At 67.5% G+C, this 57,388-nt stretch carries 51 protein-coding genes and 2 pseudogenes (1 of these 53 cut by a window edge); 32 read left to right on the top strand and 21 right to left on the bottom strand.

The annotated features are described in order from the left end of the window. The 10 genes and pseudogenes from bchC to RI03_RS15230 all read left to right on the top strand — a co-directional run. Positions 1-518 carry the 3' portion of a chlorophyll synthesis pathway protein BchC gene (gene bchC, locus RI03_RS15270; RefSeq protein ID WP_026046758.1) on the top strand. Its footprint begins 409 nt before the window's first position, so 518 of the gene's 927 nt are visible here — the last part of the coding sequence; the start codon falls outside the window, past its left edge; it ends in the stop codon at positions 516-518. Then, positions 515-1,498 carry a chlorophyllide a reductase iron protein subunit X gene (locus RI03_RS15265; protein WP_010218379.1) on the top strand — a complete coding sequence of 328 codons (984 nt, stop codon included), beginning with the start codon at positions 515-517 and terminating at the stop codon, positions 1,496-1,498. The genes bchC and RI03_RS15265 overlap by 4 nt, the downstream gene beginning before the upstream one ends. An 82-nt stretch (positions 1,499-1,580) precedes the next feature. Then, positions 1,581-3,143: a chlorophyllide a reductase subunit Y gene (gene bchY, locus RI03_RS15260; protein WP_443208562.1), complete on the top strand. Its 1,563-nt coding sequence runs from the start codon at positions 1,581-1,583 to the stop codon at positions 3,141-3,143. Positions 3,144-3,276: 133 nt separating this feature from the next. Further along, positions 3,277-4,721: pseudogene (gene bchZ / locus RI03_RS15255) on the top strand (chlorophyllide a reductase subunit Z). A gap of 124 nt (positions 4,722-4,845) precedes the next feature. Then, entirely contained in the window at positions 4,846-5,007 is a 162-nt protein-coding gene (gene pufB / locus RI03_RS22735) for a light-harvesting antenna LH1, beta subunit (RefSeq protein ID WP_010218372.1), read from the top strand. A 31-nt stretch (positions 5,008-5,038) separates the two neighbouring features. Beyond that, entirely contained in the window at positions 5,039-5,221 is a 183-nt protein-coding gene (gene pufA / locus RI03_RS15250; RefSeq protein ID WP_010162298.1) for a light-harvesting antenna LH1, alpha subunit, read from the top strand. Between the two features lie 127 nt (positions 5,222-5,348). Beyond that, the gene (gene pufL, locus RI03_RS15245; RefSeq protein WP_010162299.1) at positions 5,349-6,188 is read left to right on the top strand and encodes a photosynthetic reaction center subunit L; all 840 of its coding nucleotides are present in this window, start codon (positions 5,349-5,351) and stop codon (positions 6,186-6,188) included. A 12-nt stretch (positions 6,189-6,200) separates the two neighbouring features. Further along, positions 6,201-7,175, top strand: a complete 975-nt coding sequence (gene pufM, locus RI03_RS15240; protein ID WP_010162300.1) for a photosynthetic reaction center subunit M — start codon at positions 6,201-6,203, stop codon at positions 7,173-7,175. Then, positions 7,172-8,269: a photosynthetic reaction center cytochrome PufC gene (gene pufC / locus RI03_RS15235; protein ID WP_010218370.1), complete on the top strand. Its 1,098-nt coding sequence runs from the start codon at positions 7,172-7,174 to the stop codon at positions 8,267-8,269. The genes pufM and pufC overlap by 4 nt, the downstream gene beginning before the upstream one ends. A gap of 60 nt (positions 8,270-8,329) precedes the next feature. Beyond that, positions 8,330-9,589, top strand: a complete 1,260-nt coding sequence (locus RI03_RS15230; protein ID WP_010162303.1) for a DUF3422 family protein — start codon at positions 8,330-8,332, stop codon at positions 9,587-9,589. 270 nt (positions 9,590-9,859) lie between these two features. Here RI03_RS15230 and hemA read toward each other — a convergent pair whose 3' ends face one another. From hemA to bchF, 14 genes are all read right to left on the bottom strand, one after another. After that, positions 9,860-11,080: a 5-aminolevulinate synthase gene (gene hemA / locus RI03_RS15225; RefSeq protein ID WP_010218368.1), complete on the bottom strand. Its 1,221-nt coding sequence runs from the start codon at positions 11,078-11,080 to the stop codon at positions 9,860-9,862. Between the two features lie 17 nt (positions 11,081-11,097). Beyond that, positions 11,098-11,877, bottom strand: coding sequence for a putative photosynthetic complex assembly protein PuhE (gene puhE, locus RI03_RS15220; RefSeq protein ID WP_010218366.1), 780 nt, complete (start codon positions 11,875-11,877; stop codon positions 11,098-11,100). Further along, positions 11,874-12,935 (bottom strand): magnesium-protoporphyrin IX monomethyl ester (oxidative) cyclase, encoded by a 1,062-nt coding sequence (acsF, locus tag RI03_RS15215; RefSeq protein ID WP_010218364.1) that lies wholly within the window; start codon positions 12,933-12,935, stop codon positions 11,874-11,876. Before acsF ends, puhE begins: the two co-directional genes overlap by 4 nt. Then, complete coding sequence (locus tag RI03_RS15210) at positions 12,932-13,228, bottom strand: hypothetical protein (protein ID WP_010162307.1); 297 nt, start codon at positions 13,226-13,228, stop codon at positions 12,932-12,934. The genes acsF and RI03_RS15210 overlap by 4 nt, the downstream gene beginning before the upstream one ends. After that, entirely contained in the window at positions 13,225-13,704 is a 480-nt protein-coding gene (gene puhC, locus RI03_RS15205; RefSeq protein ID WP_010218360.1) for a photosynthetic complex assembly protein PuhC, read from the bottom strand. The genes RI03_RS15210 and puhC overlap by 4 nt, the downstream gene beginning before the upstream one ends. Then, entirely contained in the window at positions 13,701-14,363 is a 663-nt protein-coding gene (gene puhB, locus RI03_RS15200) for a photosynthetic complex putative assembly protein PuhB (RefSeq protein WP_010218357.1), read from the bottom strand. The genes puhC and puhB overlap by 4 nt, the downstream gene beginning before the upstream one ends. Continuing rightward, positions 14,360-15,148, bottom strand: a complete 789-nt coding sequence (puhA, locus tag RI03_RS15195) for a photosynthetic reaction center subunit H (RefSeq protein WP_010218355.1) — start codon at positions 15,146-15,148, stop codon at positions 14,360-14,362. Before puhA ends, puhB begins: the two co-directional genes overlap by 4 nt. Positions 15,149-15,165: 17 nt before the next feature. Next, positions 15,166-16,665, bottom strand: coding sequence for a BCD family MFS transporter (locus tag RI03_RS15190; RefSeq protein ID WP_010218354.1), 1,500 nt, complete (start codon positions 16,663-16,665; stop codon positions 15,166-15,168). Further along, positions 16,662-17,345: a magnesium protoporphyrin IX methyltransferase gene (bchM, locus tag RI03_RS15185; protein ID WP_010218352.1), complete on the bottom strand. Its 684-nt coding sequence runs from the start codon at positions 17,343-17,345 to the stop codon at positions 16,662-16,664. Before bchM ends, RI03_RS15190 begins: the two co-directional genes overlap by 4 nt. Before the next feature lie 169 nt (positions 17,346-17,514). Continuing rightward, positions 17,515-18,405 (bottom strand): ferredoxin:protochlorophyllide reductase (ATP-dependent) iron-sulfur ATP-binding protein, encoded by an 891-nt coding sequence (bchL, locus tag RI03_RS15180; RefSeq protein WP_010162315.1) that lies wholly within the window; start codon positions 18,403-18,405, stop codon positions 17,515-17,517. A 12-nt stretch (positions 18,406-18,417) separates the two neighbouring features. Then, positions 18,418-22,257, bottom strand: coding sequence for a magnesium chelatase subunit H (locus RI03_RS15175; protein ID WP_010218349.1), 3,840 nt, complete (start codon positions 22,255-22,257; stop codon positions 18,418-18,420). After that, positions 22,247-24,022 (bottom strand): ferredoxin:protochlorophyllide reductase (ATP-dependent) subunit B, encoded by a 1,776-nt coding sequence (gene bchB, locus RI03_RS15170; RefSeq protein WP_010218348.1) that lies wholly within the window; start codon positions 24,020-24,022, stop codon positions 22,247-22,249. Before bchB ends, RI03_RS15175 begins: the two co-directional genes overlap by 11 nt. 40 nt (positions 24,023-24,062) lie before the next feature. Next, positions 24,063-25,349, bottom strand: coding sequence for a ferredoxin:protochlorophyllide reductase (ATP-dependent) subunit N (locus RI03_RS15165; protein WP_010218346.1), 1,287 nt, complete (start codon positions 25,347-25,349; stop codon positions 24,063-24,065). Continuing rightward, a complete protein-coding gene (bchF, locus tag RI03_RS15160) occupies positions 25,346-25,876 on the bottom strand; it encodes a 2-vinyl bacteriochlorophyllide hydratase (RefSeq protein ID WP_010218345.1) in 531 nt (176 codons plus the stop codon). Before bchF ends, RI03_RS15165 begins: the two co-directional genes overlap by 4 nt. Positions 25,877-26,091: 215 nt before the next feature. Between bchF and RI03_RS15155 the strand changes: the two genes are divergently transcribed. The 7 genes from RI03_RS15155 (at position 26,092) to RI03_RS15125 (ending at position 32,747) form a co-directional block, all read left to right on the top strand. Further along, the gene (locus RI03_RS15155; RefSeq protein WP_010218344.1) at positions 26,092-27,006 is read left to right on the top strand and encodes a cobalamin B12-binding domain-containing protein; all 915 of its coding nucleotides are present in this window, start codon (positions 26,092-26,094) and stop codon (positions 27,004-27,006) included. Positions 27,007-27,075: 69 nt separating this feature from the next. Next, positions 27,076-28,500, top strand: coding sequence for a transcriptional regulator PpsR (ppsR, locus tag RI03_RS15150; RefSeq protein WP_010218343.1), 1,425 nt, complete (start codon positions 27,076-27,078; stop codon positions 28,498-28,500). A 51-nt stretch (positions 28,501-28,551) separates the two neighbouring features. Then, positions 28,552-29,469: a chlorophyll synthase ChlG gene (gene chlG / locus RI03_RS15145; protein WP_010162323.1), complete on the top strand. Its 918-nt coding sequence runs from the start codon at positions 28,552-28,554 to the stop codon at positions 29,467-29,469. After that, a complete protein-coding gene (locus RI03_RS15140; RefSeq protein WP_010218341.1) occupies positions 29,466-30,797 on the top strand; it encodes a BCD family MFS transporter in 1,332 nt (443 codons plus the stop codon). The genes chlG and RI03_RS15140 overlap by 4 nt, the downstream gene beginning before the upstream one ends. Next, positions 30,794-31,978 (top strand): geranylgeranyl diphosphate reductase, encoded by a 1,185-nt coding sequence (locus tag RI03_RS15135; protein ID WP_010218340.1) that lies wholly within the window; start codon positions 30,794-30,796, stop codon positions 31,976-31,978. The genes RI03_RS15140 and RI03_RS15135 overlap by 4 nt, the downstream gene beginning before the upstream one ends. Continuing rightward, positions 31,975-32,478, top strand: coding sequence for a TspO/MBR family protein (locus tag RI03_RS15130; protein WP_010218339.1), 504 nt, complete (start codon positions 31,975-31,977; stop codon positions 32,476-32,478). Before RI03_RS15135 ends, RI03_RS15130 begins: the two co-directional genes overlap by 4 nt. A gap of 56 nt (positions 32,479-32,534) precedes the next feature. After that, complete coding sequence (locus RI03_RS15125) at positions 32,535-32,747, top strand: hypothetical protein (RefSeq protein WP_010218336.1); 213 nt, start codon at positions 32,535-32,537, stop codon at positions 32,745-32,747. 148 nt (positions 32,748-32,895) lie between these two features. Here RI03_RS15125 and RI03_RS25380 read toward each other — a convergent pair whose 3' ends face one another. Beyond that, positions 32,896-33,423 carry a c-type cytochrome gene (locus RI03_RS25380; protein ID WP_037515400.1) on the bottom strand — a complete coding sequence of 176 codons (528 nt, stop codon included), beginning with the start codon at positions 33,421-33,423 and terminating at the stop codon, positions 32,896-32,898. 116 nt (positions 33,424-33,539) lie between these two features. Beyond that, positions 33,540-34,436: a thymidylate synthase gene (gene thyA / locus RI03_RS15115; protein WP_010218331.1), complete on the bottom strand. Its 897-nt coding sequence runs from the start codon at positions 34,434-34,436 to the stop codon at positions 33,540-33,542. A gap of 115 nt (positions 34,437-34,551) precedes the next feature. On the opposite strand from thyA, the gene RI03_RS15110 reads away from it, so the two are divergent. After that, a complete protein-coding gene (locus RI03_RS15110) occupies positions 34,552-34,956 on the top strand; it encodes a JAB domain-containing protein (RefSeq protein ID WP_010218329.1) in 405 nt (134 codons plus the stop codon). A 5-nt stretch (positions 34,957-34,961) separates the two neighbouring features. Here RI03_RS15110 and RI03_RS15105 read toward each other — a convergent pair whose 3' ends face one another. The 4 genes from RI03_RS15105 to RI03_RS15090 all read right to left on the bottom strand — a co-directional run bounded on the left by RI03_RS15105 (position 34,962) and on the right by RI03_RS15090 (position 40,675). Then, positions 34,962-35,681, bottom strand: a complete 720-nt coding sequence (locus RI03_RS15105; protein ID WP_010218327.1) for a class I SAM-dependent methyltransferase — start codon at positions 35,679-35,681, stop codon at positions 34,962-34,964. Positions 35,682-35,826: 145 nt separating this feature from the next. Next, positions 35,827-36,954, bottom strand: a complete 1,128-nt coding sequence (gene prfB, locus RI03_RS15100) for a peptide chain release factor 2 (RefSeq protein ID WP_026046757.1) — start codon at positions 36,952-36,954, stop codon at positions 35,827-35,829. A 136-nt stretch (positions 36,955-37,090) separates the two neighbouring features. Beyond that, a complete protein-coding gene (locus tag RI03_RS15095; protein ID WP_010218323.1) occupies positions 37,091-39,622 on the bottom strand; it encodes a penicillin-binding protein 1A in 2,532 nt (843 codons plus the stop codon). Positions 39,623-39,694: 72 nt separating this feature from the next. After that, the gene (locus tag RI03_RS15090; RefSeq protein WP_010218322.1) at positions 39,695-40,675 is read right to left on the bottom strand and encodes an N-acetylmuramoyl-L-alanine amidase; all 981 of its coding nucleotides are present in this window, start codon (positions 40,673-40,675) and stop codon (positions 39,695-39,697) included. A 492-nt stretch (positions 40,676-41,167) separates the two neighbouring features. Between RI03_RS15090 and RI03_RS15085 the strand changes: the two genes are divergently transcribed. The 10 genes from RI03_RS15085 to RI03_RS15040 all read left to right on the top strand — a co-directional run bounded on the left by RI03_RS15085 (position 41,168) and on the right by RI03_RS15040 (position 51,740). Beyond that, positions 41,168-44,095: an Rne/Rng family ribonuclease gene (locus tag RI03_RS15085; protein ID WP_010218320.1), complete on the top strand. Its 2,928-nt coding sequence runs from the start codon at positions 41,168-41,170 to the stop codon at positions 44,093-44,095. A 328-nt stretch (positions 44,096-44,423) separates the two neighbouring features. Then, complete coding sequence (locus RI03_RS15080) at positions 44,424-45,482, top strand: AI-2E family transporter (RefSeq protein ID WP_010218316.1); 1,059 nt, start codon at positions 44,424-44,426, stop codon at positions 45,480-45,482. Positions 45,483-45,603: 121 nt separating this feature from the next. After that, positions 45,604-46,959, top strand: a complete 1,356-nt coding sequence (locus RI03_RS15075) for a M48 family metalloprotease (RefSeq protein WP_010218314.1) — start codon at positions 45,604-45,606, stop codon at positions 46,957-46,959. Then, positions 46,959-47,684: a DsbA family protein gene (locus RI03_RS15070; protein ID WP_010218312.1), complete on the top strand. Its 726-nt coding sequence runs from the start codon at positions 46,959-46,961 to the stop codon at positions 47,682-47,684. Before RI03_RS15075 ends, RI03_RS15070 begins: the two co-directional genes overlap by 1 nt. Before the next feature lie 92 nt (positions 47,685-47,776). Next, a complete protein-coding gene (locus RI03_RS15065; RefSeq protein WP_010218309.1) occupies positions 47,777-48,481 on the top strand; it encodes a dihydrofolate reductase family protein in 705 nt (234 codons plus the stop codon). A gap of 212 nt (positions 48,482-48,693) precedes the next feature. Then, a complete protein-coding gene (locus tag RI03_RS15060; RefSeq protein ID WP_010218306.1) occupies positions 48,694-49,626 on the top strand; it encodes an ABC transporter ATP-binding protein in 933 nt (310 codons plus the stop codon). Beyond that, positions 49,623-50,411: an ABC transporter permease gene (locus tag RI03_RS15055; protein ID WP_010218303.1), complete on the top strand. Its 789-nt coding sequence runs from the start codon at positions 49,623-49,625 to the stop codon at positions 50,409-50,411. Before RI03_RS15060 ends, RI03_RS15055 begins: the two co-directional genes overlap by 4 nt. A 77-nt stretch (positions 50,412-50,488) precedes the next feature. Further along, positions 50,489-50,926, top strand: a complete 438-nt coding sequence (locus tag RI03_RS15050) for a PaaI family thioesterase (protein WP_010162344.1) — start codon at positions 50,489-50,491, stop codon at positions 50,924-50,926. After that, positions 50,926-51,303 carry a PaaI family thioesterase gene (locus RI03_RS15045; RefSeq protein ID WP_010218300.1) on the top strand — a complete coding sequence of 126 codons (378 nt, stop codon included), beginning with the start codon at positions 50,926-50,928 and terminating at the stop codon, positions 51,301-51,303. Before RI03_RS15050 ends, RI03_RS15045 begins: the two co-directional genes overlap by 1 nt. Beyond that, complete coding sequence (locus RI03_RS15040; protein ID WP_010218298.1) at positions 51,300-51,740, top strand: c-type cytochrome; 441 nt, start codon at positions 51,300-51,302, stop codon at positions 51,738-51,740. Before RI03_RS15045 ends, RI03_RS15040 begins: the two co-directional genes overlap by 4 nt. A gap of 147 nt (positions 51,741-51,887) precedes the next feature. On the opposite strand, the gene RI03_RS15035 is transcribed toward RI03_RS15040, so the two are convergent. After that, complete coding sequence (locus RI03_RS15035) at positions 51,888-53,042, bottom strand: acyl-CoA dehydrogenase family protein (protein ID WP_010162347.1); 1,155 nt, start codon at positions 53,040-53,042, stop codon at positions 51,888-51,890. A gap of 137 nt (positions 53,043-53,179) precedes the next feature. Here RI03_RS15035 and RI03_RS15030 point away from each other — a divergent pair, with 137 nt between their 5' ends. From RI03_RS15030 to RI03_RS24720, 4 genes and pseudogenes are all read left to right on the top strand, one after another. Further along, positions 53,180-54,181 (top strand): fumarylacetoacetate hydrolase family protein, encoded by a 1,002-nt coding sequence (locus RI03_RS15030; RefSeq protein ID WP_010218296.1) that lies wholly within the window; start codon positions 53,180-53,182, stop codon positions 54,179-54,181. A gap of 304 nt (positions 54,182-54,485) precedes the next feature. Beyond that, positions 54,486-55,783 (top strand): annotated as a pseudogene (locus RI03_RS15025) (3-methyl-2-oxobutanoate dehydrogenase (2-methylpropanoyl-transferring) subunit alpha). 163 nt (positions 55,784-55,946) lie between these two features. Then, the gene (locus RI03_RS15020; protein WP_010162350.1) at positions 55,947-56,954 is read left to right on the top strand and encodes an alpha-ketoacid dehydrogenase subunit beta; all 1,008 of its coding nucleotides are present in this window, start codon (positions 55,947-55,949) and stop codon (positions 56,952-56,954) included. Continuing rightward, positions 56,954-57,388 (top strand): biotin/lipoyl-containing protein (locus RI03_RS24720; RefSeq protein ID WP_010218292.1); only part of this gene is annotated, 435 nt, incomplete at its 3' end. The genes RI03_RS15020 and RI03_RS24720, both read left to right, overlap by 1 nt.

The raw sequence follows: 57,388 nt of genomic DNA, 5'->3' as shown, positions 1-57,388 counted from the left end.
ATGCGGTGGCGGGGGGCAATCCGCCGGATCTGGTGATCGGCCACGGGATCGTCGGGCGGCTGGTCGCGCGGATCGCGGTCGCCTGCGGCGCGCCTGCACCGACCGTGTGGGAAACCAACCCGGACCGGCGCGATGGCGATGGTTACGCCGTGATCGACCCTGAGCACGACGACCGCCGCGATTATGCGACGATCTGTGACGCGAGCGGCGCGCCCGACATTCTCGACACCGCGATCCCGCGGCTAGCGAAGCGCGGCGAGATCGTGCTCGCGGGGTTTTACGACCGGCTGAGCTTCGGCTTCCCGCCTGCCTTCCAGCGCGAGGCGCGGCTGCGCATCTCCGCCGAATTCACCCCCGCAGACGTCGCCGCGACCCATGCACTGGTCGACTCCGGTGCGCTGCGGCTCGGCGGGCTGATCAGCCACGTCCGCCCCGCGACCGAGGCGCTCGACGCCTATCCCGCCGCCTTTGGCGACCCGGACTGTCTCAAGATGGTACTCGACTGGAGGGCTGCATGACGATGCTCGATCCCGGACCGCTGCGGCAGGAAGCCGAGCACGAACCGGACCCGGTCCCGACCGGCCCGGTCACCAAGGAAACGCAGATCATCGCGATCTACGGCAAGGGCGGCAGCGGCAAGTCGTTCGCGCTGGCGAACCTCAGCTACATGATGGCGCAGCAGGGCAAGCGCGTGCTGCTGATCGGCTGCGACCCGAAGAGCGATACGACCTCGCTGCTGTTCGGCGGCAAATCGACCCCGACGATCATCGAGACCAGCTCGCGCAAGAAGCTTGCGGGCGAGGAGATCGGGATCGAGGACGTCTGCTTCCAGCGCGACGGGGTGTTCGCGATGGAACTCGGCGGGCCCGAAGTCGGGCGCGGGTGCGGCGGGCGCGGGATCATCCACGGGTTCGAGACGCTCGAGAAACTCGGGTTCCATGAGTGGGGCTTCGACTATGTTTTGCTCGATTTCCTGGGCGACGTGGTGTGCGGCGGCTTCGGCCTGCCGATCGCGCGCGACATGTGCCAGAAGGTGATCGTGGTCGCGTCGAACGACCTGCAGTCGCTCTACGTCGCCAATAACGTCTGCAAGGCAGTCGAATATTTCCGCAAGATGGGCGGGAATGTCGGCGTCGCGGGGATGATCCTCAACAAGGACGACGGCACCGGCGAGGCGGAGGCGTTTGCCGCGGCAGTCGGCATCCCGGTGCTGACCGCGATCCCCGCGAACGAGGACATCCGCAAGAAAAGCGCGAATTACCAGATCATCGGCAAGCCCGGCGGGCAATGGGCGAGCCTGTTCGAGGAACTCGCGGTCAACGTCGCCGAAGCGCCGCCGTTGCGGCCGTCGCCGCTAGACCAGGACGGGTTGCTCGGGCTGTTCTCGGCGGATGTGACGGGGGCGGATTATGCGCTGAAGCCTGCGAGCCAGGCGGACATGCGCGGCGTCGCCTATGTGGCGAAGCCCACGCTCGAGGTCGTGTACGATGCCGTCTGAGGGCCCTGATCCTCTTTCTAAGCCCCTCCCCTTCAGGGGAGTGGTTGGGGTGGGGACGTCCGACCGCGTTCGGGACGTGATTATGAACGTCCCCACCCCCAGCCCAGTGGCGGGTCGATCAGGCTCTCAGCCTGATCTGAACCGCGCGGGGCGCGGTTCACCCGCCACTCCTGAAGGGGAGGGGAGCAGTTGCGCCAATACTGCCACCCTCCGCGAAGCCGCAGAACTCGCCGGAAAATCCGACATCCTAGCCCGCTACGACGCCGACTACCCGAGAGGCCCGCACGACCAGCCGCAATCCATGTGCCCAGCCTTCGGCTCGCTCCGCGTCGGGCTCCGCATGCGCCGCACCGCCACCGTCCTCTCGGGCTCGGCGTGCTGCGTCTACGGCCTCACCTTCACCTCCCATTTCTACGGCGCCAAACGCAGCGTCGGCTACGTCCCCTTCTCGTCCGAGACGCTGGTGACGGGCAAACTGTTCGAGGACATTCGCGACGCGGTTCATCAACTCGCCGACCCCGCGCTGTACGACACGATCATCGTCACCAATCTCTGCGTGCCGACCGCAAGCGGCGTGCCGCTGCAATTGCTCCCCGACCAGATCAACGGGGTGCGGATCATCGGGATCGACGTTCCCGGCTTCGGCGTGCCGACGCATGCCGAGGCGAAGGACGTCCTCGCGGGCGCAATGCTCAGCTATGCGCGCAAGGAGGCCGAGAGCGGCCCCGTCGCCGCGCCAAAGCAACGCCCGGACCGGCCGAGCGTGACTCTCCTTGGCGAGATGTTCCCGGCTGACCCGCCGGGAATCGGGCTGTTGCTCGAACCGCTGGGCTTGGCGGCCGGCCCGGTCGTCCCGACGCGCGAATGGCGCGAGCTGTATGCGGCGCTCGATTGCGCGGTGGTCGCGGCGATCCACCCCTTTTACACCGCGAGCGTCCGTGAGTTCGAAGCGGCGGGGCGCACGGTCGTCGGGTCCGCCCCGGTCGGCGCGGACGGCACCGCGGCGTGGCTCGACGCGATCGGCGCGGCGTGCGGGATCGCGCAGGACAAGGTCGATGCGGCGAAGAACCGCTTCCTCCCCGCGATCCGGGGCGCACTCGCCGCGCGGCCGATCGCCGGGCGGATCACCGTGTCGGGCTATGAAGGCTCCGAACTGCTCGTCGCACGTTTGCTGATCGAAAGCGGCGCGGACGTGCCGTACGTGGGCACCGCCTGCCCGCGCACCCCCTGGTCCGAACCCGACCGCGACTGGCTGGTCAGCCGCGGCGTCCGCGTCCAGTATCGCGCGAGCCTCGAGCAGGACATCGCCGCGGTCGAGGAATTCGGCCCGGATCTCGCGATCGGCACCACGCCCGTGGTGCAGCACGCCAAGCAGAAGGCGATCCCGGCGCTCTATTTCACCAACCTCATCTCGGCGCGCCCGCTGATGGGGCCGGCGGGGGCGGGGAGCCTCGCGCTGGTGGTGAATGCAGCGCTCGCCAACCAGGCGCGCTTCGACAAGATGACCGCCTTCTTCGAGGGGGTGGGCACCGGCGCGACCGCTGGCGTGTGGGAAGACACGCCGGTCGACCGGCCCGAATTTAAGGCGAAATACGCCGCAAAACGCATCGCCGCGGCGAAGGCCGAAGAAAGCGTGGGGTCATGAGCGGCCTTTTCTTCTCCCGTCACCCTGAACGCGTTTCAGGGTCCACCACGCAGCAAGGGCAGCCTGCCGTTGTGACACGGTGGATGCTGAAACAAGTTCAGCATGACGGCATGTTTAGTTCGGGAGTCAGCGCATGACCCTCATCCTCGATCACGACCGCGCAGGCGGTTACTGGGGCGCGGTCTACGCGTTCACCGCGATCAAGGGCTTGCAGGTCATCATCGACGGCCCGGTGGGCTGCGAGAACCTCCCCGTCACCTCGGTTCTGCATTACACCGACGCACTCCCGCCGCATGAACTCCCGATCGTCGTCACCGGCCTCGGCGAGCAGGAGCTCGGCCGCGACGGGACCGAAGGCGCGATGAAGCGCGCCTGGGCAACGCTCGACCCGGATCTTCCATCGGTGGTGGTGACGGGCTCGATCGCCGAGATGATCGGCGGCGGCGTCACGCCCGAGGGCACAATATCCAGCGCTTCCTGCCGCGCACGATCGACGAGGACCAGTGGCAGTCGGGCGACCGCGCGCTGACCTGGCTATGGACCCAGTTCGGGCCGAAGAAAGTCCCCGCGCCGCGTCCGCATAAGGAGGGGCAGCGCCCGCGCGTCAACATCATCGGGCCGATGTACGGCAGCTTCAACATGCCGTCCGATCTCGCCGAGATCCGCCGCCTGATCGAGGGTATCGGCGCCGAGGTCGGCATGGTCTTCCCGCTCGGCAGCCACCTCGCCGACGTCCGCAAACTCGCCGACGCGCACGCCAACATCTGCCTCTACCGCGAATTCGGGCGCGGGCTGTGCGAGATGCTCGAGCGCCCATATCTCCAGGCCCCGATCGGGCTGGAGAGCACCACGCTGTTCCTGCGGAAGCTCGGGGAAATCCTCGGGCTCGATCCCGAGCCGTTCATCGAACGCGAGAAGCACACCACGATCAAGCCGCTGTGGGACCTGTGGCGCTCGGTCACGCAGGATTTCTTCGGCACCGCGAGCTTCGGCATCGTCGCGACCGAGACCTACGCGCGCGGCATCCGCAATTTCCTCGAGACCGACATGGGGCTCCCCTGTCACTTCGCGTTCGCGCGCACGGCCGGGGTCAAGTCGAACAACCAGGCGGTGCTCGATGCGATCCGCAGCAATCCGCCCTTGATGGTGTTCGGCAGCTTCAACGAACGCATGTACATGGCCGAGACCGGCGCGCGCGGGGTCTATATCCCCGCGAGTTTCCCCGGCGCGGTGATCCGGCGGCACACGGGCACGCCGTTCATGGGCTATGCCGGCGCGACCTATCTGATCCAGGAAGTGTGCAACGCGCTGTTCGACGCGCTTTTCCACATCCTCCCGCTCGCCGGGCAGCTCGACCAGGTCGAGGCGACGCCTGCGCGGATCGAGCGCGACGTCGCGTGGGACGACGACGCCAAGTCCGCGTTCGACGCGGTGATCGAACGCGAGCCGGTGCTCGTCCGCATCTCTGCCGCCAAGCGAATCCGCGACGCCGCCGAACGCGGCGCGCGCCGTGCGGGCGAGGCGTCGGTCAGCGCGCATCGCCTGGCGCACGCAATCAGCGAAAGCCGCGGCGGATGACCCGCGCCGCGCCCAGCCTTTCCGCGAACGCGCGGACACCCGATCCCCACGGCAGCCTGCCGCGCGGATGCAGCCGGGGAGCGCTTGCGACGCTCCTGTCGATCGTCACCAAGGAGACGGAGCAATGAGCGACAAACGAGACGAGCGGTTCGGGCCAGAAACCTATCTGACGCCCGAGGAAGCCAAGGAATTCCACAAGATCTTCATGACCAGCTTCGCGCTGTTCACGGCGATCGCGGTGGTCGCGCACATCCTGATGTGGACGTGGAAACCGTGGATCAACTGATTGCCCGACATCATCGAGAGGAACCCACACCATGTGGAGAATTTGGCTGATTTTCGATCCGCGACGGACGCTCGTCGCGTTGTTTTCCTTCCTGTTCGTGCTGGCGCTGCTGATTCATTTCATCCTGCTCAGCACCGACAAGTTCAACTGGCTCGACGGACCGCACCACGCACCCGCGGCGGCCAGCGCACCGGCGGCACCGCCCGCGCAGTGAAGCGTATCGTTTCAGGATGACGGGGCCAGGACAGCGGTTCCCGTCATCCTGAACCCGATGGACCGTGCCCCGCGCCCAGGTCGCGCGCCCAGGTCGCGCGCGACGTGCGGGGGAGGAGGGAGTCGTCATGGCGTTGCTGAGTTTCGAACGGAAATATCGCGTCCGCGGCGGCACGCTGCTCGGCGGGGATCTTTTCGATTTCTGGGTGGGACCGTTTTACGTCGGCTTCTTCGGGGTGACGACCGCGATCTTCTCGCTGCTCGGCACGGGACTGATCGTCTACGCCGCGTCGCTCGGGCCGACGTGGAACATCTGGCTGATCAGCATCGCGCCGCCCGACCTGTCCTACGGGCTTGGGCTCGCGCCGCTGCGCGAAGGCGGGTTCTGGCAGATCATCACCATCTGCGCGGTCGGGTCGTTCGTGTCCTGGGCGCTGCGCGAGGTCGAGATCTGCCGCAAGCTCGGGATCGGCTATCATGTCCCGATCGCGTTCGGGGTCGCGATCTTCGCTTATGTCTCGTTGGTGGTGATCCGGCCGTGGCTGCTCGGCGCGTGGGGCTTCGGCTTTCCGTACGGAATTTTCAGCCATCTCGATTGGGTGTCGAACACCGGCTACCAATATCTCCACTTCCATTACAATCCCGCGCATATGCTCGCGGTGAGCTTCTTCTTTACCACCACGCTCGCGCTGGCGCTGCATGGCGGGCTGGTACTCTCCGCGGTCAACCCCGCGAAGAACCCGGACGGGTCGCAGGGCGAGGTCAAGTCGCCCGAATATGAGGACGCCTTCTTCCGCGACACGATCGGCTATTCGATCGGGACGCTCGGCATCCACCGGCTCGGGCTGTTCCTCGCGCTGAGCGCGGGGTTCTGGAGCGCGATCTGCATCATCATCTCGGGGCCGCTGTGGACTCGCGGCTGGCCCGAATGGTGGACGTGGTGGCTCAACCTGCCGATCTGGTCGTGAGGGGGAAAGACGATGGCACGCTATCAGAACATCTTCACCCAGGTGCAGCTGCGCGCCGCACCCGAAATGGGTCCGCTGCTCGGGCCGTATGATTTTCCGCGGCTCGGCAAGCCCGGCTATTCCTACTGGATGGGCAAGATCGGCAATGCGCAGATCGGGCCGATCTATCTCGGCGGGCTCGGCATCCTGTCGCTGATCTTCGGCTTTCTCGCGTTCGAGATCGTCGGGCTTAACATGTGGGCGTCGGTCGGCTGGGATCCGGTTCAGTTCGCGCGGCAACTGCCGTGGCTCGCGCTCGAGCCGCCGGGGCCGGAATATGGCTTCCAGCTGTTCGTCCCGCTCGCCAAGGGCGGCTGGTGGCAGCTTGCCGGGTTCAGCATGACGACCTCGGTGCTGCTGTGGTGGCTGCGGACGTTCCGTCGCTCGAGGGCTTTGGGGATGGGGACGCACGTCTCCTGGGCGTTCCTCAGCGCGATCTGGTTGATGGTCGTGCTTGGCTTCATCCGCCCGATGCTGATGGGAAGCTGGGCGGAAGCGGTGCCGTTCGGCATCTTCCCGCACCTCGATTGGACCGCGGCGTTCTCGATCCGCTACGGCAACCTCTTCTACAACCCGTTCCACTGCCTCTCGATCGTGTTCCTCTACGGCTCGACGTTGCTGTTCGCGATGCACGGCGCGACGATCCTCGCGGTCGGGCGCTATGGCGGCGAGCGCGAGATCGAGCATATCACCGATCGCGGCACCGCGGCCGAGCGCGCCGCTTTGTTCTGGCGCTGGACCATGGGGTTCAACGCGACGTACGAGTCGATCCATCGCTGGGCCTGGTGGTTCGCGGTGCTGACCACGCTGACCGGCGGGATCGGGATCCTGTTGACCGGTACGGTGGTCGACAATTGGTATCTGTGGGCGATCCAGCATGGCTATGCTCCCAATTATCCGGGGCCTGGCGTGGTCGATCCCGCCACGCTTCCGGGAGCACCACGATGAGCGGCCTTGGCAGGACCCTAGCGCTGGCGGGGCTGATCGGCGCGAGCGTCTCGCTCGGCGGGTGCGAGCTCGGTCCCAAAAATACGCAGCAGACCGGGTTTCGCGGGACGGGCATGGCGCAGGTCGTCGACCCCGATCATGTCGCCAAGCTCGGCGCGATCCCGCCGCCGCCCTATCCGCTGCCCGATGACAGCGGTCCGCGCGCGCGCGAGACGTATCAGAACGTGCGCGTGCTGGGCGACGTCTCGACCGAGCGGTTCAACCACCTGATGGCGGCGATCAACCAATGGGTCGCGCCGCCCGCACAGGGCTGCAATTACTGCCACAACCCCGAGAACATGGCCTCGGACGAAAAGTACACCAAGGTCGTCGCGCGGCGGATGTTGCAGATGACGCGCAACATCAACGGCAAATGGTCGAGCCACGTCCAGAAGACCGGCGTCACCTGCTACACCTGCCACCGCGGCAATGCGGTGCCGACATACAAATGGGCAATCGCCGAGGGCGTCGCCGATCCTGACACGATCGTGCGCAACAAGCACGGCCAGAACACCCCCAATGTCAGCGTCGGCTATGCCTCGCTGCCGTACGATCCGTTCCAGACCTATCTCTCGGGCAAGGCGCAGATCCGCGTCGCGGCGAGCAGCGAATATCCCTCGCCCAACCATGTCGTGTCGATCAAGGATGCCGAAAAGACCTACGGGCTGATGATGCACATGAGCACCGCGCTCGGGGTCAATTGCACCTATTGCCACAACAGCCAGTCGTTCCGCTCGTGGAGCCTCAGCCGCCCGCAGCGCGCGACCGCCTATTACGGGATTCGCATGGTCCGCGATTCGAACGAAGGGTATATCACGCCCTTGACCGCGGTCTTCCCGGCCTATCGCAAGGGGCCGCATGGCGATCCGTACAAGGTCAATTGCCAGACCTGCCACCAGGGCCAGTCCAAGCCGCTCGGGGGCTATTCGATGCTCGCGCTCAACCCGACACTCAAGGGCCCCCCGGTCCCGACCGCGGCACCCGAGGGCGGCGCGGCGGGGGCGGCGGTTCCGGCAGTGCTCGCCAACCCGCAGGCGATGACGAAGCGGCAGTGACCGATTGAGGCTGTTCGCCGCGGCAACGCGCGCGCATAGGCGCCCGAAAGGAGGCAGCGCATGGATCGCCTGAGTCTGCGCAGCCATCCGTTGCGCGCGTCATTGTCGGAAGAGATGCACGTTCGGCGGCTGCCGCGCTTTGCCGCGCCGTGCCGGTTGATGCAGATCGTGACGGTGCTGGGCGAGGAGGGGGCCGCCAGCGCCGGGGTCCATTTCGACGCGATCGGCGCTCGGGTGGGCATTGGCCTGACCCCTTCGGCCAAATATGCGGTCGTCGATCTGCACGGGATGAAGCTGGTGCTCGAACGGCACACTGAATTCGCGAGTTACACGTTCATCCGCGAAGGGGCGTTCGACCAGCCCTTCTCGCCCGACGTGTTCGATCCCGTCGCGGCGGAAATGCTCGAGGGCATGCCGGGCGACGTGATCCGCGCGACGCAGATCGCGGTCTATCCGCCCGGCACCGATCCGCCCGCCGACGATACGCTCGACACGCTGTTCGTCCCCGAGGCGCTCATCCTGTGCGACGTCAGCGACGGCAAGGCACGCGTCATGTCCGATTTCCGGCTCAACGGCGACGGGTTCGGACGCCTTTTGCTGTTCGACCAGGGGCTGCTCCGCGACGAACCCGCGCAACTCGTGCTGCGGCTGCAGGAGCTCGGCAATTACCGCAACATGGCGTTGCTCGGCTTGCCGCTCGCGCAGCGGCTGACGCCCGACGTGTCGCGGCTCGAGGCGCGGCTTGCGACGCTGACCGCGGCGGTGTCCGAACGCGTGTCGCAGGACGACAGCCTGCTCGACGAACTGACCTATCTCTCGGCCGAGCTCGCGCGGTTGCTCGCCGAGACGCGCTACCGGATGAGCGCGACGCGCGCCTATGCGCAGCTCAGCCTCGACCGGCTCGAGACGCTCGGGATCGGGCGCATTCCGGGCTACCAGACGCTCGCCGATTTTACCGAGCGGCGGCTCACCCCCGCGGTGCGGACCTGCGACAGTTTCTCCGCGCGGCTCGCCGACCTGTCGCAGCGCGCGGCGTGGACCAGCGAGCTCCTCCGCACGCGGATCGACATCGCGCTCGCCAAGCAGAATCGCGACCTGCTCGCGTCGATGGACACGCGAACGCACCTGCAATTGCGGTTGCAGCAGACGGTCGAGGGCCTGTCGGTGGTCGCGATCAGCTATTATGCGGTCGCGCTGATCGGATACCTGGCCGCACCGGCGCACGCGTGGAAGGAATGGGTGATGGTTGCAGCGGTGCCGCTCGTGTTCGGGGGCGCATGGCTGTTCGCGCGACGGTTGCGGCGCGGGCTGGAGGAATAGAAGGCATCCCCGTCACCCCGGCGAAGGCTGGGGCCGCCATGTTTCCGCGCGAGACCGGCGATACAGCACTCCCTCGCGCCGCCGCATCCAGGTAACCAAACGGCCCCGGCCTTCGCCGGGGTGACGATACGTTCTGGACAGACTTCGCGACCCCCGCCGCCCCGGTCCGTTTCGAGCGCAGTCGAGAAACCCGGCACAAGGTCCGGTGACAGGGTTCTCGACTAGGCTCGAACCGAACGGGGGGGTAGAAGCCCTAACCCGCAGCCCGGCTCACGCCGCCATCGCGCGCCGCGCCAGCGCGCATTGCGACCAGATCTCGGAGAGCGCGGTCACCAGCTTGTCGACATCGCCGTCCGAATGGACCGGCGACGGGGTCAGCCGCAACCGCTCGGTCCCGACCGGGACGGTGGGGTAGTTGATCGGCTGGACGTAGATGCCGTGATGCTCGAGCAGCCAGTCGCTGATCATCTTGCACTTGTGCGCATCGCCGACCATCACCGGGATGATGTGGCTTGGGTTGTCGATCGACGGGATGCCGATCGCATCGAGCCGCCGCCGGACTTGCGCGACGCGCGCCTGATGCTGCTCGCGCTCGATCCCGCTCGCCTTGAGGTGCCGGATGCTTGCGGTCGCGCCGGCGGCGAGCGCGGGCGGGAGCGCGGTGGTGAAGATGAACCCGCTCGCAAAGCTGCGGATGAAGTCGCACAGCGCGGCCGAGCCCGCGATATAGCCGCCCATTACCCCGAACGCCTTGCCCAAGGTCCCCTCGATCAGCGTGACGCGGTCCATCAGCCCCTCGCGCTCGGCCACCCCGCCGCCGCGCGCGCCGTACAGCCCGACGCCGTGGACCTCGTCGAGGTACGACATTGCGCCATGCTTCTCGCAGACATCGAGAATCTCGGCGATCGGCGCGATGTCGCCGTCCATCGAATAGACGCTTTCGAACGCGACCAGCTTGGGCCGGTCCGCCGGGATCGCGGCGAGGCGGCGGTCGAGATCCGCGGGATCATTGTGTCGGAAGCGGATGCATTCGGCGCGGCTGTGGCGGATTCCCTCGATCATCGAGGCGTGGTTGAGCTCGTCCGACAGCACCACGCAGTTCGGCAGCCGCGCCGCCAGCGTGCTCAGCGCCGCCCAGTTCGAGACATAGCCCGAGGTGAACAGCAACGCGGCTTCCTTGCCGTGCAGGTCCGCGAGTTCGGCCTCGAGCAGCACGTGCGCATGCGTCGTCCCCGAAATGTTGCGCGTGCCGCCGGCGCCCGCGCCGCACGCATCGAGCGTGTCGTGCATCGCGGCGAGTACCTTCGGGTGCTGCCCCATCCCGAGATAATCGTTCGAACACCACACCGTGACCTCGTCGACCCCGCCCTCGCCATAATGGCGTGCGCGCGGGAAGTGGCCGGCGCGGCGCTCGAGCTCGGCAAAGCTGCGATAGCGCCCGTCTTCTTTCAGCGTATCGAGCTGACCCTGAAAGAATGCCTCATAGTTCATCGCATACCCTCCCGCTTCTAGTCGTTGGCTGCGGCTTTTGCCGCTTTCGTCTTTGCCGACGCCCACTGCCACAGTCTGGCATCCCTAAGCGGCAACACAAGAAAAAGATGCTCCACCATCCCAAGGGCGGACAGCCCCGCGAGCAGCGTCGCGGTCACCGCGGCGCCGCTCTGCGCGGGTGCGGCCTCGGCGAGCGTCCAGGTCCACACCGCGAGCGCGCCCGAGCCCAGGATCGACACCGGGAGCAGCGGATTGCCGCCGCGTTTCCGGAAATAGCTCTTGAGATAGGCGAGATGCGCCGGGAACACTTCGTCGCTGAGGTTGGGCACGCCGAGATACAGGTTGAACTTGGCGCTGAGCCGAAGCCCGAACAGCAACAGGAAGGTCAGCGGCGCGGCCTGGTTGGGCTGGCCCCAGGTCAGCGCGACCAGCAGCAGCACGGTCGCTGCGAGCGCGATCTCGTGATGGATCACCGTCGCGGTCGCGAGCTTGAGGCGGGTCCAGCCAGTCGCCTCGGGCGGGCAGGGCAGGCGGTTCGGCCCCGCGACGAACCCCATCAGGAACCCCATTTCGTGCCAGCCCCAGATCAGGATGGCGGCGGCGAAACCGACATAGGCGCCGCCCCAGCCCGCATCCGCAGCACTCCACCACACCGCCCCCGTCGCGATCGCCGCAACCCCGCCCGCAAGCCTGAAGCTCGTGCGGAACGTCGCACGCGCGCGGCTGTCGAGCCACACCACCGCAGCGGTGCCGATGAACCACATCACGAGCGCGAACAGGAGCGGCGGGACGGTCACCAGGCCGGAACCAGCCGCGCGGAGGCGGGGATCGCGTTGCGCTCGACCGGGGTCAGGTACAGCCGCGCGAACGCCACCCCCGCCGCACCGATCAGCCCGATCCGCTTGATCCCGCCGACGATGCCGCCTTGCGCCCTGGCCGCGTCGATCCCGGCAGCAATCCGGCGCATCCGCTCGAGCCCGGCGCGGAACCGCGGGGAATCGGTGTCGAGCACGACCGGAAACACCTGCCGCGTGATCTGCGAGCAGATCGTGAAGACGCGGTGATCATAGTCGGTCGGGTCGATCCCGAGCGCGGTGTGAAACGCCGGGCGATTATGGTCGCGCACGTACATCGTCGCGTAGACCGCGACGAGGAAGAAGCGGATCCACCAGACGTTGTGCCCGCGCAGCAGCTTCGGGTCGGTCCGCATCAGGATCGCGAACGCCTCGCCGTGGCGGAACTCGTCGTTGCACCATTCCTCAAACCAGTTGAAGATCGGGTGGAACCGCCATTCCGGATGCTGCGCGAGGTGCCGGAAGATCGTGATATACCGCGCATAGCCGATCTTCTCCGACAGATAGGTCGCGTAGAAGATGAACTTCGGGCGGAAATAGGTGTATTTCTTGGTCCGCGTCAGGAAGCTGAGGTTGACCCCGATCCCGGCGTCCTTGAGCGTATCGTTGATGAACCCCGCATGCCGGCTCTCGTCGCGGCTCATTAGCTTGAACAGCGCCTTGATGTCGGGGTTCTGCGCGCGCTTCTGGATCTCGGCGTAGAGGATGCAGCCCGAGAATTCGGCGGTGAGCGAACTCACCAGGAAATCGATGAACTCCTCGCGCAGCCCATCGGGCAGGCTTTCGATCACCCCGTCGAACGCATTGGTCCGGCGGAAATGCCGGCGGTTCGGGTCGGCGACCATTTCCGCGATCAACTGGTCCCATTCCGCGCGCACCGGCGAGACGTCGATCCGGTCCATCGCCGCGAAATCGGTGGTGTAGAAGCGCGGCGAGAGCACCGTGTCCTCACGCGCGATCTTGAGCGTGTCGGCGGGCGCGATCGGGGTGATGGCGTTCATGACAGTCTCCGATCGGAAAAGCTGACTTCGTAGAGTTCGGTCATCTCGAAATGCCCGCAGAACCTGGTCCACAACCGCTCGATCGCGCCCGCGCGCTCGACCGTCGCGATCCGGTCGAACACTGCCGAGTCGCCGAACGCGACATGGATCGGGTCGCCATGGACTCGCACGCGGTCGCCCGGGTTGATCGCGACTCCATCCGCCAGCTCGACATGCGCGCAGAGGAATTCGTCGCTATGCTCGACCTCGATCCGGCACGGCGTGTCGAAGCTGGCGCGGCGGAATGGGGTCATCGCGTGGTCTCCGTGGCGTCGAGCAGCGCAGCGAAGGCGGCGCGGTTGGTGGTGCCGAATGCGTTGAGTTCGATCGACCGCCCGGTCGCGGTGTCGGTCAGCGTCAGCTCGCCATCGCGCCACTGGGTGAGCGTGAAGGGCGGGCCGCCGCCGATCCCGTGCAACCGCCGCTCGCGCGCGAGGCCGCGCATCACGCCGCGGATGAAGCCGGTCTTCTGCCCGGGGACGATCTCGGACGCGGTGCGCCCGGTCCCGACGTCCTCGATCCGCACCCCGCGATCCGCTTCGTCGAGGAAGCGCAGCGTGCGCGAGCGGACCGGCGCGACATGCTCGGCGCTGCGCATCAATACCGGCGAGGCGGCGGGCGGAATGTGCGCGATCCGCATCCCCGCGGTCAGCGTGAAGGCGAAGGCGACCAGCGCGCCCGCCAGGATCAGCGCGCCGCGCGGGAGATGGATGGAATGCGCGTCGGTCATGCCGCCACCGTCTGCGCATAGGCCGGCTCGGGCGCGCGTGCCGGCGCAGCGACGGGCGCCGGCTGTGCGACCGTCCCGTGCGGATGGACCGCGAGACACGCCCGCGCGATCATCGCGGCAACCTGCGCGGCCTCGGGCACCGCGCGGAGCATCGGCTCGGGGGTCGAAACCCGCCACGGCCGCGCGTGCGGCCATAGCGCAAGAAACCCGAGCTTGCGGTCGCTGCTGAGCGTCAGCGGCAGGTCGCCCGATCCATCCGCGTGCGTCGCCAGCCCGACCGTGCCGACCAGCCGCAGCGGCAGGTTGATGCATTTCGAAAACGCCACGCCGACGCGCAACACGATCCGGCGGTTGGTCAGCGTATAGAGCGTCGTCCGCGCCGAACCCCAGGCGAGCGCGTTGAGCAGGCCGATCGCGAGCAAACCGAACCCGCCGGTCAGCGCGACGCCCGACAGGTCGCCGATCCCCGTAACCCCGCGCGCGAGCGCCGCGCCGAGCGACCACCCCGCGAGCAGGACGAAATAGCCCGTCACCAGCCGCGTATGGAATGCAGTCCGCGCGAGCACCCGCCAGTCGGGCGCGCCCTGCCACAGGATCCGCTCGTCCTTGGGCAACAGCCCCGGCAGCCCCGGGATCGGTTCATGATCATGCTCGGTCACAGAAGGGGCTCCTGCCGGTCGGGGGTGGCGTAGAGGTAGCCGCCGCCGAAGTAGCCGAGCACGCGATCCTCCTCGTACAGGGTGATCTGGTCGATCGCGCCGATCCGTGGGGCATCCGCGAATTGCGCAGCGGTGACCGCGTCGCACACCACGCGGCGGCGGCCGCGCTCGACGTTGCACATCATCATCGGGACCAGCACCGCGCCGCCGGCCCCAGTGAGATCACCCGGTGCCAGATCGACCGCGAGGTAGCGGATCAGCCGGTCCGCGCGATCGATCCACAGTTCGGACACCGTGCCCGCGAGCGCGCCGTCACACCCGAGCACCGGCATGCCGCGCGGATCGGGGTCGCGCCGTTCGATCTGATAGTCGAGCGCCACCCCCATCGGGACGATCCGCGGATGCCCCTCCATGTCGATATCGGGATGGTTGGCGCGGTGCGCATAGGCCGCCGGCCCGATCCCGTCGACCAGCGGATTGCCGGTCGGCGCATAGGGCGCGCCAGGGAAGCGATCAGTAAAGCGCGCCGCGATCTCGACCGGCTCGCGCCCCTTGGTCGGGGTCGTCACGGTGCCGCGCCCGAACGGCAACCTGAACGTCTTGGGCAGCGCGGTGAGGAAGAACCCCCCCTCGGATTCGAGCCGCCCGGTGAACTCATGCTCGAGCGGATAGCCCTCGCGCCGGTCCTCGCGGCGCAGGTAGATCACGAGGCAGAGGAAGAACAGGACGAACGCGTAAAAGACCAGCAGCGCGACATCGATGCCGGGGGTGAGGGTCGGGTGCATGGTCGGTCTCCCGTTGTTCAGGCCGGAAATTCGGAAATGCCGAAGCGGTCGTTGCCAAAGGTTATGCGGGTCGGGTCGGTCGCCGGGCGGACCAGCGGGCCGAGCACGACCAGCGTCGCGAGCAGCAGCACGATCTCGAGCACGTAGACCGCGCCATAGCCGGTCGCGGCATTCGCCAGCGTCGGCCCGAGATCATGCGCGACCGCCGCCGCGGAGGTGACGTCGCGCAGCACCGCGCCGATCGCGATCGCCACCCCCGCCGAGGTCGCCTGCACCGCGCCCCACGCGCCGAGCGCGAGCCCGGTGCGACCGTCGAGCTCCTCGCGATCCGCGATCGCCATCGCCGCGGTCAGCGTGCCGACCGAGAACAATCCGCCGCCGAACCCGATGATCGTCGCGCCGATCGCGAGCAGCGCAGTCGCATGCAACGGGGCGGCGAAGATCACGCACAGGAACGCCGCGATCCCCGCGACCCCGCCGAACCCGGCGAGCCGGTGCGGCTCGGCGCCCTTGCCGAGCGTGCGCGCGGCAAGCGCGAACCCGCTCAGCATCCCGACCGCCCACAAGGCAGTCAGCGACGTCGTCGCGCCGACCGAAAGCCCGAGGATCTGCCCGCCATACGGCTCTAGCAGCACGTCCTGCATCGCGAACGCCGCCGCACCGAGCCCGGTCGCGACGAGCAGCCGCATCGTCCGCGGGCGTGCGATGAAGATCGCCCAGATCTCGCCGAAGCGCGCGCGCGTTTCCGGCACCGCCGTTCCGCCGCGCTGCCGCGACTCTTGTTTCCACAGCGCCGTGACGTTGAGCACCACCGTCAGCACCGCCGCGCCCTGGACGATCTGGACGAGATGCGTCGGGCTGAAATGCTCGAGCAGCCGCCCGATCACGATCGCGCTGACCATCATGCCGAGCAGCAGCATGACATAGAGCAGCGCGACGACACGCGGCCGCGTCTCCGCCGGCGCGAGGTCGGTCGCGAGCGCGAGGCCCGCGGTCTGCGTCGTGTGCATCCCCGCGCCGACCATCAGGAAGGCGAGTCCTGCGCCGATCTGCCCGACGATCGCGGGACCTTCGCCGCGCCCGGTCATCACCAGGAGCGCGAAGGGCAGCAGCGCGAACCCGCCGAACTGGAGCAAGGTGCCGAACCAGAGATAGGGCACGCGCTTCCACCCGAGCAGCGACTGGTGATGATCCGACTTGAACCCGATCAGCGCGCGCAGCGGCGCGAACACCAGCGGCAGCGACACCATCGCGCCGACCGCCCAGCTCGCCATGCCGAGTTCGACGATCATCACGCGGTTGAGCGTGCCGGTCAGCAGCACCGCCGCCATCCCGACCGACACCTGGAACAGCGACAGCCGCAACAACCGTGCGAGCGGCAATTCCGCGCTCGCCGCATCCGCGAACGGCAGGAAGCGCGTGCCGAGCCGGTTCCAGAACGCCCCGCTGCGGAGCGTGCCGACCCGTGCCGGGCGCGGTTGCAGCGAGGCCTTGAGCGCGGACAGGTCGCGCGTCATGGCAGCACCTCGAGCGCGTGGCTGGTGTAGAAGCTCGCCGACACCCGCCGGTCGCGCCCGATCCGCGCGGCGGGCAGCGCATTCCTGATCAGCGTGCGCAGCAGCCGGTCGCGCACCGGCAGGATCGCGGGCGAACGGTCGCTGCGCGGGAACAGCCGGCCCATGCCGAGCATCGCCAGCAACAGCGGGGTCTGCGGGGCGAAGGTGAAGACGATCGATCCACGCGTGCGCTCGGCCAGGCGTTGCACCACGGTGACGATGTCGAACGCGGGGTAATGGATCAGCGAGTCCATCGCGACGACATGGTCGAACGTTCCGAGCGCCGGATCGAGCAGGTCGCCGACGCGCCAGTCGATCTTGAGCTGCGCCGGTGCCCGGTCGCGCGCGATCTGCACAAGGCTCCCCGCGACGTCGATCGCGACGACCTCCGCGCCGCGTTCTGCCGCTGCGACCGCGAGTGCGCCGGTGCCGCAGCCTGCGTCGAGCAGTCGGAGTCCGCTCATGTCGTGCGGGAGCCACGAGAGCAACGTGTCGCGCATCTCGGTCCGCCCCGCGCGCACCGTCGCGCGAATCCCACTGACGGGGGCGTCCGAGGTGAGCTGCTCCCACGCCTTCGCGGCGGTGCGATCGAAATAGGTTTCGAGATTGCCGCGGAAGCGATCGTAGGTCGCGGTCGTCATCGCGCGCGCCTCCTCAGACCGTCATTCCCAACTCCGTACATTCCAAGTCCGTCATTCCCGCGAAGGCGGGAATCCATAAGGCGGGCGGCCCGCGACAATTTCCCCGGTTCGCCATTATGGATCTTCGCCTCCGCGGGGATGACGAAGAAGGGATGGGCGCACCGCAGCATCATTCGAACCCCAGGAATTCGAAGATTTCGCGATCCTTCATCGGCTGCGCGTCGAGCGGCTCGCACCCCGCCCACATCTGCGCGGCGAGCCGCTTGTACTCGAGGCACGCCGCGTCGACCTCGGGCGTCGAGTCCATCTCGAACAGCGTGCATTTCTTCAGCCGCGAGCGGCGGATCGCGTCGAGATCGGGGAAATGCGCGAGCCGCTTCAACCCCGTCGCCGCGTTGAACCGGTCGATCTCGTCGGTCGCGGCGGAGCGGTTGGCGATGACGCCCGCCATCCGCACGTCGTAATTCTTCGCCTTCGCCTTGATCGCCGCAACGATCCGATTCATCGCGAAAATGCTGTCGAAATCATTCGCCGCGACGACCACCGCGCGCTCGGCATGTTGCAGCGGGGCGGCGAACCCACCGCACACCACGTCGCCGAGCACGTCGAAGATCACCACGTCGGTCTCCTCGAGCAGATGATGCTGCTTGAGCAGTTTCACCGTCTGCCCGACGACATAGCCGCCGCACCCGGTGCCCGCCGGCGGCCCGCCCGCCTCGACGCACATCACGCCGTTATACCCTTCGAACATGTAATCCTCGGGCCGCAGTTCCTCGGCGTGGAATTCGACCGTCTCGAGCACGTCGATCACGGTCGGCATCAGCTTCTTGGTCAGCGTGAAGGTACTGTCGTGCTTGGGGTCGCAGCCGATCTGGAGCACGCGCTTGCCGAGCAGCGAGAACGCCGCGGAGAGGTTGGACGAGGTGGTCGACTTGCCGATCCCGCCCTTGCCGTAGACCGCGAACACCTTCGCGCTGCCGATCCGGTCGTTAGGGTCGAGCCCGACCTGAAGCGAGCCTTCGCCATCCAAACCGCGAATTGGGGGATCAAGCAATGCCATGTGCAAATTCCTTCAAGCCGCCACCGCGACGATGCCCTCGAGACGATCCTCGAGTTCATCGCTGGCGGCATGGAGTGCGGCGAGCGTCGCCGCGTCGGGGGACCAATAGTGGCGCTCGCTCGCCTCGATCAGGCGGTTGGCGACTCGCGCGGAGGCCTTGGGGTTGAGCGCGGCGATTCGTTCGCGCATCGCGGCGTCGAGCACATAGGTCTCGCTGATTCGCTGATAGACCCAGGGGTCGACCTCGCCGGTCGTTGCCGACCAGCCCATCGTGGTGGTGACGCTGCCCTCGATCTGGCGGACGCCTTCATAGCCGTGGCGCAGCAGCCCCTCGGTCCACACCGGGTTGAGCACGCGAGTCCGCGTTTCGAGCGCGACCTGTTCCTGCAAGCTGCGGACCTTGCCAGCGCCTTGCGTCTGGTCGCCGATATAGACCGGCGCGGCGGTGCCCTTGGCGCGCGTGACGGCGCGGCTGATCCCGCCGAGCGTATCGACATATTGATCGATGCTGGTGATGCCGAGCTCGACGCTCTCGAGGTTCTGATAGGCGCAATCCACGGTTTGCAGCGCGGCCTTGAGCACTTCCGCCTGCCGTACCGGCGCGCCCTTCACCCCGTAGGCAAACCCCTTCTGCCGCTCGAAGCTGTCGGCGAGTTCGTCGGGGTCGGTCCACGCGCCCGTGTCGATCATCAGATTGACGTTGGCGCCGTACGCGCCCTCGGCGTTGGAGAAGACGCGGAGCGCCGCGGTCTCGAGGTCGCATCCGTGCGCGGCGGCGTGCGCGCGCGCATGGCGACGGACGAAATTCTGCGCATCCGGCTCGTCCGCCTCCGCCGCGAGCAAGGCTGCCTGCGCGAGCATCCGCGTCTGGAGCGGCAGCAGGTCGCGGAACACCCCCGACAGCGTGACGACCACGTCGATCCGCGGCCGCCCAAGCTCTTCCAGCGAGACGAGCTCCGCCCCCGCCAGCCGGTTATAGCTGTCGAACCGCGGGCGCGCGCCGAGCAGCGCGAGCGCCTGCGCGATCTGCGCGCCCTCGCTCTTGAGATTGTCGGTGCCCCACAGCACCATCGCCACCGTCTCGGGCAAATGCCCCGAATCGGCGAGGCTGCGGTCGATCAGGCGTTGCGCCTGCGCCGCGCCGTCGCGGACCGCATAGGCGGAGGGGATGCGGAACGGGTCGAAACCGTGGATATTGCGCCCGGTCGGCAGGATCTCGGGGCTGCGCAGCAGGTCGCCGCCTGTGACCGGATGGATATACCGCCCGTCGAGCGCGGCGACGATGCCGTCGATCTCGCCATTGCTCGACAGCGCGCGATCGAGCGCGGCCATGTCCTTCAACAATGGCGTGTCGGGCGTGAGCGCGCCATCGACCAGCGCGACGATGACATCCTGCGCCAGCTTCTCCCCACGCGCATCGGAGGACGCCGCGATCATCGCCATCCGCTCCTCGCGAGTCGCCGCCTCGCCCGCGACGTGGAGGCCCTGCGGGATGAGTTCGCGTTCGATTTCGTACAGTCTCGCGGCAAGGTCCGCGATCCACGCGTTCGCTCGGATATTGGAGCCGTCCGCGCTGTCTATCGTCACCCCGGGCTTGTCCCGGGGTCCACCGTCGTTCGAGTCCCCAGGCCGCGGAGATGCCTGCCCGGTGGACCCCGGCACGGGGCCGGAGTGACGGTCGGATGGGAACCGCGCAGGCGCACCCATCAGATCCAGGTCGCCCGCCTGATCGCGGATCAGCTCCGCCAGATCGCGCGCCTCGTCGCTCCCCGGTTCCGCCACGCGCCACCGCTCGACCGACGCCTTGAGCGCGGCGAGCCCCTTGTAGACGCCTGCGTTTGTCAGCGCGGGCGTCAGATACGACACCAAAGTCGCCCCCGACCGTCGCTTCGCGAGCACGCCCTCGGACGGATTGTTCGCCGCATACAGATAGATGTTGGGCAGATCGCCGATCAGCCGGTCGGGCCAGCAGCTCGCGCTGAGCCCACTCTGCTTGCCCGGCATGAACTCGAGGCTGCCGTGCGTCCCGAAATGCAGCACGGCATGCGCGCGGAAATCCTCGCGCAGCCAGCGGTAGAAGGCGGCGAAGGCGTGCGTCGGCGCGAACCGTCCCGCGAACAGCAACCGCATCGGATCGCCCTCATAGCCGAGCGCAGGCTGCAACCCGACGAAGACATTGCCGAACTGCCGCCCGAGGATCTGTACCGAGGTGCCGTCCGATTGCAGCTTGCCCGGTGCCGCCCCCCAGCTTGCCTCGATCTCGGCGAGCCACGTCTCGCGCGCGACGATCGTATCCGCGCTCACCCGTGCATGGACGTTCGCCTCGGTCCCGAAGCGCGCGGCATTGCCGCCGAGGATCGCCTCGCGCACCGCATCGACATCGGCGGGCACGTCGACCCGATACCCTTCGCGCGCCAGCCGCTGCAGCGTCGCGTGGAGCGAGGCGAACACGCTGAGGAATTGCGCGGTCCCCGCAGCGCCCGCGTTGGGCGGGAAGTTGAACAGTACGATCGCGACGCGCTTCTCGGCATTCTCCGCGCGGCGCAGCGCGATCAGATTTGCAACCCGCGCGGCGAGCATCTCCGCGCGCTCGCTGCACGTCTGCATCGCGCGGACTTCGCTCGCTGGCGGAAAGACGCACCCCCGCGTGCAGCCGGTGCACGGCGTGTCGGACCCGTCCGAGCGCCCGCCGAACACCATCGGCACGGTGCCGCCGTCAAGCTCGGGGATCGCGATCATCATCGTCGATTCAAGCGGGAGCAGCCCCTGCCGGTTCGCGCCCCACGCCTGCAACGTCTGGAATTCGACCGGATGCGCGGCGATATACGGCCGGTCGAGCGTCGCCAGGATCGCCTCGGCGGCGGCGGCGTCGTTATAGGCGGGCCCGCCGACCAGGCTGAACCCGGTGAGGTTGACCACTGCGTCCACGGTCGCAACCCCGTCGCGCAGGAACAGCGCCTCGATCGCGGGTCGCCCGTCGAGCCCGCCCGCGAACGCCGGGATCACGTCGAGCCCGCGCGCCTCCATCGCGGCGATCACCCCGTCATAATGGCCCGCATCGTTCGCCAGCACGTAGGAGCGCAGCATCAGCAGCCCGACCGTCCCCTTCGCCCCGCGCCGGCGCGGAAGTTCGGTCGCGGTGGCGGCGATCCGGTCGGGTAGCGCAGGGGGATAGACGCCGACCTCGGGGTAGTCGCGCGGGGCATGCGCCTTCATCGTGCCGCGCAAGCCGAGCCGCGGTCCGGCGGCGTAGCGATCGACCAGCGTGCGGACCATGTCGACGACATTGTCGTCCGACGCCGCGAGCCAATATTGCATCGTGAGGAAATAGGCGCGCACGTCCTGCGCGGTGCCGGGGACGAACCGGAGCAATTTGGGCAGCCGCCGCAGCACCGCCATCTGCCCCGCGCCCGAGCTTGCGCCGCCTTTGTTGGTGCCGCGCATCTTCTTGATCAGCGCGAGCATGCCTGAGGCGGGCTTGTCCATGCGATAGTCGCCCATCCGCGTGAGCTTGACAACGTCGCCCGCCGACATCAGCCCGACCATCGCGTCGCAGGCGTCGCGCCGCGCCTGCAGCTGCGGCAGCACCGCGCGGATATGATCCTCGAGGAACAGCATCGTCACCAGCACCACGTCCCCGCGCGCGATGTCGGCGCGCGCGGAGTCGAGGCTCGCGGGGTTCTCGTCCCAGTCCGCGGCGGCGTGGAAGCCGATCGAGATGCCAGGATTCTCCCGGGCGAGCCGCACCTGCGCGCGCTGCACGGCGCCCGACAAATGGTTGTCGAGCGTCACGATCACCACGCGGACGGCGGGGTTCGCGTGCGGGGCGGGCAGGGGTGCGCTAGCGGGCATAATGCGCCTTTGCGTCATAGAGCGTGTCGAGCGTGATTGCGGCGATGCCTTGCTCCGCGGCATAGCGTTCGGTGTTGCGCCGCGCCTTGCCGCGCACGAAAAACGGGATCTTCAGAAGCTCGCGCTCGGCTTCGGGGGACCATCCCTTCTGCTCCTCCCCCGCTTCAGCGGGGGAGGGGGACCGCTCGGCTTCTTCAGCCGAGTGGTGGAGGGGGCTGGTGCTGGGCGAAACAACCGCGGTTGTTCCCCCTCCACCGTTCGCTGAATGCTCACGGTCCCCCTCCCCCGGTTCCCGGGGGAGGATTGGCGCTGATCCATGCCCAAGATGGCTCGCCCCGGCATGGTCCGAAAACTCGAAATCGTCGCGGAACATCGTCAGCAGATGTTCCTCCAGCCCCATCACCAGCGGATGGACCCAGGTGTCGAACAGCACGTTCGCGCCCTCGAACCCCATTTGCGGGCTGTAGCGCGCGGGGAAATCCTGGACGTGGACCGGTGCCGAGATCACCGCGCACGGAATCCGCAGTCGCTTGGCGATGTGCCGTTCCATCTGCGTGCCGAGCACCAGCTCGGGCTGAAGCCGCGCGATCGCGTCCTCGACCTCGAGATAATCGTCGGTGATCAGCGGCTCGAGCCCGTACAGCAGCGCGGCGGTGCGGATCTCGCGGGCGAATTCGCGATTGTAGCAGCCGAGCCCGACCACCTCGAACCCGAACTCGTCGCGCGCCACCCGTGCGGCGGCGACCGCATGAGTCGCATCGCCGAAGATGAAGACGCGCTTGCCGGTGAGGTAGGTCGAATCGACCGACCGGCTCCACCACGGCAGCCGCGACGTATCGAGCGCGGCGGCGGGGTCGACACCGGCGAGCGCGGCGACCTCGGCGATGAAGTCGCGCGTCGCGCCGTGCCCGATCGGGACGGTGCGGATGGTCTTCTGCCCATAGGTCCGCTCGAGCCAGCGGCACGCGGTGTCGGCAATCTCGGGATAGAGGCTGATGTTGAAATCGGCCTCGGGCAGCCGCGCGAGATCGGCGGGCGTCGCGCCCAAAGGAGCGACGACGTTGACGCCGATCCCGAGCGTTTCAAGCAGCCGGGTGATCTCGACCACGTCGTCGCGGTGCCGGAAGCCAAGCGCAGTCGGGCCGAGGATGTTGGCGGAAGGGCGCTTTGCCCCCTTCTCCTTCCCCGGCGAAGGCCGGGGCCCAGTAGCGATGTCGATTTTAAGCGAGGACTGCGCGTCGATTCCAGCGTCCCGCTCCTGGGCCCCGGCCTGCGCCGGGGAAGAACCAGGGCTTGGGGAAGCGGCGGTTGTGGTGCCGCCCGCGCCCGAACACAGCGCGCGCACCAGTTGGTAAAACGTCTCCGCCGCGCCCCAATGCTCCTTGCGCTGATAGCTCGGCAGCTCGAGCGCGATCACAGGAATCGGCAGCCGCAACGCCGACGCCAGCCCCGCCGGATCGTCCTGGATCAGCTCCGCGGTGCAGGAAGCCCCCACCAGCAGCGCCTGCGGCGCGAACCGGTCGACCGCGTCGCGCACCGCGGTCTGGAACAAGGCAGCGGTATCCTTGCCGAGGTCGCGCGCCTGAAAGGTGGTGTAGGTCACCGGCGGGCGCTTGCCGCGGCGTTCGATCATCGTGAACAGCAGGTCGGCGTACGTGTCGCCCTGCGGCGCGTGGAGCACATAATGCACGCCCTCCATCGCGGTCGCGATCCGCATCGCGCCGACATGCGGCGGGCCTTCATAGGTCCAGACGGTCAACTGCATGGCAGCCACCGATGGAGCGAAGCGAGCGCGGGCACGGCCATCATACCTTCAACACGTCGCGCCGCCGCAGCGGGCGCGCGAACAGGTCGGCGAGGTCGCCTGCCTGGTCGAAGCCGTGGATCGGCGAGAACACCAGTTCGATCGCCCATTTGGTCGTCAGCCCTTCCGCCTCGAGCGGATTGGCGAGCCCCAGCCCGCAGACGGTGAGATCGGGCCGCGCCGCGCGCACCCGGTCGAGCTGGCGGTCGACGTCCTGCCCCTCGCTGATCACCGTCCCGGCGGGGAGCAACGCGAGTTCCTGCGCCATGTGCGCGCGGTGGAGATACGGCGTGCCGACTTCGAGCGGCACCATGCCGAGCTCCTGCGCGAGGAAGCGCGCAAGCGGGAGTTCCAGTTGGGAATCGGGGAGGAAGAAGATGCGCTTCCCCTCGAGCCGGTCCCGCGCATGCGCGATCGCACGCTTGGCGCGCTCGCGGCCGGGCGCGATCACCGCGCGGAAGTGCATTGCGTCCACCCCGAACGCGACCGCGGCGGCATGCAGCCAGTTGCTCGTCCCCTCCGCCCCGAACGGGAACAGCGCATCGAGCCGCACCGCGCCGCGATCCTCAAGCGCGCGCGCCGTCTCCCCCAGGAACGGCTGCGCGAGCAGAAAGCGCGTGTTCGGCCCGACCGGCGGCATCGCGCCCGCGCGCCGCGCGGGAAAGCTGCGGACCGTCTCGATTCCCAGCTGCGCGAACAGCCGCAGGAACTGGTCCTCCACCACGTCAGGGAGCGCGCCGACGATCATCAGCTCGGGTGCCGCCCCCGGCGCGGTCGCGGCAAGCTCGGGCACCAGCGCCGCGAGGCAGGCGTCCTCGCCCTCGGTAAAGGTCGTCTCGATCCCGCTCCCGGAATAGTTGAGCACCCGGGTTGCCCCCGCATGCTTCGCCGACAACCGTTGCGCGGCGCGCGACAGATCGAGCTTGATCACCTCGGACGGGCACGAGCCGACGAGGAACAGCAGTTTGATGTCCGGCCGTCGCGCCAGCAATCGGTCCACCACCCGATCGAGCTCGGCGTTGCAATCGACCATCCCCGCGAGGTCGCGCTCTTCGATGATCGCGGTCGCGAAACGTGGCTCGGCAAACACCATCACCCCCGCCGCGGATTGCAGCAGATGCGCGCAGGTGCGCGAACCGACGACGAGGAAGAACGCATCCTGCACCTTGCGATGCAGCCAGATGATCCCGGTCAGCCCGCAGAACACCTCGCGCTGCCCGCGTTCGCGCAGGACCGGCCCGCGCACCGGCGCGCAGTCGGGCATCGTCAGGGGCAGCAGCGCGCTCATGCCGCCACCGCGCGGCGCTGTGCCGACTCGGCCGCTTCCTGCAGCCGCGCGGCGCGCAATTTCAACAGGAACTGCGTCGCGTTGATCGCATAGGTCGCATAGGCCGCCAGCGCGAGCAGCATCCGGCCACGCTCGGTCCCCAGACCGCCCACCAGCATCACCAGATAGGCGGTATGCAGCGCGAGCACGAGGAAGCTGAAGACGTCTTCCCAGAAGAAGGCGTCCGCAAACAGCCAGCGGTCGAACACCACCTTTTCCCAGATCGAGCCGGTGACCATGATCATGTACAGCGCGATCGTCTTGACCACGATCGAGACCGTCGCGGCGACCGCGCCCTCGCCGGTCAGCAGATAGCGGACAACCAGCACCGCGCTCACCACGAAGATCGCGAATTGCAGCGGGGCAAGCACGCCCTGGACGATGGTCCACACGGTCGAGTCGCGCCGCAGCTTCTGCTCGGGGGTATAAAGGGGGGGCACGGCGGTTCGCCGTGTCTGCTGTTCGAGAACTGGGTTGCCTGACCACATGGTTCTGATCCGCCTCTCCCGATCGAAACTAAGGGGAGACCGGATCAAGTGTCAACAGAGTTTGACGTCCAAATAATATTACACATGCCGCAGCGCAGCGACGTTTGTCCGTTGCAAGGCCGTTACGACAGGCATACGATGCGAGTCGCCGGGCCAGTCAAAGATGGCGTGCCCGACCGTTGATTGCAGGTTAAACCAGACCGGAGGGGGTCAGGATGACTTCGCTTACCGGAATCGACCATTACTTTCGAAACAGCGGGATCTGGCCCGATCCCGATGCGATGCGCGATCAACGCGGTATCGCGCCCCTGAAAGCCAGGCGGAGCGCGATCGACGATCAGGCGCAATCGCTGAGCCGGTTGATAGAACGCGAGATCATCCCGCGTCTGCTGGTCGCGCATGCCGCTGCACCGCAGGCGTCGGACCCGGTCGATCACGCCACGAAGATTTCCGCGGCGGAAGTCGCGGCCTTCGCGCCGCTCGCGCTCCAGGTCGAGGCGGACGAGTTGCTGCAGCATGTCGAGGGGCTGGTCGCGCGCGGGGTGTCGTTCGATACGGTGCTGGTGGACCTGCTTGCGCCCGCCGCGCGGCATCTCGGGGCGTTGTGGGACGATGATCGCTGCGACTTCATCGACGTGACGATGGGATTGTGGCGGTTGCAGGAAGTCGTCCACGAGCTGTCGGGCCGCGCATCTGGAGACCATCGGGGTGACGGCAATCTCCGGCGCGCGCTGTTCGCCTCGCTCGTCGGGGACAGCCACAGCTTCGGCACGGTGGTGATCGATGAAATGTTCTGTGCGAATGGATGGTTGACCGATCGCCTCAACGAAGCGACCGGCGAGGAGCTGATGGCGCGGGTCCGCGATGAATCGTTTGATCTGCTTGGATTGACGATCACCTGCGACTGCCATATCGCGCCCCTGCCTTCGATCGTCCGCGCCGTGCGGGCGTCATCCAGGAATCCCCGGATTTGTGTGATGGTCGGCGGGCGGGTGTTCGCCGAAAATGCGGATCTCGCCGCTGCGGTGGGTGCGGACGGGACAGCGCCCGATGCACGCGCCGCGATTCAGGTTGCCGGGGCACTGGTCGATGCGGTGGCGCGGGAGGCGGTTTCGGCCATGACCGGTTGATCCCGACCGGGTCTCGCGGGCACGGTTGGGGCCAGGCGACACCTAGTTTCAGGAGCAAGTTGTTCGTCGATGAACGATCGTCCCAGCCTTCTTGCACCCCATGCCTTTTCCAACCCTGCCGCGGTTGCGGGCGGGCTTGCGCCTGACGTTGCCGCCGCTCTGCTCGCATCGGCGGGCGATATCACGCTGGTGATCGACGCGGATGGCGTCATCCGCGACATCGCGATCACCAATGTCGATCTCGCGGCGCACGGGTTCGCCGACTGGGTCGGCCAGCGCTGGATCGACGTCGCGACAGGCGAAAGCAACCCCAAGATCAAGCAGATGCTCGCCGATATCGATGGCGGCGAACCCGCCCGGTGGCGGCAGATCAATCATCCGACCGCAAGCGGCGACGTGCCGGTGCGCTATCTCGTGATGCGGCTGGGGCAGGGCGGCGCGATTGCGATCGGGCGCGACATGCGCGCGGCGGCGGCGGTCCAGCAGCGTCTGCTGCAGACGCAGCAATCGCTCGAACGCGATTATATTCGGCTGCGCCAGGCCGAGGCGCGCTATCGCCTGCTGTTCGACCTTGGCACCGAACCGGTGCTGATCATCGACGCGGCGACCCGGCGAATCCGCGAGATCAACCCGGCGGCGACGCGGCTGATCGGCGGCAAGGACGGCGCGTTCACCGACCAGCCGGTCGCGACGATCGTCGACCCGGCCGACCGCGAGGAGCTGATCGCGCATCTCGGCGCGGCGAGCGCGAGCGACGATCTGCCCGCGCTGTCGGTGCGGCTGGCGAGCGGGCATGAGGTCGCGATGTCGGCACGGCTGTTCCGCCAGGGGCGCGCCGCGTTGCTGCTGGTCCGCCTGCTCCCGAGCGCGCCGGTGCGCGAGACCGGCGGCTTTGATGCGCCGATCGGGGACGTGATCGAGCACATGCCCGATGCGTTCGTGCTGGTCGACGGCGCGCTCGATATCCTGTTCGCCAATGCCGCCTTCGTCGAGCTGTCGGGGGTAGCCTCGGTCGCGCGCGTGGTGGGCGCGCCGCTCGCAACGTGGCTCGGGCGGCCGGGGATCGACCTCGAACTGATCCTGGGCCAGTTGCGCGAGCATGGCGCGGTACGAAACGTCGCCACGATCCTGCGCGGCGCAGCGGGAAGTCCCGAGGAAATCGAGATTTCGGGCGTGGTTGCGCCGCACGGCGATTCGCAATGTTACGGCTTTACGATCCGCAGCGTCGCGCGCCGGCTCCGCAGCGTACCGACCACCGAGCGCGACATGCCGCGTTCGGTCGAGCAACTGACCGAACTGGTCGGGCGGATGGCGCTCAAGGATATCGTGCGCGAATCGACCGACCTGATCGAACGGCTCTGCATCGAGGCGGCGCTCGCCTATACGTCGGACAATCGCGCGTCGGCGGCGGAGATTCTCGGGATCAGTCGGCAGAGCCTGTATTCGAAGCTCCACCGGCACGGACTGGGGAACCTCGTTTCGGACGAAAACTGACAGACGTGAGTGTCAATTCCGTTTGACGGTTGGCCGTGTCCATAATAGCGTATGGACATGGCACGTGCGACGACTCATCCGCTGGCATCCATTCCCGTCCCGCGGCTGCGTGACGTTGCGGAACTCCTCAAGCCGATCACGTGGTTCCCGCCGATCTGGGCCTTCCTGTGCGGCGTCGTATCGTCGGGCATTCCCGTGGCGAGCCGCTGGCCGTTTCTGATCGCAGGCGTATTGTTGGTCGGGCCGCTGGTGTGCGGGACGAGTCAGGCGGTCAACGACTGGTTCGACCGGCACGTCGATGCGATCAACGAACCCGGCCGCCCGATCCCGTCGGGGCGGATCGGCGGACATTGGGGATTGTGGATCGCGATGTTCGGGACCGTGCTGGCGCTTGGCGTCGCGACGGTGACGGGGGTCTGGGTGCTGGTCGCGACCGCGGTCGGCCTCGTCTTCGCCTGGGCCTATAGCGCGCCGCCGTTCCGCCTCAAGATCAGCGGGATCTGGGGGCCGGGCGCGGTCGCGTTGACCTATGAAGGGCTGACCTGGTTTACCGGCGCGAGCGTGATGGCGGGCGCCTTGCCGCCGGGGCGCGTGCTCGCGATCCTGGCGCTCTACAGCGCGGGCGCGTTCGGGATCATGACGCTCAACGATTTCAAGGCGGTCGCCGGAGACCGCGCGATGGGGATCCGCTCGCTCCCGGCGACGCTCGGGGTCGGTCCCGCCGCGCGGATCGCCTGCGTGGTGATGGCGGTTCCACAGGTCGTCGTCGTCGGGTTGCTCGCGACCTGGGGGCATGCACTGGTCGCGGGTCTGGTCGCGGCGTTGCTCCTGGGGCAGCTCGCGCTGATGCCGCGGCTGCTGCGCGATCCGCTGCGGCAGACCCCGTGGTACAATGCGACGGGGACGAGCCTGTATGTGCTCGGCATGCTCGCCTCGGCCTTCGGGCTCGGCAGGGTGCTGGGGCTATGAACCCCGCGCCGGCCGACGAACCGCTGGGCTGGCTCGGAATCGGCCGGCTCGGGCTGGTGCAAAGCGCGATCGCGGCGATCGTGATGCTGGCGACGTCGCTGCTCAACCGCGTGATGGTGGTCGAATATGCGCTTCCCGCCGCGGTGCCGGCGGGGCTGGTCGCATGGCATTATGCGGTTCAGCTCTCGCGCCCGGCCTGGGGACACGGGTCGGACCGCGGCAACCGCCGGACGCCGTGGATCATCGGCGGGATGGCGCTGCTGGCGGGTGGCGCGTTGGCTGCGACCTGGGCGCTCGGGATCATCGCGGGGGGCAGCGTGTGGGGCTATGCGCTGGCGGTCGTCGCCTTCGCGGCGATCGGTGCCGGAGTCGGTGCGGCGGGGACGTCGCTGCTCGCGTTGCTCGCCACGCGAGTAGCGCCGGCGCGCCGCGCGGCGGCGGCCGCGGTGACGTGGATCATGATGGTGTTCGGCATCGCGGTGTCGGCGGCGGTGGCGGGCGCGCTGGTCGACCCGTTCTCGTTCGTCCGGCTGGTCGCGGTCGTCGCGGGGGTGGCGGGCGTCGCCTTCCTCGTCGCAACGCTCGGGATCTGGGGAATCGAGCGGGGCGCGGCGGCACCGGTGGATCGCGCGCGCGCGCCGGCTCCGCAGTTTCGCGTCGCGCTGGGCGCGATCTGGGCGGACCGCGACATGCGCCGGTTCACGGTGTTCGTCTTCCTGTCGATGCTGGCCTATTCGATGCAGGATCTCATCCTCGAGCCGTTTACCGGTCTGCGCTTCGGGCTGACGCCGGGCCAATCGACGCAGGTGTCGAGCGTCCAGCATGGCGGCGTGTTGCTGGGGATGATCCTGGCCGGGCTTGCGGGCAGTGCGTTCGGGGGGCAGTCCGCAACCGGGCTGCGTCACTGGATCTTCGGTGGATGCGTCGGCTCGGCGGTCGCGCTGGCCGGGCTTGCGCTCGCGGCGCTGGTCGGGCGGGGCTGGCCGGTGCTGGCGAACATCTTCGCGCTCGGTTTTGCCAATGGCATCTTCGCGGTCTCGGCGATCGGCGCGATGATGGCGCTTGCCGGGGGCGGGACCGGTGCGGCCCCGGGCGCTGACGCCGGGTTGCGAATGGGGGTGTGGGGTGCCGCGCAGGCGGTCGCGTTCGGGCTGGGCGGGCTCGGCGGCGCGGTCGCGGTCGACGGCATGCGCGGCGCGACGGGGTCGGTGCCCGAGAGCTTCATGCTCGTCTTTGCACTGGAGGCGCTGCTGTTCCTGTGCGCCGCCGCACTGGCGCTGCGCGCGCAACCGCAGGCGGAACATTTTGGTCGGGAGGTCACGCTATGACTGCTGCTTTCGATTGCATCGTCGTCGGTGGAGGGCCGTCCGGCGCGACCGCCGCAACCGATCTCGCGCGCGCCGGGCACAAGGTCCTGCTGCTCGACCGCGCGGGACGGATCAAGCCGTGCGGCGGCGCGATTCCCCCACGCGCGATCGCGGACTTCGCGATTCCCGATCATCTGCTGGTCGGCAAGGCGACGATGGCGCGGATGGTCGCGCCCTCCGCCAAGGCGGTCGACATGCCGGTGGGCGACGGGTTCGTCGGGCTGGTCGACCGCGAGACGTTCGACGAATGGCTCCGCGCGCGCGCCGCGCTGGCGGGGGCGGAACGTCGGACGGGGACGTTCGAACGGATCGAGCGCGATGCAGCGGGGACTGCGGTGGTGGTCTATCGTTGCGACCGCGGTGGCCCCGAACAGCGCGTGACCGCGCGCGCGGTGATCGGCGCGGACGGCGCGCGCTCGGGCGTTGCGCGGAGCGAACTCAAGGGCGCTGAAAAGATGCGCTATGTCTTCGCCTATCACGAGATCATCGCCTCGCCCCCCGAGGGCGGCGCGGACTTCGATCGCGCGCGGTGCGACGTCTTCTACCAGGGGAAACACTCGCCCGATTTCTACGCCTGGGTGTTTCCACATGGCGACACCGCGAGCATCGGCGTGGGCAGCGCGCGCAAGGGACTCGCGTTGCGGGATTCGGTCGCCGCGCTGCGCGCGCAGACCGGGCTCGACGGCTGCGCGACGATCCGCCGCGAAGGCGCGCCAATCCCGCTCAAGCCGCTCAAGCGGTGGGACAATGGCCGCGACGTGGTGGTCGCGGGCGACGCCGCCGGAGTCGTCGCGCCGGCCTCGGGCGAAGGGATCTATTACGCGATGACAGGGGGGCGCCATGCCGCCGAGGCGGTTGCCGCCTTCCTCGTCACGGGCAAGGCGTCCGCGCTCGGGCTGGCGCGCAAGCGCTTCCTGCGCGCGCACGGGCGCGTGTTCTGGATCCTCGGGATCATGCAATATTTCTGGTATTCGAGCGACAAGCGGCGCGAACGCTTCGTCAAGATCTGCGAGGATCCCGACGTCCAGCGGCTGACGTGGGACGCGTATATGAACAAGCGGCTGGTCCGCGCCAAGCCGATCGCGCATGTCCGCATCTTCCTCAAGGATCTGCGGCATCTGTTCGGGCTGGCCCCGGCATGAAGATGCGCGCGCCCGTGCTCCACCGGTCGTGGGGGTTGCCGATTGCGATGGCGGCGGTCGCGGCAATCGGGGTTATCGCGATGGGGTCGACGATCACCACCTTCGATCCCTGGTATCGCGGTCTCGCCCAGCCGGACTGGGCGCTGTCCGAATCGCGCTACGGTCTGGCGTGGACCGCGATCTACCTGGTCACCGCGCTGGCCGCGGTGACGGGGTGGCGCGCAATGCCCGACCAGTCGGGCGCGGAATGGATGGTCGGGCTGTTCGCGCTCAACGGCTTCCTCAACATCGTGTGGAGCCTGATGGTCTTCCGGTTCCACCGCCCGGACTGGGCCGCGCTGGCGGCGATAGGCTGGTGGGTCGCGATCGCGTTGTGGATCGTGGTCGTGTGGCCGCGCTCGACGATCGCGGGGTGGCTGTTGCTCCCCTATCTCGCCTGGGTGACCTATGCAGGCTATCTGACGATGATGATCGTGCGGCTCAACGGACCGTTCGGCTGACGACGATCCCGACCTGGCTGTTCGCGCAGGGGCATGCGGTCGACCTGGTCCTTGCAGTGCTGCTGCTGGAATTCGCCATTCTGACACGACGCAACGGCTGGTCCGCGCGCGACGCAGCGCTGCGGTTGCTTCCGGGTGCATTGATGATGCTGGCGTTGCGCGCGGCGCTGACGGGGGCGGCGTGGTGGTGGATCGCGCTTGCCCTCGCCGCGTCCTTCCCCGCGCATCTCGCCGATCTTATGCGCAGGGGTCCGGGGCGGGCGAAATAGGTCTCCCGTCCGTTTCGATCCGTGTCTAGAAACCCGGCACAGCGCCAGTTGCTCGACAGCGGACGAAACGAACGGGACAGAGACCTACCCGGCGATGAACGCGGGCGACGACGACGCAAATGCCGCGAAGCGCCGCCCCGTCCTCGCCTTACGAATTGGCCTTGAGATAGGCGATGACGTCGGCGCGTTTCTGCGGGTCGGTCGGCCAGCCGGCGAAGCTCATCTTGGTGCCGGGCACGACTCGCTGCGGGTTTTCAAGATATTGGAACAGCTTTTCCTCGCTCCAGGTGATCCCGCTGTTCTTGTTCGCGGCGGAATAGCTGTAGCCCGCAATGCTCCCCGCTGCGCGACCGACGACCGCGTGGAGCGATGGCCCGATCTTGTTCACGCCGGCCTCGATCGCGTGGCAGGTCTTGCAGGTGATGAAGTCCGCTTCGCCCTTCTTGGCATCCCCGGTGAAGGCGGCAAATTTCACGCCCGCGACCGTGTCGACATTGTCGGCGGCGACCTTGGCAGCGGCCGGTGCGCTGGCTGGGGCAGCGGCGGCGGTGTCCGTTGCATTGCTGGCGGTGGTCGTCGTCGTCGTGCTGCTGGTTTCGGTTTCAGCTTTCTTTCCACACGCGGTCAGCATCAAGGCGCTGCAGGCGAGGGCAAGGCCCACCCGCCCAATAGACATCGTCGATCGTGCTTTCATGTTCCTGCTCCTGTTGGTCCGTTCCGGCTTCTCCCAGGTCGATATCTCACACGAACGAAGCACGGCTGTCCAGAATTATTGACAGCGGGCAGTGTGCTTTAAACCGCCACGTCGCCCTGGATCGGCAGATGCGGCGTATAGTCCGACACGTCGAAATCCTTGATACCATAGCCGTCGATCGAGTCGGGCTTGCGAAGCAGCTTGAGCGTGGGGAAAGCGGTGGGAATGCGCGCGATCTGTTCGCGGACCTGTGCCTGATGGTTCAGATAGACATGGACGTCGCCGCCCACCCACACGAGCTCGCCCGGCGTCAGTCCGGCCTGCTGCGCGAGCATCACGAGGAGCGCGGCACCGCCGGTAAAATTGAACGGCGCCCCCAGGAAGAGGTCGCATGACCGCTGAAAGATCAGGCAGTTGAGCTCGTTACGGCTGTTGACGTGAAACTGGTAGACCATGTGGCAGGGCGGCAGTGCCATCTGGTCGAGCTCGCCGACGTTCCACGCATGGAACAGCATCCGGCGGCTGGACGGGTTCGTCTTCAGCGTCTCGACGAGCGTCGCGATCTGGTCGTGCTCGGTCCCCGCTGAATCGACCCAGCGCCGCCACTGCTTGCCATAGACCGGGCCGAGATCCCCCCACGCCTGCGCGAACGCATCGTCTTCCAGAACGCGCGCCTCGAATTCGGCCAGCGAAAGATCGGTGCCGGTCTCGCGTTGATAGCGGGCGTGCGGCCAGTCGCTCCAGATATGGACGTTCTCGCGCAACAGGTCGCGGATGTTGGTCTTGCCGGTCAGGAACCACAGCATCTCCTTGACCGCGGTCTTCCAGTACACCCGCTTGGTGGTGAGGATCGGAACCTGCCCGCCGCTGAGGTCGAACCGCAAAAGTTCGCCGAACAGCGATTTGGTGCCGACTCCGGTCCGGTCCATCCGCGGATCGCCCTTGTCGAGGACGCGCGCGAGCAGATCGAGATACTGATGTTCCGAGCGTGCCATGCCATTCCTCCACCGCGTCGCGAGAGGGGCTAATGGCGAAACACGCGGGCAGCGGCAACGCCGTTTCGGATGCAGCTCGGCTGGGTTGCCGCCCGCGGATGCGCGACCGGTGGCAATGGCCCGTATCCCGCCGTCTTTTCCGAGGTCGTCCGAAGCCAGCGCCCTCGAATCGATCGGGCTGCACTTCGCATCGATCGCCGATGCCGCGCAGGAGGTTGCGATCTTTGCCTATCTTGATCCGGAATGGAGGGTTCTCGGGGTGCGGTGCGTGTCGAGCGGCGCGGTCGATGCGCTTACGGTATCGCTGCGCGACGTGGTGGCGGACGTGATCGCGTTCGATGCGGTGGCGGTCGCGATGGCGCACAACCATCCGAGCGGCGATCCGACGCCAAGCCGCGCGGATTATGCGCTCACCCGGCGGATCGCGCGGACGCTCGAAGCGATCGGGGTGCGGCTGGTCGAGCATGTCGTACTCGCGCGCGAACGGTGCGACAGTTTCCGCGCACGCGGCCTGCTATAGCGCGGTCAGGAGATCCGGCACGGCTTGATCGCGCCCGGCTCGGGGCGCGGCCCCTGCGGGCGGAAGGTCGCGAGATAGCCGCCCGCCGAGGGCATGTCGTACGTGCCGACCTGGACATAACCGACCGCGGCGAACTCGCACTTAAGCAACGCCGGCGGGGTGCCGTGGTTCTGCGTCGCGCGGTCGGCATCGACCACGACGACCAGCCCGTCGGGGCGCAGCGACGGGCGCATCCGCCACAGGAATTCGTAGGGCTGCTCGATCTCATGGTACATGTGGACCATCACCACGCGGTCGAAACTCGCGTCGGGCAGCTTGGGATCGTTGGGCGCGCCGAGCCGCACGCTCACCGATTCGAGCCGCTCGCGCGCGACGCGCAGGGCGAGCGTATCGCGGACCGCGGGGATGATGTCCTCCGCCAGTACGCGGCCGTCCTTGCCGACGCGTGCGGCGAGGCGGATCGTGTAATAGCCTTCGCCCGCGCCGATATCCGCGACGGTCATCCCGCGCCTGATCCCGGCCTTGGCCATGACTTCGCCCGCTTCGTTGAGCCGGTCGCGTTCTTCCTCGGTCGACCAGCGCGACGAGACGACGGGGGCGACCGGGCGATCGGGGGCGGGGAAGGGGCCGGCCTTCTCGGTCCGGTCGGGGACGCGCGCGGGGCCGCCGTCGCACGCGGAGACGAGCAGGAACGCGGTCAGCGTGACGCGGCGGAAGATCGTCATTGTCCTGCTTCCCCGGCGAAGGCCGGGGCCCAGTCGTTGGCCGCTGTTTGACTGGACGCAGCTTTCGCTTGCCTCGGCCAGCGCAACTGGGCCCCGGCCTTCGCCGGGGAAGCGGTACCACCGAATGCCGGACGCCTATCCCCCACTATTCGACGTCCTCGACCTCGACCGTCTCGCCCGTCACGCGCTGCGACAGCGCCGCCGCCATGAACGCATCGAGATCGCCGTCGAGCACGTCCGACGGGCTCGACGAGGTGACGCCGGTGCGCAGGTCCTTCACCATCTGATACGGCTGGAGGACGTAGGAGCGGATCTGGTGGCCCCAGCCGATGTCGGTCTTGCCCGCATTCTCGGCATTGGCCGCGGCTTCGCGGATCGCGAGCTCGCGTTCGTAGAGACGCGCGCGGAGCTGGTTGTACGCCTCGGCCTTGTTCTTGTGCTGCGAGCGCTGGTTCTGGCACTGGACGACGATCCCGGTCGGGATGTGCGTGATGCGCACCGCCGAATCGGTCGTGTTGATGTGCTGCCCGCCCGCGCCCGATGCGCGATAGGTGTCGATCCGCAGGTCGCTCTCGTTATACTCGACGTCGATATTGTCATCGACGACCGGATAGACCCACACGCTCGCAAACGAGGTGTGGCGGCGCGCGGCGCTGTCATACGGGCTGATCCGGACGAGGCGGTGGACGCCGCTTTCGGTCTTGGCATAGCCGTAGGCGTTCTCGCCCTTGAGCAGCAGCGTCGCGGACTTGATCCCGGCCTGTTCGCCCGAATGCTGGTCGATCAGCTCAACCTTGAGGCCGTGCCGCTCGCCCCAGCGCGAATACATCCGGCTGAGCATCCCCGCCCAGTCCTGGCTCTCGGTCCCGCCCGCGCCGGCGTTGACCTCGATATACGTATCGTTGCCGTCGGCTTCGCCCGCGAGCAGCGCCTTGACCTTGTCGGTGTCCGCCCGGCGCGCGAGATCGGCGAGCGCGGCAACGCCCTCGCTCTCCATCTCGGTATCGCCCTCGGCTTCGGCCATTTCGATCAGCTCTGCGGTATCGTTGAGTTCGCTCTCGATCGCCCGCGTCGCGGTGATCGCCTCATCGAGACGACGCCGTTCGCGCATAACCGCCTGCGCGGCCTTGGGGTCGTTCCACAAGGCCTGGTCCTCGACGCGCGCGTTGAGCTCGTCGAGCCGACGCAACGCGCGGTCCCAGTCGAGGAAGCGGCGGAGCAGCGCGAGCGCGTCCTTGATCGAATCGATATGAGCCTGCGCTTCAGCGCGCATGAGGAAACCTTCCAGAAAACATCGTTTCGTCGTTCCCGCGGGGGGCGGGAACCCATCATCTCGCCAAGTATCTTCGACCTGCGGGGGTATGGATCCCCGCCTGCACGGGGACGACGTATATGGGGCCGGGGTGGTGCTAGTAAATACCACCCTGTCTTTGCAAGAAATCGCTGTCGCGGCGCGTGTCCTTCTGCGTCTCGGCCGCAGCCCGCGCCCGGTCGGCAGCCGCAGCGGCGGCGGCAGGGTCCGGCACGGTCGCGTCGCGATGGATCACGCGGCGCGGTTCGCTCTCGGGCTTGAACGCTTCCCAGATGACGGGCGCCTTGGGGTCGTCGGTCGGCCATGCGCCGAACACCGGCCGCCCGCTGCCACGATCGATCCGCACCATGCGGATCCCGGCGGGCGCGCGGAACGGGATCTTGGGGAGACCCTCATACGCCTTGACCGCGAACGCCTTGAAGATCGGCGCGGCGACGGTGCCGCCTTGCGCCGCCCCACCGAGCGAATGCGGCTGGTCGTAGCCGATATACAGCCCGCCGATCATCTGCGGGGTGCCGCCGATGAACCACACGTCGGTCGGGCCCGAATTGGTCCCCGTCTTGCCGAACATCGGCCGGTCGAGATCGCGCAGCACGGTCGCGGTGCCGCGCTGGATCACGCCCTCGGCGATATGGATCATCTGGTACGCGCTCATCGCGCTGACGATCTGTTTTCCGCGGACGACCGGGCGCGGCATCGCCTTGCCGTTCCAGTCGGGCGCGTTGCAGCGGTCGCACGCGCGCCAGTTCTCGGGCCAGATCACCTTGCCGTGCCGGTCCTGGACGAAATCTACCAGCGACGCGGGATGCGACTGCCCCTGGTTGGCGAGGATCGCATAGGCGTTGACCATCCGCGACACCGTCGTCTCGCCCGCGCCGAGCGCATAGGAAAGGTAGGGCGGATATTTGCCGACGCCGATCCGGTCCATCAGCGACACGATCCGCGGCATGCCAGTGGTCGCGGCGGTGCGGACCGTCATCAGGTTGCGCGACTGCTCGACGCCCCAGCGCATCGTGTGTGGCCCCGCACCGCGCATGTTGCCGAAGTTGCGAAAGCACTTCTGCCCGAGCCGCGCGCCCTGATAGACGCAGAACGGCCCGTCGACGATGATCGAGGCGGGCGTCATTCCGCCCTCGAGCGCGGCGGCATAGACGATCGGCTTGATCGTCGAGCCCGGCTGGCGCTGCGCCTGCGTAGCGCGGTTGAACGCCTGGAGCCGCGAGTCGAACCCGCCCTGCATCGCGAGCACGCGGCCCGTCTGCGGCTCCTCGACGACGAACGCGCCCGAGATCTTGGGGACCGAGCGCAACGCGAAACTGCCGCCTTCGGGCGCGACCGCGATGATGTCGCCGACCTTGAGCGCACCGTAAGCCGTGCCGCCCCCGCCACGGACCGGTGTCTGTGCGGCAGAGCGCGGCATCGCGCCGGTCTCGCCAGTGGCGAAGCCGAGCGTCGCGCCGCCGGTGTCGAGCCCGATCACGATCGCGGCGCGCCAGTCGTCGTAATCCAGCCCGATATTCTTGTTGAGGAATGCCGCCTGCCACGCATCGCCGTCGATCTCGGCATGCCCGAGCGGGCCGGACCAGCCGCGCCCGCGGTCGAACCGGAGCAGGCCCTCGCGCAGCGTGGTCTGCGCATAGTCCTGCATCTTGGGGTCGAGCGACGTGCGCACCCACAGGCCGCCCGCATAGACGCTGTACGGCCCGGTCATCGCATCCTCGCCGAACTTGTCCATCAGCTGGCGACGGACCGCCTCGACGAAATAGCCCGCGCCCGCGGTCTCGCGCTTGGGGGTCTGGCGCGGGACGGTGCCGAGCGGTTCGGCCATCGCAGCGTCGTGCTGTGCCTGGGTGATGAACCCGTTCTTGAGCATCTCGCGCAGCACATAGGCGCGGCGGTCGATCGCGCGCTGCGTGTGGCGGACCGGGTCGTAATTGGACGGGCCCTTGGGCAGGATCGCCAGGTACGCCATCTGCTCGAGGTCGAGCTGGTTAAGGTCCTTGCCGAAATAGGCGTAGCTCGCGGCCGCGACGCCGAACGCGTTCCGCCCGAGCGCGATCTGGTTGAGGTACAGCTCGAGGATCTGCTTCTTGGTCAGCGTGCCCTCGATCCGATAGGCGAGGATCGCTTCCTTGATCTTGCGGCTGTAATTGGGCGCATTGCCGATCAGCAGGTTCTTGGCGACCTGCTGCGTGATCGTCGACGCGCCCGCCGGGCGGCGCCCGGTACGGATGTTGGTGACCGCGGCATTGACGACCCCGAGATAGTCGACCCCGTGATGCTCGAAGAACGACTTGTCCTCCGCGGCAAGGAACGCTCGGACCAGCATCGGGGGATATTCGTCGTAGCTCAGCTCGACCCGGCGTTCGCGCGCATAGGTATAGACCGGGGTGCCATCGACCCCGCGGACGTTGGTCGGCAGCGGCGGCTCATAGGTGCGCAGCTTGTCGACCGAGGGCAGGTCGGAGGCGAAGACGTACCAGCCGATCCCCCCCAGGACCGCGCCGAGCAGCGCCAGCACCGCGAGCGTCTTGACCCACCAGCGGCCCCATGTGCGGCGCAGGACGCCTGCGGAGCCACCGTCTTCCCGACGAATACGGAATGTCACGGTGGAGTCGGGCTCGGCCATAAGCGACGAGGCTCTAGCAACTTTCGCGAGGGTTGCCAGCCGCCTTTGCCGCACGCGCGCGTTCCCCGCGGCTTACCGGGTCGCCATCCGCCGCGCGAAATGCACCTCGACCGCGCGTTCGACGCTTTGCGCGATGCGGCGGCGGCCGTCGTCGCTGTCGATGAACGCGGCGTCGACCGGGTTGGAGATATAGCCCGTCTCGAACAGGACCGAGGGCATGTCGGGTGCCTTGAGCACCATTAGCGACGCCATGCGGTGGAAGTTGGGCTTGAGCGGCACGAGCTCGCGCGCCTCCCGGCCGAGCAGCCGCGCGAACCCGGCGGAGGCGTTCATCGTCTCGCGCTGGGTGAGGTCGATCAGGATCGAGGAGATGTCGGCGTTGGTCGCGGCGAGATTGACGCCGGCGATGACGTCCGCCTTGTTCTCGCGCGCCGCCAGCCGGGCGGATTCCTTGTCCGAGGCGACTTCGGACAGCGTATAGACCGATGCGCCTGTGGCCGAGCCCGCGCCGACGCTGTCGCAGTGGATCGAGATGAACAGATCGCCGCCGAGCCGGCGCGCGATGCCGTACCGTTCGCGCAGGATCAGGAAACGGTCGTCCTCGCGGGTCAGGGCGACGCGGACTCGCCCGCCGCGGACGAGTTCGTCGCGGATCGCCTGGGCGATCCTGAGCGTCACGTCCTTTTCGCGCCGCCCGTCGACCGGCGAGATCGCGCCGGGGTCGACCCCGCCATGCCCCGCATCGATCACGACCAGCGGACGCCGCGCATCCTCGCCGTAGATCCGCGGCAGCCGCCCGCGCCGGGGCGCCGGGGGGACGGGGACCGCGAGCGTATAGCGACGCGTGTGGGGTGGATCAGACTGCGCGACCTTCGCCTGCTCTCCGCGCGCGACACGGTCGAACGGTGCCGCTCCGACCGGCGCGGATAGCATGCAGGCACCGACCGAAAGCGCGACGGGCAGCAAAGCACCGCGGCTCTCGGAACGGTCCCGGGTCCGGCGATCGGCGTCGCGGTCTTCCGGCCAGAGCAACAGCTTGGGGTTGCACGGCAATGCGGCGAGAAACCTCCTCAAACCCGACAGCACGCGCACCTTTCCCCTGATCGTCCAATCCTCTGCGTCACCCATAGCGCAAGAAGGTTACCATGTCCTGTCGTCATGGAATTGCCGGATCCGCTTCCGAAACGTGCCGGTTGCTGCGCGCGCGGGTCGGTGCTAGGCAACAACAAGCATCTGTTCGTTATCCAGGTTATGGAGGCGACAGGTCCACTCGGCCGCCCCGGCGTTCCTGGGCGCGGCCTATCCAGGTTGACGTTCGCATGAAGCATGAATCCCGTTTCTCGTTTCCCCCGGTTCCGACCGGCGGGAACGCGACTGCGCGGGATGCCCAGGGCCGGAAGGCCGGGCGTGCAGGGCGAGCAGAGGCATTTTTTGCAACCCACCGCGCGAGCGAACAAGGCGGCGTGACCGCCCCTCGCTCCGCGTACCTTTATTTCGCGCGGCCAGCGCCATGGCGCAGCCGGCCGCGCGTCCGGAGACAATTACATGACCACGCGTATGCTGATCGACGCACGCCACCGGGAAGAGACCCGCGTTGCTGTCGTCAAGGGAAACCGGATCGAAGAGTTTGATTTCGAATCCGCTGAGCGCAAGCAGCTCAAGGGAAATATCTATCTCGCCAAGGTGACGCGCGTCGAGCCGTCGCTCCAGGCCGCGTTCATCGATTACGGCGGCAACCGCCACGGCTTCCTCGCTTTCAGCGAAATCCACCCCGATTACTATCAGATCCCCAAGGAAGATCGCGACGCGCTCCTGCGCGAAGAGGCCGAGCACGCCGCTGAAGAAGCTGCGTTGCGCGCCCAGCAGGACGCCGAGGACGATCTCGAGGGCGACGACGAAGGGTTCGAGTCCGACGAGGAAGCGATCGAGCGCTACGACGACGATGGCGGGCATGAGTCGGAGGAGAATATCCCCGACCGCGAAGTCGCGTCCGAGGGCGAGAATCCCGGCGAGGGCCGTGGCCGTCGCCGCCGCAAGCGTTCGGCATCGGACGATGCCGCCGACGATCTGCGCGAGCGTCGCACCAACTTGCGGCATCGCTACAAGATCCAGGACGTCATCCGCCGTCGGCAGGTTCTGCTCGTCCAGGTCGTCAAGGAAGAACGCGGCAACAAGGGCGCCGCACTGACCAGCTATCTGTCGCTGGCGGGGCGCTATTGCGTGCTGATGCCCAACACGTCGCACGGCGGCGGGATCAGCCGCAAGATTTCGAACGCGGGCGATCGCAAGCGGTTGAAGTCGATCATGGCGGACATGAAGCTGCCGCCGTCGATGGGCTGCATCGTGCGGACCGCTGGCCTCCAGCGCACGCGCCAGGAGATCAAGCGCGACTTCGATTATCTCGCCCGGCTGTGGGACGGGATCCGCGAGACGACGCTGTCGTCCTCCGCGCCCGCGCTCGTTTACGGCGACAGCGACCTGATGAAGCGCGCGATCCGCGACATCTACAATCGCGAGATCGACGAGGTCATCGTCGAGGGCACCGAAGGCTATCAGCACGCCAAGGATTTCATGCGGCTGCTGATGCCGAGCCATGCGCGCAAGGTGAAGCATTACAGCGACCCCGTGCCGCTGTTCCAGCGCGCGGGCGTCGAGGAGCAGCTTTCCGCGATGTATCACCCGGTGGTCCAGCTCAAGTCGGGCGGTTACCTCGTCATCAACCCGACCGAGGCTTTGGTGTCGATCGACATCAACTCGGGTCGTTCGACCCGCGAGCATTCGATCGAGCAGACCGCGACCGCGACCAACCTCGAGGCCGCTGCCGAGATCGCGCGCCAGTTGCGCTTGCGCGACATGGCGGGTCTTGTCGTGATCGACTTCATCGACATGGACAACGGCTCGAACGTCCGCAAGGTCGAGAAGGCGATGAAGGAAGCGCTGAAAAACGATCGCGCACGCATCCAGATCGGGCGCATTTCTTCGTTCGGGCTGATGGAAATGAGCCGTCAGCGGTTGCGAACCGGCGTGCTGGAAGCGTCAACGCGGCCGTGCCCGCATTGCGAAGGGTCGGGCTTCGTCCGCACCGCCTCGTCCTCGGGCCTGTCGGCACTGCGTCTGCTCGAGGACGAAGCCGCGCAGGGTCGTGGGTCGCAGCTTCTGCTCCGCGCGAGCCAGGAAGCGGCGTTCTACCTGCTCAACCGCAAGCGTGGCGAACTGGCTGAGATCGAAGAGCGTTACGGCGTGATGATCGAAGTCTCGCCCGACGGCGAGCAGGAAGGCGCGCGGATGTCGGTCGAGGTCTCCGGACCGCCGCCCGCCTACACGCCGCGTTTCGACGCGCCGATCGAGGAAATCGAGGAAGATTTCATCGAGGAGGAAGAGGAAGAGATCGAGGACGCGATCGAGGAAGAGGACGAGCCCAAGGCCGTCCGCGAGCCGCGCGAGCGTCCCGAGCGCGCCGAGCGTGCGGGCGACGACGACAGCGGTTCGCGCCGTCGTCGCCGCCGTCGCGGCCGTCGCGGTCGCAATCGTCCCGAGGGTGAGGGCGAGGTCGAGGGTTCGTCCGAGGGCGAGATTGACGGCGAGATGCTGGCGGACACCGACGAGGATCTCGGTGACGCGGTGGCGGAAGCGTCCGATGTCGCAGAGTTGCTCGGTGCCGACGTCTCGGTTGAGACCGATGGCGACGATAGCGCAGCGAGCGCCGAAGGCGATGCGGCAGCGGGCGAGGGCGGCAAGCGCCGCCGCGGTCGTCGCGGTCGTCGTGGTGGTCGTCGCGCCGAGGGCGAGCAGACCTCTGCCGAACAGGCTGGCGTCGAACAGGCTGGCGTCGCGCCGTCCACGGACGACGCATTCGGCGAAGCACAGCCGGTCGAGGCGGTTGCGGATCTGCCCGCAGTCGACGTCGAAACGATGGTCGCGCTGACCGAGGCGGAAGCCCCGGCCGACGTCGCGGTCGAGGAGGAGGCCCCCAAGAAGGGGCGTCGTCGCCCGAAGGCGCGCAAGCCCGAGACCGCCGCCAAGCCGGCGGCCAAGGCTGCCGTTGTCGAAGCGCCGGTCGCCGAGACCCCGGTGGTCGAGGCCCCCGCCGTCGACGCGGAGGCAGACGCCAAGCCCAAGCGCCGTCGCACCAAGAAGCCTGCGGTCGCCGAGGCCCCTGCGGAAGCGGTCGTCGAAGCTCCGGTCGCGCCGGTTGCCGATGAAGCGCCCGCCAAGCCCAAGCGCACGCGTCGCCCCAAGGCGAAGGCCGATGGTGCGGCCGAGGCGCCGGTTGCGGACAGCAGTCCGGCCATCGCGCCGGTCGCAGCGGTCGAACAGACCCCGGCGATCGCGCCTGCCCCGGCAGCCGAGCCCGCGGCCGAACCCGTCAGCGAGCACGAGGCTCCGGCCCCGGCGCCGACCGCGATCGATCCCGATCCGGGCGAGGCGGGCACCCCGCGCCGCGGCTGGTGGCAGCGCACCTTCGGCGCCTAACCCCGATTCGCGTCCCCTGGCATTTCGCCAGGGGACGCGGGTTCCTCAAGACCGATCAGCGGCGACACGCCGCTCTCCGACCGATCCAGCATCGCTGCCACGCGCCGATGCGGCCAGTCCGCCCGACATCGCGCACCAACCACCCCTGATAATCCGGCGTCAGACGCCGCTTCGTTTCGCGCGGAGCAATCTCGACATTTGAGAGTTTCAGCCCCGCAACGACCCGAGTCGGTGCTCGGTTCACCGTGTCGGTCTTCGTCAGATAAAGGATCAAACAATCGCTATCGAACGGCAGCGCATCGAAAACGGAGGACTGATCGTCTTCCTCGTGCTGATCACCATCGGACTGGGTCTGGTCGTCACCACCTTCATGGGCGCGCTCCTCTGGTCGACGCTGGCCGCGATCCTGTTCCAGCCGTTGTTCCAGCGGCTGCTCGCGCACTGGCCCGGGCGGCGCAACCGCGCCGCGCTGGTCACGTTGCTGGTGATCACGGTTGCGGTGATCATCCCTGCGCTGATCGTGGGCAGCATGGTCGTCGACCAGGCCGCCGGCGTCTACGGCCAGTTCCGCTCGGGGCAGATCAATGTCGCGTCGTATTTCGAGCAGGTCCACGACGCCTTGCCGCAACGGCTCCAGCAGGTGCTCGACAATAGCGGTTTCGGCAGCTTCGAGCGGGCGCAGGCGCAACTTTCCGAGGCGATCAGCAACAGCGCGGGCATGCTGGCGCGGCGCGCGTTCTCGATCGGCGCGAATGCGGCGGCGTTCGTGCTGGCGTTCGGCGTCGGTCTCTACGTCACGTTTTTCCTGCTGCGCGACGGCGAGCGGCTTGGCCCGGCGGTGGTCGGCGCGCTGCCGCTCGAACACCGCGTGGCGACGCGCCTGGCGGACAAGTTTGTGACGGTCGCGCGCGCCACCATAAAGGGGTCGGTCGTCGTGGCGTTGGTGCAAGGGGCGCTCGGCGCGGTCACCTTCTGGATCGTCGGGCTGCCGGCGGCCTTGCTGTGGGGCGTGCTGATGGCGATCGCGGCGTTGCTGCCCGCGATCGGCCCGGCGATCATCTGGGGGCCGGTCGCGATCTACCTGTTCGCCACCGGGGCGATCTGGCAAGCGGGCGTGGTCATCGCATCGGGCGTGCTGGTGATCGGCCTCGCCGACAACATCCTGCGACCGATGCTGGTCGGGCGCGACACCGGCATCCCGGACTGGCTCGTGCTGGTGACGACGCTGGGCGGGATCGAACTGGTCGGCTTGAGCGGGATCGTCGTCGGTCCGATCGTCGGCGCGCTGTTCCTGACCGGATTGGGCATCCTCACCGAAAAGCGGCTGGGGACACGCGCTGCCGAGGAGCCGGCGAGGTCGCCGTCGCAGGCTGATCCCGGAAGCTGAGGTTGGGTGGATCGCCGCGGGGCTTCGGTACGCAATCCCCCGGTCTTCACCCGCCATTCAGCCGCGCCCGTCCATCGCCGCCATGGTTGCCCGCCCGCGCAAACTCGGAGATAGGAGAAGCATGAAGCGGTACATCGCGGGACTCGCGGCCTCCCTCCTGCTCGTGGCGCAACCCGCCGTCGCACAATCGATCCTGCGCGATGCCGAGACCGAGGCGATGTTCAACGACATGTCGCTGCCGCTGATTAAGGCGGCGGGCCTGTCGCCCGCGGCGGTCAAGGTCGTCCTCATCAACGACGATTCGATCAACGCCTTCACCGCTGGCGGGCAGACGATCTATGTCCATTCGGGGCTGATCCAGGCCGCCGACAATGCCAACCAGGTCCAGGGCGTCATCGCGCACGAGCTCGGCCACGTCGCCGACGGGCACGTCGTGCTGATGGACGGCGGCGCGCGCCCCGCGATGGGGATCTCGATCCTCAGCATGGTGCTCGGTGTCGCGGCGATCGCGGCGGGCGCGCCCGAGGCGGGGGCAGGCATCCTGTCGGCGGGCACCAGCGCCGCGCAGGGCAAGTTCCTCGCTTACACCCGCGTCCAGGAATCAACCGCGGATGCGACGGGTGCCAAGTTCCTGCGCGAGTCCGGCGTTTCGGGGAAGGGCATGCTGACCTTCTTCAAGAAGCTGCAGAACGAGGAATATGCCTATGGGCTCAACAACATCGACCCGTTCGCGCAAAGCCATCCGCTGTCCGGCGAACGCATCGCCAACCTGACCGCCGACGTCCAGGCCTCGCCTGCCTACAACACCAGGCCCGACCCCGGCCTCGAGGAGCGGTTTAAGCGGGTCAAGGCCAAGCTGATGGGCTATGTCGCCGACCCCAAGGCGACGCTCAACACCTATCCCGAGCAGGATCAGAGCGTCTACGCGCATTATGCGCGCGCTTATGCATGGCACAAATCGGGCTATCCCGAGAAGGCGGATGCCGAGGCGACCGCGCTGATCAAGGCAGCCCCGCACGACCCGTATTTCCTCGAGATCCAGGGGCAGATCCTGCTCGAGGCGGGCAGGCCGGTCGCGGCGCTGGCACCGCTGCGCGAGGCGACCGACCTGTCGCGCAACAGCCCGCTGATCGCGACCACCTTCGGCCACGCGCTGATCGCGACCGAGGACAAGGCGAATTACCCCGAAGCGATCAAGGTGTTGCGCCAGTCGGTGGCGCGCGACGACGACAATCCGTTCGCCTGGTATCAGCTCGGCACGGTCTATGAGGCGTCGGGCGACCAGACCCGCGCGTTGCTCGCGACCGCCGAGCAGGCGAGCCTGACCGGCGACCAGCGTACCGCTGCCTATAGTGCGCGCGGCGCGATGCAGGGCTTGCCGCCCAATTCGACCGACTGGATCCGCGCGCAGGACATTGCGCTGGCCGCCCAGAACGAAATGTCCGACAACCCCAAGAAATATAAGAAAAGACGCTGATGCGCCCTTATGCAGGTTCCTTCGCGGTGGCGTTCGTCGCCGCCATTCTCGGCGCGGCGCTGTTCTGGGCGGCCGAACGGCTGATCCCCGCAAGCGCTCCGGACGCGGCGCGGACCGAACAGGTTGTCCACGATTACCTGCTCGCGCACCCCGAGATCATCCCGCAGGCGATGGACGCGCTGCGCGACCGCGCGCACGCCGACGTGATCTCGGCGAACCGCGACGCGATCCTCAAGCCGTTCGGCAGCGCGTGGCAGGGGAGTTCCAACCCCGACGTCACGCTGGTCGAATATTACGACTATAATTGCGGCTATTGCCGCGCCAGCCTGCCGACGATCGCGGCGCTGCTCAAGAGCGACCCGAAACTTCGCATCGTGTTCCGCGAATTCCCCGTGTTGAGCGATGCGAGTGTCGATGCCGCGCGGATGAGCCTCGCGGCGGCGCAGCAGGGCAAGTTCAAGCCGTTCCACGACGCGCTCTACGCGGCGGGCCCGGTGTCGGGCGCGACGATTGCGGCGTCGGCCCGGACGGCGGGCGTCGACCTCGCCAAGGCGGCCGCGTTCAGCCCGCAGGCTGAGGCCGAGATCGCGTCCAACATGGGTGTTGCGCGGCAATTGGGGCTGACCGGCACGCCGAGCTGGGTGATCGGCAACACCGTCGTATCGTCGGCGCTGACGCTCGACGCCCTGCAGAAGGCGGTCGCGGCGGCGCGCGCGGCGAAGTAACGCCGGACCGGCCGTCCGCCGGTGGGGACGGTGGGCGTGAACCGGAGGCGGCGTCCGGCGTTGGGGGACCATCCTCCAGTGCGAGACGCCTCATGCCCACCGACCGCCCGAAAATCATCTGCCACATGACGTCCTCGCTCGACGGTGGCCTCCACCCGAGCCGCTATACGACGAGCCCTGACGGAACATCCAAGGACTGGACCGCGCTCTACGAGCAACTCCACGACGACATGGATGCGGACGGCTGGATCGTCGGCCGCGTGACGATGGCGGAAATGGCGAAGGGCGACCCTGCGGCCGCACCTGCGGATGCAACGGTCGAACGCCCCGTCCACATCGCGAACCCAGCCGCGGAAAGCTACGCGGTGACGGTCGATCGTTCGGCGAAGCTGCATTTCGGCACGGGCGATGTGGGCGGCGATCATGTCGTCGTGCTGCTGGGCGGGGACGTTAGCGACGCGCATCTGGCCGAACTCGCGGCAAGCGGGGTCTCCTATGTCGTGTCCGACGGGGCCGAGATCGCTCTTCCCGCCGCGCTCGCTACGCTGAAGCGCGATTTTGGGATCGAGACGCTGCTGCTCGAAGGCGGGGGCGGGATCAACGGGACGTTCCTTGCCGCGGGACTGGTCGACGAACTGAGCGTCGTGGTGACGCCCGCGCTTGACGGCGGGGCCGGGGCGGAAAGCATCGTCAAGTTCGATGACGGGCTGAAGGGCAAGGTTACGCTCTCGCTGACCGGCTGCGAGCAACTAGCGCATGGCGTCGTCCACCTGCGCTATGCGGTGGCGATGGCCTGAACGGTCCCTATCCGTACACCTCCCCGGCGAAGGCTGGGGCCCAAGAGCGATCGCGGTGGTAACGAAGCGCCACCACCCGCACTCTTCTGTTCCGCTCCTGGGCCCCGGCCTTCGCCGGGGAAGCAGGTTGCGACGGCGGCGGCTGGACGACCCCCCAACCTTGTTGCCACGCAACGCCAACCCTATCTCCCGGTTCAGGAAACGGGGGCTTGATGGACAGCATACTTTCGGTCGCGGGGGTCTCGAAGACCTACGCATCAGGCCAGCACGCGCTCCAGCCGATCGATCTGTCGATCAACCGTGGCGAGATCTTCGCGCTGCTTGGCCCCAATGGCGCGGGCAAGACCACGCTCATCTCGATCATCTGCGGGATCGTCACCCCCACCACCGGCAGCGTGACGGTGCTCGGCCATGACGCGCTCACCGACTTCCGCAGCGCACGCCGCGCGATCGGGCTGGTGCCGCAGGAACTGTCGGTCGACATGTTCGAGACCGTGATCGCCACCGTCCGCTTCAGCCGCCGCCTGTTCGGGCGCGGGGCGAACGAGGCGCATCTCGAACAGGTGCTGCGTGACCTTTCCTTGTGGGACAAGCGCGACGCCAAGATCATGACGCTGTCGGGCGGGATGAAGCGCCGCGTGCTGATCGCCAAGGCGCTCGCGCACGAACCCGACATCCTGTTCCTCGACGAACCCACCGCCGGGGTCGACGTCGCGCTGCGGCGCGACATGTGGAAGCTCGTCCACCGGCTCCGCGAGAAGGGCACGACGATCATCCTGACGACGCATTACATCGAGGAGGCCGAGGAAATGGCCGACCGGGTCGGCGTCATCAACAAGGGGCAGCTGATCCTGGTCGAGGGCAAGGCCGAGCTGATGAAGAAGCTCGGCAAGCGCCAGATGTTGATTTCGCTGCAGGAACCGCTGTCCACGCTCCCCGCCGCGCTGTCCGACTGGGACGTCTCGCTCGAGAATGACGACCGGACGCTGCGCTACGTCTTCGATGCGCAGGCCGAGCATACCGGCATCCCTTCGCTGCTGCGCAAGCTTGGCGAACTCGGGATCGGGTTCAAGGATCTCGAGACCTCGAAATCGAGCCTCGAGGATATTTTCGTCGACCTGGTCGAGAAGAAGGACGCGGCATGAGCGGCACCGACAAAGCCCCCGCGATCAATTTCAACGGGATCTGGGCGATCTACCGGTTCGAGATGGCGCGCGCGCTGCGCACCCTGTGGCAAAGCCTCGTCACCCCGGTCATCACCACCTCGCTCTATTTCGTCGTGTTCGGCGGCGCGATCGGGTCGCGGATTAGCACGGTCGGCGGGGTCGGGTACGGCAGCTTCATCGTGCCGGGCCTCATCATGCTCTCGCTGCTGACGCAGAGCATCGCCAATGCCTCGATCGGCATCTATTTTCCCAAGTTCACCGGTACGATGTTCGAACTGCTCTCCGCGCCGGTCTCGGCGATGGAGATGGTGGTAGGCTATGTCGGTGCAGCCGCAACCAAGTCGATGGTGATCGGGCTGATCATCCTCGCGACCGCGGCGCTGTTCGTGCCGCTCGAGATCGTCCACCCGCTCGCGATGATCGCGTTCCTGATCCTGACCAGCGTGACGTTCAGCCTGTTCGGCTTCATCATCGGGATCTGGGCGAAGGGGTTCGAGCAGCTCAACTTCATCCCCGCCTTGCTGATCACCCCGCTGACCTTCCTCGGCGGCGCGTTCTATTCGATCGACATGCTGCCGCAGCCGTGGCGGACGGTCAGCCTGTTCAACCCGGTGGTCTATCTGGTGAGCGGGTTTCGCTGGGCGTTCTTCGACAAGGGCGACGTGTCGGTCGGGCTGAGCCTTGGCGTGACCGCGCTGTTCCTGGTCGCGTGCCTCGGCGTCGTGGGGTGGATCTTCCGGAGCGGGTGGCGGCTGAAGAACTGAGGCATCGGTTCGCGACCGACGCCTAGCCAATGCGCCCGACCCTTGCTCCTAGCCCCCGTTTCGATAGAGCCCCCGCCATGCCCCCCGATCCCCTTCCCGCGTTCGATCCCGCCCGTTTCAGCCGTCTTGGTGTCGGCGGGCACGGCGGGTTGCTGGGCCTCAGCTATCACGCGCACGGCCCCGACTGGTGCGAGCTGCAACTCCCCTATCGCGACGATCTCGTCGGCGATCCCGATAGCGGCGTGCTCGCGTCGGGGCCGATCCTGACGATGATGGACATGGCAACCAGCCTCGCGGTGTGGACCCGGCTCGGCACGTTCCGCCCGCACGCGACGCTTGATCTCCGGATCGATTACCTGCGCCCCGCAACGCCGGGCAAGACCGTGATCGGCCGCGGCGAATGTTATCGCATCACGCGCTCGATCTCGTTCGTGCGCGGCCAGGCGCATGACGGCGACCCGGCCGATCCGCTCGCGCATGTCGCGGGCACCTTCATGTTCACGGACGCCGCCTGATGCTCCCGCCTTATGCCCGGACGCTCGGGATCGAGGTTGCCGCGGGCGACGATCCGATCCTGCTGACGATGCCGTTCGGCCAGGCGCTGACCGGGCGACCCGGCTGGCTCCACGGCGGCGCGATCGGCGGGTTGCTCGAGATGGCGGCGATCGTCGCGGTGCGGCAGGCGCTCGCCGACGATGGCGGCGGGCAAATCAAGCCAATCAACGTCACGGTCGATTACATGCGCGGCGGGCGCGACAAGCCGACCTTCGCGCGCGGGACGGTGACGCGGCTCGGCGGCAGGGTCGCCAATGTCGAGGCGATCGCGTGGCAGGACGACCCCGCCAAGCCGATTGCGGCGGCGCGGATGAACTACCTGATCGCGCGGGGATGATGCCGCGCGGCCCGCTTCCCCTCGTGATCGCGGTGGTGGTGCTGCTCGCGGGGTGTTCGTCGGACGACAAGGAAGCGCGCCGCCGTGCCGCCGGTCCCGCGCCGACGGTGGAATCCTACGCACGGGTCGCCAGCGCAGCCGCCGGGGCGCGGATCTTCACGCGCTGTTCCGCGTGCCATTCGGTCGGGCAGGGCGCGCCCGATCTCGGCGGGCCGAACCTGCACGGGGTGATCGGCGCGGAAATCGGCCAGAACCGCCCGCGCTTTGCCTATACCGCCGCGCTGCAGAACGTCGGCGGCAGATGGACTCGCGCGCGGCTGGATGCGTGGCTCGCCGATCCGCAGCGCTTCGCGCCCGGGACCGCGATGGCGTTCCCGGGGCTGGCCGATCCGCTCGATCGCGCGGACGTGATTGCCTATCTGGAAACGCAGCGGTGAGCGGAATCGGAACTGATCAGGGACCGGCTTCCGTTCGCTTCGAGCGAAGTCGAGAAGCCGCAACAGGCGCTGTGCCAGGTTTCTCGACTACGCTCGAAACGAACGGGTAAAAGCGGCGGCGTATCCGGGCGCGCGACCCGGCCTCCGCTACAGCGAGCGCCCGATCAGCTCCTTCATGATCTCGTTCGTCCCGCCGAAGATCCGCGTCACGCGTGCCGCGCGCCACGCCCGCGCGATCGGATATTCGTTCATATAGCCAGCGCCGCCGTGAAGCTGGAGGCAGGCGTCCATCACCTCCCATTGCAGATCGGTGTGCCACAGCTTGGCGGCGGCGCCCTCTTCGTTAGTCAGTTCGCCCTTCAGATGCCGCGTGATCGCCCAGTCGAGATGCGCCCAGCCGACCTGCAGCTTCGCCTTGAGGTCCGCGAGCACGAACCGCGTGTTCTGGAAGTCGAACACCATCCCCGCAAACGCCTTGCGCGTCTTGGTGAACTCGACCGTCTCGTCGAACGCCTTCTGCGCCGACGCATGGACCGACACCGCGATCGACAGCCGCTCCTGCGGGAGCTGGCTCATCAGATAGATGAAGCCTTTGCCCTCTTCGCCGAGGCAATTGGTCATCGGGACGCGGACATCCTCGAAGAACAGCTCGGAGGTGTCGGCGGCGTCCTGCCCGATCTTGTCGAGCTTGCGGCCCTTGCTGAACCCTTCGCGGTCGCTTTCGACCAGGATGATCGACATGCCCTTCCACGCGGGCTTGGCATCGGGATCGGTCTTGGCGACGACCAGCGTCAGATCGGTGTTCTGGCCGTTGGTGATGTACGTCTTGGACCCGTTGATGACATAGTGGTTGCCATCCTTCTTCGCGGTCGTGCGGATCGCCTGGAGGTCGGATCCAGTGCCGGGTTCGGTCATCGCGATCGCGGTGATCACCTCGCCCGAGACGAGCTTGGGGAGCCACTGCGCCTTCTGCTCTTCCGATCCGTAAGTCTCGAGATAGCCGCAGACGATGTCGGACTGGAGCGAGAAGCCCGCGGGCACGCCGTTATACGCCATCTCCTCATCGACGATCGCATTATAGCCGAAGTCGAGCCCGAGGCCGCCATACGCCTCGGGTACGGTCGGGCAGAGCATCCCGATCTCGCCCGCCTTGCGCCAGAAGTCCTTGGGGACGAGTCGTTCCTCCTCCCAGCGGTTGACGTGGGGGACGCCTTCCTTCTGCAGGAAGCTCCGCACCGTCTGGCGGAACGCCTCGTGATCTTCGGTATACGCAAAGCGGCCGGCGACGGAGTCGAGCGTCATCAGATCAGTCCTCTCTTGCAACCTTCTTTTGACGAGATGTGCGGGGGGATGACGCGAACGTCAATCACTATCGCGACAGCCCGCGCTCGACACGCCCGGGCAGGGGGGTATGCTAGGTCAAAATCGCAGGAGAGTTCATGAAACTGGCAAGCCTCAAGTCCGGCCGCGACGGCACCCTCGTCGTCGTGTCGAACGATCTCGCGTGGTATGCTGACGCCAGCCACATCGCCCCCACGCTGCAGGCGGCGCTCGATGACTGGGACCGGCTCGCCCCCGATCTCGCGAATCTCAGCACCGATCTCGAGCATGAGATGATTCCGATGCGGCGTTTCCACGAACATGCCGCCGCCGCGCCGCTGCCACGCGCGTATCAATGGGCGGACGGCTCGGCCTATGTGAACCACGTCGCCTTGGTGCGTCAGGCGCGCGCGGCGGAGATGCCCGACAGCTTCTGGCATGATCCGCTGATGTATCAGGGTGGGTCCGACGGGTTCCTCGGCCCGCGCGACGCGATCCCGCTCGCGGACGAGAGCTGGGGCTGCGATTTCGAGGGCGAGGTCGTCGTGGTGACGGGCGACGTGCCGCAGGGCGCAACGCGAGAAGAGGCACTGGCGGCGGTACGGCTGGTCGGGCTGACCAACGACGTGTCGCTGCGCAACCTGATCCCGGGCGAACTCGCCAAGGGCTTCGGTTTCTTCCAGTCCAAGCCAGCGAGCGCTTTCTCGCCGGTGTTCGTCACGCCGGAGTCGCTGGGTGACTCCTGGCAGGACGGCAAGCTCCACCGCACGCTGATGATCGACCTCAACGGCCAGCCGTTCGGGCGGGTCGCGGCGGGCGAGGACATGACCTTCGACTTCGGCACGTTGATCGCACATGCCGCCAAGACGCGCCCCCTGGGCGCGGGAACGATCGTCGGGTCGGGGACCGTCTCCAACCGCGATTCGGATGGCGGACCGGGCAAGCCGATCGCAGCGGGCGGCGTCGGCTATGCCTGCCTTGCCGAGGTGCGGACGGTCGAGACGATCCTCGAGGGGGGCGCGAAGACGCCGTTCCTCAAAGCAGGCGATACCGTGCGGATCTGGGCGGAGGACGACAAGCGGCACCCGATCTTCGGGGTGATCGAGCAGACGGTGGGGTGAGGTAGCGCGCGCTACCTTCCTTTCTTCATCTCAATCTTCATTTCTTCCCCGGCGAAGGCCGGGGCCCAGTAGCGCAGGTTGCTGTCATCGAGCGCAGCGTCACACAGAAACGCGCCCTCGACTGGGCCCCGGCCTTCGCCGGGGAAGGGATAAAGAAGACCGGCAAAACGACGGAACGCCACGGAAATTGCGCCACCCGGCGCAGACCCCCTCGCCAAGCCCCGCGAAATTTTATAACAACGCCGCGCATAGAACGAATCTGCCCGCTGGCCGTCGGCCGGAGAGGCGTCCGCTTGGAGAGTATATGGCACGCGACCCGGTCCCGGCCCATCTGAAGAAGAACCTGCCTCCGCTGTCGCTCTATGTGCCCGAACCCAAGTTCCGGCCCGGCGACGCGGTCGACTTCACGCAGGTTCCGATTCCCGCAGCGGGCGAAACCCGCCGCCCCGACATTGGCGATACGGCGCAGAGCTTTACCGATCTCGCGTATCAGCTGGTCCGTGTGCTCGACGAGGATGGCCAGGCGGTCGGCCCGTGGAACCCGCGGCTGTCCCCTGATACGCTGCGCGCGATGCTGCGCAGCATGCGCAGGTCCGTGCGTTTGACGAGCGCATGTTCCGCGCGCAGCGGCAGGGCAAGACGAGCTTCTACATGAAGTGCACCGGCGAGGAAGCGGTCGCGGTCGCGGCGGCCTATGCGCTGGATTACGAGGACATGTGCTTCCCGTCCTATCGCCAGCAGGGCCTGCTCATCGCGCGCAACTGGTCGATGGTCGACATGATGAACCAGATCTATTCGAACAGCGCGGACCGGTTGCAGGGCAAGCAGTTGCCGATCATGTATTCGGTCAAGGAAGCCGGCTTCTTCTCGATCTCGGGCAATCTCACCACCCAATATCCGCAAGCGGTCGGTTGGGCGATGGCGAGCGCGGCCAAGGGCGACACGCGGATCGCGGCGACCTGGTGCGGCGAGGGGTCGACCGCCGAGGGTGACTTCCACTCGGCCTGCACCTTCGCGAGCGTCTACCGCGCGCCGGTGATCTTCAACGTCGTCAACAACCAGTGGGCGATCTCGTCCTTCTCGGGCTTCGCCGGTGCGGAATCGACGACCTTCGCGGCACGTGCGGTCGGCTATGGCATTGCTGGCCTGCGCGTCGACGGCAATGACGCGCTCGCGGTCTATGCCGCGACCGCCTGGGCAGCGGAGCGCGCACGGACCAACCAGGGGCCGACGCTGATCGAGCATTTCACCTATCGCGCCGAAGGGCATTCGACCTCGGACGATCCGGGGCAGTACCGCTCGGCGGGCGAGCCGACGGCGTGGCCGCTCGGCGACCCGATCGCGCGGTTGAAGGCGCATCTGATCGCGCTCGGCGAATGGGACGAGGACCGCCACGCCGCGCAGGACAAGGAACTCGCCGAAATGGTCAAGGCCGCGCAGAAGCAGGCCGAGGCCAACGGCGTGCTCGGCCACGGCCTGCACCAGCCGCTCGACTCGCTGTTCGACGGCGTGTTCGAGGAGATGCCGTGGCATCTGAAGGAACAGCAGGCGCAAATGATCGCCGAGGAAACCGCCAGCGGCCGCCCGTGGGCGCGCAAGTGATGGGTGCGCATCATAGCGGCGCAGCCACCATGTCCTCCTTCTCTCTTCGTGGCTTTGTGCCTTCGTGCGAGTCAAAATTTCTCGCACAAAGCCACAAAGGCACGAAGAAGGTCTTTAGAGCCGCAGTCGCGGCGGGTGCAGCAGCATGACCGATTCGACTCGCATGAACATGATCCAGGCGATCAACTCCGCCATGGACGTGATGATGGACCGCGACCCCGACATCGTCGTGATGGGCGAGGACGTCGGCTATTTCGGCGGCGTGTTCCGCGCGACCGCCGGGCTCCAGAGCAAATACGGCAAGACCCGCGTGTTCGACACGCCGATCACCGAATGCGGCATCATCGGCGTCGCGGTCGGCATGGGGGCTTACGGCCTGCGCCCGGTCCCCGAGATCCAGTTCGCCGACTACATCTACCCCGCGCTCGACCAGTTGGTCAGCGAGGCGGCGCGGCTGCGCTATCGCTCGGCAGGGGAATTCACCGCGCCGATCACGGTGCGCTCGCCGTTCGGCGGCGGCATCTTCGGCGGGCAGACGCACAGCCAAAGCCCCGAGGGCATCTTTACGCATATCTCGGGCGTGAAGACGGTGATCCCCTCGACCCCGTATGACGCCAAGGGCCTGCTGATCGCGGCGATCGAGGACAATGATCCGACGATCTTCTTCGAACCCAAGCGGATCTACAACGGCCCGTTCGACGGCCATTGGGACAAGCCCACGCAGAACTGGTCGCAGCATCCCGCGGGCGAGGTGCCGACCGGCTATTACAAGATCGAACTCGGCAAGGCGAAGGTCGTGCGGCCCGGCGAAGCGCTGACGATCCTCGCCTACGGCACGATGGTCCACGTCGCGCTCGCGGTGATCGCGGAGGCCGGGGTCGACGCCGAGGTGATCGACCTGCGCACGCTGGTGCCGCTCGACATCGAGACGATCGCGGCATCGGTGGAGAAGACCGGGCGCTGCATGATCATCCACGAGGCGACGCGGACCAGCGGGTTCGGCGCGGAACTGTCGGCGCAGGTGCAGGAGCGCTGCTTCTATCACCTCGAAGCGCCGATCGAGCGCGTCACCGGGTTCGACACGCCCTATCCGCACAGCCTTGAATGGGCGTATTTCCCGGGTCCGGTCCGGATCGGCGAGGCGCTCAAGAAGATTATGAAGGACGCATAATGGCACGCTTTACCTTCAAGCTCCCCGACATCGGCGAAGGCATTTCCGAGGCGGAGATCGTCGCCTGGCACGTAAAGGTCGGCGAACGCGTCGAGGAGGACCAGCAGGTCGCCGACATGATGACCGACAAGGCGACCGTCGAGATGGAATCGCCGGTTTCGGGCGTAGTGGTCGAGCTGGCGGGCGAAGTCGGCGACCAGGTGTCTATCGGCGCGGCGCTGGTGGTGATCGAGACCGACGCCGACGTGTCGGCGGAGGAAGCGCCCGCGTTGCGCGTCGACGAGCCTGCGGAACTGAAGGCCGCGCCGGCGAGCGCGGAGCAGGTCGAGGTCGCGCAGCAATATGAGGCGGAGAATCCGGGCGTGGATGTTGCGGCTTCTTCTCCCTCTCCCCTCCGGGGAGAGGGGCAGCCACAAGCGCCAGCGCCCGATACT

Source organism: Sphingomonas sp. PAMC 26621, assembly GCF_000251145.1.
Classification (GTDB): Bacteria; Pseudomonadota; Alphaproteobacteria; order Sphingomonadales; family Sphingomonadaceae; genus Sphingomonas.
The sequence above is the reverse complement of the archived record's forward strand: the minus strand, read 5'-3'. Positions and strand labels throughout refer to the sequence as shown.

Coding starts and splice junctions, on each gene's coding strand:
- RI03_RS15075 (WP_010218314.1), top strand. CDS start 45,604: ATGAAGCGGTACATCGCGGGACTCGCGGCCTCCCTCCTGCTCGTGGCG.
- RI03_RS15265 (WP_010218379.1), top strand. CDS start 515: ATGACGATGCTCGATCCCGGACCGCTGCGGCAGGAAGCCGAGCACGAA.
- RI03_RS15065 (WP_010218309.1), top strand. CDS start 47,777: ATGCCCACCGACCGCCCGAAAATCATCTGCCACATGACGTCCTCGCTC.
- pufA (WP_010162298.1), top strand. CDS start 5,039: ATGTGGAGAATTTGGCTGATTTTCGATCCGCGACGGACGCTCGTCGCG.
- RI03_RS15085 (WP_010218320.1), top strand. CDS start 41,168: ATGACCACGCGTATGCTGATCGACGCACGCCACCGGGAAGAGACCCGC.
- RI03_RS15210 (WP_010162307.1), bottom strand. CDS start 13,228: ATGACCCCATTCCGCCGCGCCAGCTTCGACACGCCGTGCCGGATCGAG.
- bchF (WP_010218345.1), bottom strand. CDS start 25,876: ATGTGGTCAGGCAACCCAGTTCTCGAACAGCAGACACGGCGAACCGCC.
- RI03_RS15190 (WP_010218354.1), bottom strand. CDS start 16,665: ATGACGCGCGACCTGTCCGCGCTCAAGGCCTCGCTGCAACCGCGCCCG.
- RI03_RS15230 (WP_010162303.1), top strand. CDS start 8,330: ATGGATCGCCTGAGTCTGCGCAGCCATCCGTTGCGCGCGTCATTGTCG.
- bchM (WP_010218352.1), bottom strand. CDS start 17,345: ATGACGACCGCGACCTACGATCGCTTCCGCGGCAATCTCGAAACCTAT.
- RI03_RS15050 (WP_010162344.1), top strand. CDS start 50,489: ATGCCCCCCGATCCCCTTCCCGCGTTCGATCCCGCCCGTTTCAGCCGT.
- RI03_RS15070 (WP_010218312.1), top strand. CDS start 46,959: ATGCGCCCTTATGCAGGTTCCTTCGCGGTGGCGTTCGTCGCCGCCATT.
- bchY (WP_443208562.1), top strand. CDS start 1,581: ATGAACGTCCCCACCCCCAGCCCAGTGGCGGGTCGATCAGGCTCTCAG.
- RI03_RS15135 (WP_010218340.1), top strand. CDS start 30,794: ATGACTGCTGCTTTCGATTGCATCGTCGTCGGTGGAGGGCCGTCCGGC.
- pufL (WP_010162299.1), top strand. CDS start 5,349: ATGGCGTTGCTGAGTTTCGAACGGAAATATCGCGTCCGCGGCGGCACG.
- pufC (WP_010218370.1), top strand. CDS start 7,172: ATGAGCGGCCTTGGCAGGACCCTAGCGCTGGCGGGGCTGATCGGCGCG.
- pufM (WP_010162300.1), top strand. CDS start 6,201: ATGGCACGCTATCAGAACATCTTCACCCAGGTGCAGCTGCGCGCCGCA.
- RI03_RS15035 (WP_010162347.1), bottom strand. CDS start 53,042: ATGACGCTCGACTCCGTCGCCGGCCGCTTTGCGTATACCGAAGATCAC.
- RI03_RS15060 (WP_010218306.1), top strand. CDS start 48,694: ATGGACAGCATACTTTCGGTCGCGGGGGTCTCGAAGACCTACGCATCA.
- puhA (WP_010218355.1), bottom strand. CDS start 15,148: ATGCACCCGACCCTCACCCCCGGCATCGATGTCGCGCTGCTGGTCTTT.
- puhC (WP_010218360.1), bottom strand. CDS start 13,704: ATGACCGACGCGCATTCCATCCATCTCCCGCGCGGCGCGCTGATCCTG.
- RI03_RS15175 (WP_010218349.1), bottom strand. CDS start 22,257: ATGCCCGCTAGCGCACCCCTGCCCGCCCCGCACGCGAACCCCGCCGTC.
- RI03_RS15155 (WP_010218344.1), top strand. CDS start 26,092: ATGACTTCGCTTACCGGAATCGACCATTACTTTCGAAACAGCGGGATC.
- RI03_RS15040 (WP_010218298.1), top strand. CDS start 51,300: ATGATGCCGCGCGGCCCGCTTCCCCTCGTGATCGCGGTGGTGGTGCTG.
- RI03_RS15130 (WP_010218339.1), top strand. CDS start 31,975: ATGAAGATGCGCGCGCCCGTGCTCCACCGGTCGTGGGGGTTGCCGATT.
- acsF (WP_010218364.1), bottom strand. CDS start 12,935: ATGAACGCCATCACCCCGATCGCGCCCGCCGACACGCTCAAGATCGCG.
- RI03_RS15140 (WP_010218341.1), top strand. CDS start 29,466: ATGAACCCCGCGCCGGCCGACGAACCGCTGGGCTGGCTCGGAATCGGC.
- RI03_RS15055 (WP_010218303.1), top strand. CDS start 49,623: ATGAGCGGCACCGACAAAGCCCCCGCGATCAATTTCAACGGGATCTGG.
- chlG (WP_010162323.1), top strand. CDS start 28,552: ATGGACATGGCACGTGCGACGACTCATCCGCTGGCATCCATTCCCGTC.
- prfB (WP_026046757.1), bottom strand. CDS start 36,954: ATGCGCGCTGAAGCGCAGGCTCATATCGATTCGATCAAGGACGCGCTC.
- RI03_RS15045 (WP_010218300.1), top strand. CDS start 50,926: ATGCTCCCGCCTTATGCCCGGACGCTCGGGATCGAGGTTGCCGCGGGC.
- RI03_RS15165 (WP_010218346.1), bottom strand. CDS start 25,349: ATGAGCGCGCTGCTGCCCCTGACGATGCCCGACTGCGCGCCGGTGCGC.
- bchL (WP_010162315.1), bottom strand. CDS start 18,405: ATGGCATTGCTTGATCCCCCAATTCGCGGTTTGGATGGCGAAGGCTCG.
- RI03_RS15105 (WP_010218327.1), bottom strand. CDS start 35,681: ATGACGATCTTCCGCCGCGTCACGCTGACCGCGTTCCTGCTCGTCTCC.
- RI03_RS15020 (WP_010162350.1), top strand. CDS start 55,947: ATGAACATGATCCAGGCGATCAACTCCGCCATGGACGTGATGATGGAC.
- RI03_RS15110 (WP_010218329.1), top strand. CDS start 34,552: ATGGCCCGTATCCCGCCGTCTTTTCCGAGGTCGTCCGAAGCCAGCGCC.
- RI03_RS15095 (WP_010218323.1), bottom strand. CDS start 39,622: ATGGCCGAGCCCGACTCCACCGTGACATTCCGTATTCGTCGGGAAGAC.
- RI03_RS15030 (WP_010218296.1), top strand. CDS start 53,180: ATGAAACTGGCAAGCCTCAAGTCCGGCCGCGACGGCACCCTCGTCGTC.
- RI03_RS25380 (WP_037515400.1), bottom strand. CDS start 33,423: ATGTCTATTGGGCGGGTGGGCCTTGCCCTCGCCTGCAGCGCCTTGATG.
- ppsR (WP_010218343.1), top strand. CDS start 27,076: ATGAACGATCGTCCCAGCCTTCTTGCACCCCATGCCTTTTCCAACCCT.
- pufB (WP_010218372.1), top strand. CDS start 4,846: ATGAGCGACAAACGAGACGAGCGGTTCGGGCCAGAAACCTATCTGACG.
- thyA (WP_010218331.1), bottom strand. CDS start 34,436: ATGGCACGCTCGGAACATCAGTATCTCGATCTGCTCGCGCGCGTCCTC.
- bchB (WP_010218348.1), bottom strand. CDS start 24,022: ATGCAGTTGACCGTCTGGACCTATGAAGGCCCGCCGCATGTCGGCGCG.
- hemA (WP_010218368.1), bottom strand. CDS start 11,080: ATGAACTATGAGGCATTCTTTCAGGGTCAGCTCGATACGCTGAAAGAA.